The following is a 57,671-nucleotide window of genomic DNA, read 5'->3' on the forward strand; positions in this document are numbered from 1 at the left end:
CCATGGATAAGATTTTCATTCTCCACGCCGATCACGAGCAAAACGCTTCGACGTCGACAGTTCGTCTGGCCGGTTCATCCGGTGCCAATCCTTATGCCTGTATTGCGGCTGGTATAGCCTGTTTGTGGGGTCCGTCCCACGGCGGCGCGAATGAGGCCTGTTTAAATATGCTGCGCGAAATCGGCTCTGTTGACCGTATTCCTGAATTTATTGCCCGCGCTAAAGATAAAAACGACCCCTTCCGACTGATGGGTTTTGGCCACCGCGTTTACAAGAACTTCGATCCCCGGTCCCGCGTGATGCAGAAAGTCGCGCATGAAGTTCTAGATGAACTCGGCATTCGCAATCCTGTCCTAGATGTGGCTAAAGAACTTGAGAAGATCGCGCTTGAAGACGAATACTTTATTGAGAAGAAACTCTATCCGAATGTAGATTTCTATTCCGGTATCGTACTATCCGCTCTGGGATTTCCGACCTCAATGTTCACCGTTTTATTCGCGCTGGCCCGCACTGTCGGCTGGATTTCACAGTGGAATGAAATGTTAGAGGATCCTAGCCAGCGTATCGGGCGTCCGCGCCAGCTTTATACAGGTCCGACTCAGCGCGATTTTGTTCCAATGGAAGAGCGCTAAGACGGAAACCCTCAAGACTGTTTGCGGAATAGATTCAGCAGCGCGCGGGCGGCCTTGTCGCTCGCGCTACCTTGCCCGGCCCGCATCTTTTGCGTGACAGCCAAAAGCGCGTCACGGCGCGATTGCCGAAAATCTTTGTCTTGCAACAGATCAAGCAATGGCGCGCTCAAGGTTTGAGCCTCACAAGCCTCTTGCAAAAACTCCGGCATCAATTCGTCATTCGCGGCCAGATTAACAACCGACACATAATCCGCTTTAAACAGTCGCGATGCGACCAAATATGACAATGTTCCGAGCTTATACCCCACAACCGTCGGTACGCCTGCCATGGCGAGCTGCGTAGTCACAGTTCCTGAACAAGCCAATGCGACATCGCAGGCCGCGAAAGCATCCGCTTTATCACGCTCATCCAGCCATATGACATCTTCAAATACGCCAAGCTTTTGAGTGTGCTCCTGTGTTAATTGCGCTGTGTTCTCGGCCAATGGCGAGATGACATGCAGCTTTGGATATTTGGATTTCAAAAGGGCTAGCGTATCTCCAAAAGGTTTTGCCAGCCTAATAATTTCAGCAGGACGCGAGCCCAGAAGAACGCACAACACCGGATCATCCCCGTCAATTCCCAGCCGCTTCCGAAGCGCTGCGCCGTCACCTGCGCTATAATCGTCATCGAAGACAGGATTACCGACATATGTCACATCGAGTCCTTCGCGCGTGAAATACGGGGCTTCAAAATTATGTATGGTTAGCAAATGGTCGACGCTTCGCGCCAATACTTTGGTGCGGCCTTCACGCATAGCCCAAACCTGAGGTGCCACATATTTAACAATGATTCCGTCATACCCCTGCGATTTTAGACGCTCCGCAACGCGTATCATAAAACCCCAACTATCAATTAAAACAACCATGTCCGCGCCGGACTTGAATATTGTATCCGTCGCTTGTCGCACTAATCGCATGACGGTTCTGTATTTCACCAAACCTTCGAAAATACCGAGAATAGCTAATGGCGCTACATCGATAGGTGAATTTATACCCCGCTCATTCATCTGGGCCCCGCCAATTCCGCTAATTTGGATATACGGTGATTTACCTCGTAGCGAGTCAATGAGAGCCGCGCCAAGGCTATCGCCAGAGCGCTCTGCCGCAACGACATAAATATGCTTAGCCATTGGGCGGCAGACCAATAACAAAAAGGCCGTGACGATTAGCCGAAGCGATAACCCGATCCTTATTTATTACAAAAGCCCGTCCGGCTTCGACCGCTATTCCGGCCAGCCCAGCCACTGCAGCAGCTTCGACAGTAGATACGCCAACTGTCGGTAAATCCATGCGATCATCCTGTCCGGGCTTAATGATCTTGGCCAGAACACCCGAGCGCGAAGTAATAGTCCCTCGCAAGGCTTGGGGCAGCGCAGTTATACGAGAAAGCATTGCATCGGTGCCTTCAGCAGCTTCAACTGCCAGAACAAGTCCGCGAGCAACAATAGCGCCCTGCCCGATATCGAGTCGGCCTATCTCGCGGGCTATATCGCGGGCTATGTCAATATCTGCTAAATGCGGCGCCACCGGTACAACCTTGCCCCAAACTCCTTCGGGGGCAAGTAAGGCGGAACAGAACTGCTGAGGCCCCACAAGTGGCATCCCCTTTGATTCAAAAATTCCGCTCACATGCCGCAGTAAAGCATCATCACCTTTGGCCGCCGCCGCAATAACTCCCGGAAGGTATTTCATACCGCCTAGGTCAGGTCGAAATGTTTTAAAATCCGGCCGAGCCACATTGCCGGCAAAGCAAACCGCGTCTACTTTTTGATGTTCAAGAGTTTTCAGAAGTTTGCCAAAGTCGCCTAAACGAAATGCCTCAGAGTTGGTGGGGAAGTCATCTGGGCTTGCAAAATCATTTAACACTATGGTGAAGACATCTATGCCTTGTGCCATTGCGCCCCTATGCACATTTTTGGGAAGTTCCCCGCCCCCGGCTATGAGACCTATACGCTTTAAGACCGTCATATCATCGGCCTGTATGCGGCATGCAAATACTTCGCTTGTCCTGCGTTTCAATAAATCGCACGATTTCCATAACTTGTGTGTGGTCGGCATATAGCCGCGAACAATCTGCTAAACGCTCTTTAAATGTCCCCTCTTCGGCAAATAGGAGACGATAAGCGCTACGTAAATCAGAAATTGTCTCACGCGGGAAATGGCGGCGTTTAAGACCCACAATATTCAATCCGGCCAGATGAGCATGGTTGCCGATAACTGAACCATAAGGAATGACATCGGTAGTCACCAGCGCCATAGCACCGACAAAAGCATGATCGCCAATTCGGGTAAATTGATGGGCGGCGGATAGCCCCCCCATGATAACACTATTCCCAATTGTGACGCAGCCGCCAATTTGGACGTAGTTTGAAAATGTCACATGATTGCCGAGCCGCGCTTCATGCGCGACATGGGACCCCACCATAAAATAGCAATTATCTCCGGTTACCGTCTCGGGGCGTCCGACATCGGTTCCGGGGTGCACGGTTACGTTTTCACGTAATGTATTATGCTTGCCGAGTTTAATGCTGACACGGCCACCTTTATGTTTAAAATCTTGGGGGGGATGGCCTAAGGATACAAATGGATAGAGCGTACTGCCCTCTCCGACATTTGTGTGACCTGAAATGCTTACGTGACTGATGAGTGTAACATCGTCATTAAGCTGGGCATCAGGACCAATCACACACATCGGACCGATTTTCACATTCGTGCCGAGCTGCGCTTTGGGATCAACAACTGCGGTCGGATGTATAGTCACTGACATAATGCGTCCTAATCAAATTTCATAAGATTTGCGGTAAATGCGACCTGTGCCACACGAGTCTCGCCGACAAATAAATCGCTCTCAAATTTAAATAAAGGTCTACGGGCTTTTGCAATACGAAGCTCTACACGAACTGTATCACCTGGTTTCACCGCCTTTCTGAACTTGGCGGCATCTATTCCGGTGAGCGCAAGAAACTCTATTCCCGCCTCTATGTCGTAGGTTAGATCCATGAGAACAGCGGCACTTTGCGCTGCCGTTTCGGCGAGTAACACGCCCGGCATGAGGGGCATGTCCGGAAAATGACCCGCAAGCACAGGCATTTCCGCCGTGATGTCATGTTCGGTCACAATGCTCTGTTCGCCCAAAGAGAGGACACGAGATAACATCAGCATGGGGGAACGGTGGGGGATTAGAGTTTTAATCACATTCGCGCTAAAAGGGGGTGCGGGCTTGCCGGCGCGCAGGCTCATGACTTTTTGGGCCGGGCCATGCGCGATAATATCGCGATTTCACGCATATGTTGCCGTAAGGGTTTGGCCGGAAAGCCTGACCATACCTCATCTGCTGGTACACTTTTCATCACGCCGGCCATTGCCGCCAATATCACATTATCGCCAATTGTAATATGATCAGCCAGGCCAACGCCTCCACCCATAGCGACACGGTTACCTATCTCGCAGCTCCCGGAAATGCCTGTATGTGCAGCAAACATACAGTCTTCTCCAATTAAGGTATTGTGGCCAATTTGACATAAATTATCGATTTTCGACCGTGCGCCAATCTCCGTCGTGCCGAGCATGCCGCGGTCAATTGTAGTATTATATCCGATCGAGACATAGTCATGGATTTTAACATATCCAATATGATCAATCTCAACATTTCCCGTTGCGTCACGGTCGACACCAAACCCATCACCCCCAATGACCGCTCCGCCATTGATACGGCAATGCTTGCCGATTTCGGCGCATATAACCAGTACGCCAGCGCCGATATGGCTGCCGGCTCCAATTGAGACGCCTGGACCAATAACAGCATTGGGCTGTATCGTGGCATTTTCAGATATGACCGCATCAGGACCGATAACGGCGCCGGGCATGATTTTTGCGGTTTTCGCTATTTTTGCGGATGGAGAGATACGGACGTCTCCGGTCTCAAAGCTCCTGCGGCAATATAGTTTCGAAACACAATGCGCAAAGGCTGCGCGCGGAAAGGGCGTAACGACCGCAATGGCGCCTGCCTCCTGAACAACTTCCACATCCTCAGGCTTACATAAGATTATACCACCCGTTGCAGCTTGAAGATCGCTCTTATATTTTTTCCCGGCGTAATAACTGATCGCGTCAGCACGGCGAACAGACAGAGGCACCACATCAGTTATGGTTTGGTCTGTATTAAAAGAGAGCTGTAAGGCCGTATTTTGCCCAATTTGCGACAAACGCACTGACCCTTGATAGTCATAATAGCGCTTGTCGACCATAATATCTCCGCAGCAATGAGAGGCGTGATTCGCCCCGTTGCTTATGATTTACGCGGAAGACGCTCGCGTGTCACGGGCACGGTGCGCATTTCTTGGTCAAGACGACGAATGACATCGGCTGTAATATCCACAGTTGGCGCACCGTAAATAACCATTGAGCGGTCAACAACAATCTGCGCGCCGCGTTCAGAAACGACGGCCTCAAGAATTTTAGCGAGCTTTTCGTTGACCTTCGCAGCCGCTTTTTTCTGTGTTACCACGAATTCTTGCTGTTTATACTGTTTCTCAACCTGTGACTTACCTACTTTTTCCTGCAAATCCGAGGCGCGTTGCGCGAGATCGGGACGGGCGCGAAGCTGCTCAGCTGTCATGCCGCTCATTGAAGCCCGAAGGTTATCCAGTTCAGACTTTATCGGCGCTTCAGCCTGCTGCATTTCACTGTCCATCTGCGTGCCAATGGCTTTCATTTGGTTAGTGATGTGCTTGCCGACATTGGAATCACGCATAACGCGCGACTGGTCGACAACGAGAACGGACTGTGCATTCGCGACAGCGGCAAAAAAGGCGGTCGCTATTGTGATAAGAGCGATGCGGGAAAATTGACGTATAAACATATTAGAACCTTGTTCGGGTGTTAAACTGGAACGACTTCGTACGGTCGTACTCTTCACGAGCGAGCGGTTGAGCTAAATCAAACCGGATGGGGCCAAATGGACTGTCCCAGAAAACACTTATGCCAACGACAGCACGAAGAGATAGATCATCAACCACCAAAGTTGTGGTTCCTGTTGTTGGGTCCGGGTCTTGTCCCGATACCGGATCCGAAAATTTGAACTCATCATCCAGAAGGCCGACAGTGCCCGCCTCCGCAAAGAGTGAGCCCAGAATGCCATATTGCTCCGGCAATCCAAGCGGAAAACTCACCTCTGCTGCACCAATGGCATAGAAGTTACCGCCCAGCGCATTGCCTTTGGTTATGACTTCGCCGGTCGCGTCATCCACCTGAATAACACGCGGGCCTAGACCCGCCGTATCGAATCCGCGGAAGCTGTTTGCGCCTTTAAAGAAGCGGTCATTAAGCTGTACCGAATCATCGCCATAGCCTTGCGTATAACCGGCAGATATGCGGCCTGAGGCAATGACATTCTTGAAAATGCCGTAATAAGTATTGCCGTTCAGTTCAGTCCGTAAATATTTTGCGTCGCCGCCAACGCCGGCAAAATCCTGTGACAAGCGCAAATCAAACCCGCGTGTCGGCTCAATCGGGTCGTTACGACGGTCCCATGAGAATGTATATCCCAGCGCGGATGTCAGGCGTCCGCCCTCTTGCGCGCAGAGACTGGCCGTCTGTGGATCAAACGCCACTGCGGGGTCGTTACAATTGATATTGGGAATTTGAATTTCTTCTTGCCGCAAAGCATAACGGCCTTGAAGGGCTGTAAACTCGGTGACAGGGAAGCCGATCGTCAAGGCGCCGCCTGTACGTTGCGAGCGAAACCCTGCTTCTTCAAGAAAGTCGTTAGTCACGTCGAAGATTTCGATACCGGCGGCCAAATTACGCCCCAAAAAGCGCGGCTCTGTGAAACGCAGGTCAATTTCTTGACGGTTTGAACTCGCCCGGATTACAAAACGGAGTAATTGTCCGCGGCCTCGTAAATTGCGCTGGGTAATAGACAGGTCAACCAGAAAGGCGTCAGCAGATGAGAAGCCGGCAGAGAAGGATAGCTCGCCGGTGGGAACTTCTTTGACTTTGACCTCGACAATTGCGCGGTCGGGTTGGCTACCCTGGCGTTCGGTGATTTCAACGCCGTCTTTAGACTCAAAAAACCGTAGTGCTCGCACCCTGTTGCGGGAGCGGTCAAGCAGCACTTTGTTAAAGGCGTCGCCTTCAACCAATTCCAATTCGCGGCGGATAACATAGTCAAGAGTCTGGGTATTCCCGATAATATCAATTCGCTCAATATAAACCCGGGGGCCCTCTTCGATTACAAATGTAATATCAGCTGTATTTGTTTCGCGGTCATATTTCACACGGGGCTGGATATCAACAAAAGCGTAACCCGCCGCGCCTGCGGCAAATGTAAGGTTTTCAATCGTCGATTCTATCTTTGAACTCTCGTAAATCTCACCGGTTTTAATGGGAATTAGCGCTAACAAAATATCTTTATCCAGCGTTTCAAGCTCAGTGCTGACGTCAATTTCACCCCAGCGATATTCAGCGCCCTCGTCAACGCTCATCGTAATATAAAAGTCTTCCTGATCCGGCGTGAGTTCAGCCGTAGCGGATGTAACGCGGAAGTCGGCGAAACCGCGATCTGTGTAGAATTTACGCAATTGTTCGCGGTCATATTCCAGACGGTTTGGATCGTAATTGTCGTTAGAAGAGAAAAACCGGTACCAAGTAGACTCTTCGGTTACCATTTCAGATTTTAGGCGGCGATCAGAGAATTCCCGGTTACCGAGGATATTAATGCGCTTCACACCTGTTGTGGGGCCTTCGTCAATTTCAAAAATGAGATCAACGCGATTCTGCGGTTGCTGAACAACTTTGGGCGTGACGTCAGCGGCAAAGCGGCCCGACACACGGTATAGCTCAATAATACGCTGAACATCGGCCTGTGCTCTTGCCCGTGTAAAGACAGAGCGCGGCTTAGCTTCGACTTCATCAGTAATCTTATCACTCTTTATAGATTTATTGCCCTCGAGAATCACGCGGTTGATAATTGGGTTTTCAATCACACGGATGATGACATCGCCGCCGTTAGGCTCGATGAGGACATCCGCGAACAGACCTGTTGCAAACAGCGTTTTGACGGACATATCGATGCGGCGCGGATCAAAGCGGTCACCCGGTGCAAAGAGAAGATAGGAGGCTATCGTATTGGCTTCGATACGTTGATTTCCAACTACCGATACGGTTTTGATGAGCTCTACTTGCACAGGCGCTGCAGGCACTGTCGCCTCTTGAGCATGAAGCGCCGGCGCGATGATAAAACACGTCATCGTCGTGGCAAAGACAGCACAAAACTGACGGGCGGAATTAAAAGAGGCTGCGAACATATCCGATGTCATTCCACGTCAAAATTACAAACAAGCCTAAAATTAAGGCAAAACCCATACGAAAGCCGATTTCCTGTGTCTTTTGACTTAAAGGACGTCCAGCAACGGCTTCATAGCCATAGAAGAGTAAATGTCCACCGTCGAGCACTGGAATCGGCATTAAATTTGCGACACCTAACCCTATAGAGAAAGCTCCCGCAAGGTAAATAAGCGCCTGAATGACACCACTTATGCGCTCTGACACCGGTCGGTCGCTTTGCGCGCCATCCGTTGCCGTTTTGCCGGTCATAGCGGCAATACGGACGATTCCGCCCAGCTGTTTACCGCTTTCCTGTCCGGTAAAAATACGTTTGATGTAGGTTCCGGTATGGCCGATAACACTGCCGACTTCTTTAGTGCCCTCCACCATGGCGCCGGGCAGACTGTATGTGGTGATAATTTTATGCTCATCTATGCGAGATGGTGCAATGCCAAGACGCCCTTTTTCTGCGTCACCGCCGACAAAGTCTTTGCCATCAATGCGCAATAGCCGCACTTCAATTTGTTTAATCTCGCCATTTCTCTTCACGTCCATTACAATATCCGTGTCCGCATGCAGAGCAATTAAAGGTAGAAGCTTGTTCTGCGTCGCAGCAGGCTGGCCATTAAATGTAAGAATTAAGTCCCCGGGTAAAAAGCCGGCCGCCTCTGCAGCCTCTCCAGGGACAAGGTCAGCGACATAGCTGTGATAATCCGTTCTTCCGTTCATTAAAATAAACCCTGTGAAGATTACAGCTGCGAGGATGAAATTCGCTATTGGCCCGGCCAAAACGACGAGGACGCGTTGCCATAACGGTTTAAAGTGAAACACTTTACCCGATGTCTCCTCACCGTATTTTTGGTCTATATCAGATTTGATTTGCGCGAGCTGCTCGGCGTCGGGATTACTCGCCGCGCCTGAATCGCCGAGAAATTTGACATAACCTCCCAGCGGTATGGCCGCTATGACCCACTCTGTTCCGGATTTCGCGCGACGGCGCCAGAGCGGTTTGCCAAACCCTATGGAAAAACGCTCGACGGCAATGCCGAACATGCGCGCGACACTGTAATGTCCGAGCTCGTGGAAAAAGACGAGACTTGAAATCACAATGAAAAAGGCGGCAGCGCCAAGCAGGATAAGCAGTATCAAGGTCATATAGGCCGATCATCTCCGGAACGTCTATGGCTTCACTGCCACAGTCGCCATGGTGAAAAAACTTAAAATTACACTGCTATACGGCCCACAGCGCCGGAATCAGCAGCAGCACGACGGCAAATATGCTCATCGCCGCCATAAGCGCATCCAGTCGGTCTAATAGACCGCCATGTCCCGGCAGAAGTTGCCCTGTATCTTTGACATTGAGGCGACGTTTTAGTCCGCTTTCAAAAAAATCTCCCACAACGGAGATTATACTAATCGGAGGCGCGAGGAGCAGGCCCCATATAATAGGCTTCCCAAATATGGCCATGGATACCATTCCGACAATGCAGGCAAAAATCAGTCCGCTAAAAAAGCCTGACCACGTCTTATTTGGCGATAATTTCGGCGCTATTTTCGGGCCGCGCAGTTTTGACCCCCCCAAATATGCTCCGACATCAGCGGCCACTACGACCAAGACAACAAAGAGGAACCGCTGAAAAGCGGGGGAAGTAAATCCGGCTGCATCGCTGCGCACAAATTGTGTCGCAAGTACAGGTAAGGCAATGTATAAAAGACCGAAGACGGACCAGATGACGCCGGATCGACGAAAGCGTTCGACCCCCGCTATAAGAGCGCTGATAAAAACGAGTCCTATAGCCCACAAACCAAATCCAGCCACTAACAGGATAAGTGCGCCAATGAGCGACACGGTAGGAATAACAAAAGCTATCCCCGGGGCGCCCGGGTCAGACATACGCACAAATTCATAGGATAATCTTACCCCGAGAAGCGCGGTCATAGCGGCAAATATCCATCCACCAAAATAAGAAAACGGAATAATAATAGCGGTGAGAAAAAGAGCAGTAAAAATCCGGCTGGATAAATCCTTATATGGAGGCCGTTTGGCGATGATTAGGCCACATCCGCAGTATCAAGACCGCCATAACGGCGGTTACGCGCAAAATAGCTCTCAATAGCCGCCTCGAGATCAGATTTTTTAAAGTCGGGCCATAAAACATCGGTAAACATGAGTTCCGCATAGGCCGCTTGCCACAAAAGAAAATTGCTAATCCTGTACTCCCCGCTCGTGCGGATGACGAGGTCAGGCTCCGGTAAATCTGCGGTATCTAAAAGCTGTTCGAATTTAGCCTCATCAAGATCATCTGGCAAAATCCCGGTCTTAATTGCCATGCGGCAGGCCCGCAATATTTCGTCGCGACCCCCGTAATTAAACGCAATATTCAGCGAGAATGCGGTATTTTCACGGGTACGCGTTTCAACATGATTGATCACCCTTAAGATATCGTCGGGCAAGCCGTCTTGCCGGCCAATGATTCGCACGCGCACATTATTGCAGTGAAGCTCCTCAAGATCATCTTCGACATAGCGTTTGAGGAGGTCAAACAGAGCCCGGATTTCAGTACGAGGTCTATTCCAATTTTCAGTTGAGAAACTGTATAATGTCAAATACTTGACGCCAATATCTCTTGCGTCCTGTACAATACGGCGAACCGTCTTTACGCCTTCATGATGTCCAAATAAACGGGGCCTGCGGCGAGCTTGCGCCCAGCGGCCATTCCCATCCATGATAATGGCGATATGTGGCATAGGGCCTGGGGAATGCGGGTGAGCTTTCACGTCAGCTTAGACCTGCATGATCTCTGCAGTTTTCACGGCCAGATAGTCATCGATACGTTTTACACAATCATCTGTAGCCGATTGCACATCTTTTTCGAATGCTTTTTGCTCATCCTCGCCAATGTCACTATCTTTTTCCATACGCTTAAGCGTATCCATGCCGTCGCGACGTACATTACGCACGGAAATCTTAGCTGTTTCAGCATAGGTTCCGGCAACTTTCGACAGATCCCGGCGACGCTCTTCGGTCAAGGCCGGCATCGGAATCCGGATAAGCTGCCCGTCCGTCATCGGGTTAATACCCAAATTGCTTTCACGCAAGGCCCGCTCAACAGCGCCGAGCTGATTCTTGTCCCAGACTTGTACAGTCAACATACGCGGCTCCGGCACACTAATCGCGCCAACCTGTTTGATAGGTACGCGCGAGCCGTAAGCCTCAATCGTAATCGCATCCAGCAAAGCGGTATGAGCCCGCCCTGTACGCAGGCCCGAAAATTCCTGCTTGAGCGCCGTTATGGCGCCTTCCATGCGGCGTTTGATGTCGCCTAAATCAAAACTGTTTGACATTGTTTACTCCTTGACGGTTCGCGCCATAGCCGGGCTTTATGTCCGGATTATGGTGCAGATACCCTCACCTTTCATCACATTTTCAAAACTGTCAGGCTTGTGTATCGAAAAGACAATTATGGGGATATTATTCTCTTTCATCAAGGTCACAGCTGAACTATCCATAACTTTCAGTTCTTTGGCAATCACATCCATATGTGTCAGCGTATCATAACGTTTTGCGTCCGGATTTTCCTTTGGATCGCTATCATAAACGCCGTCAACCTGCGTGCCTTTCAGAAGTGCGTCGCAGTCCATCTCGGCCGCGCGCAAAGCTGCCGCTGTGTCAGTGGTAAAATAAGGATTGCCGGTTCCGGCTGCAAAAATTACGACGCGCCCTTTTTCAAGGTGCCGTACAGCGCGGCGGCGAATATAGGGTTCACACACTGTGGTCATGGGTATTGCGGACATGACGCGCGTTGTAACCCCGATACGCTCTAGAGCACTTTGCATCGCCAAAGCATTCATGACTGTGGCCAGCATGCCCATATAGTCAGCGGTTGAGCGCTCTATTCCTGATGCGGCCGCAGACAAACCGCGAAATATGTTGCCGCCGCCAATGACGAGACAGACCTGCAGGCCGCCATCATGAGCCTTTTTGACCTCATTCGCGACCTTATTGGTCATCGCAACATCGATACCGTATGCTTTGTCACCCATAAGGGCTTCGCCCGACACCTTGAGCAAAACGCGGCTATATTTAATTTTTTCGGCCATAAAAAATCCCCGGACGCGGTCACCCTTAACTGGAAAAACCGAGTCATTTCGGGGACTCATACAATAAACTTGCCGCTGCGCCAAAGAATTGCGGCGCAGCGGCTGATTTTATTTGGATTTAGTCATTACCGCGCGTAGCGGCAACTTCTGCGGCGAAGTCTTCCTGAACTTTTTCAATGCCTTCGCCGAGTTGCATACGGGAAAAACCTGTCAGTTTGATCGGCGTTCCCAATGTTTTGGCTTCAGTTTCAACCACCTGCTCAATTGTATTTTCACCGTCCATGACGAAGATTTGTTGCATAAGCACGGATTCTTTGAAGAATTTCTGCATACGGCCATCAACCATTTTCTCGATAATGGCTTCGGGCTTACCGGACTCACGCGCTTCCGCGATCAGAGCGTTGCGCTCTTTTTCAACATCGGCTGGATCAAGGCTATCAACGTCAAGCGCAAGCGGCGCAGTCGCCGCAACATGCATGGCAATTTTCTTGCCAAGAGCTTCGAGAGCGTCTTTATCGCCTGAGCTTTCCAGGGCAACCAAAACACCGATTTTACCAAGGTTATCAGCAACAGCATTATGCATATAGGTCGTGACGACACCTTGGCTAACCGACAAGAGAGTCGTGCGGCGCAAACCCATATTCTCGCCTATTTTGGCAACAAGTGTCACTAGGAAATCTGTAACGGACTGACCGGTCTTGGTCTCCATCTGAGCCAATTTAGCCGTGTCGCCTTCAGCGTCCAAGGACAAATCCGCAATGTGACGAACAGCGGTTTGAAACTCGTCATTACGTGACACGAAATCAGTTTCAGAGTTGACTTCGGTAAGTGTTCCGGTTGTCCCATTCGTGGTCGCAGCGACAAGGCCTTCTGCAGCAACGCGGCTGGATTTCTTGTCAGCTTTGGCAATACCCTTGGTACGCAGCCAATCGGCCGCAGCTTCAAGATCTCCGCCGGTTTCGTTCAATGCTTTTTTGCAATCCATCATACCTGCGGATGTTTTCTCACGCAGTTCTTTGACCATAGCGGCCGTAATCTGAGCCATTTTGCTCTCCTTCAATAAGGGTTTTGCCCCGTATATAGGGGCGAAATTAAAAGATGAAATGCCGGCGCGGTCTATGACGCGCCGGCACTAAACAACTTTATGCGCGTGCAGCGTCGCTTTTTGCGCGTGGCGGCTTACCAGCGACAAGCTCTTTGGCTTGCTCAATCCACTCACCGGAGACGATCTTCCCGCCCAAACCAAGATCTTCATCAAGTTTATTGGCTGTGGCTTCTTCCAAATCGGCAATGGATTTGAAGGTCGTATAACCGGCTTCTTCAAGCTTGCTCTTATAGGTCGGACCAACACCATCAATCAGTGAAATATCGTCGGCGGGTTTTTCAGCTTTCTTGGCTTTTGGAGCTTCAGCTTTTGGCGTTTCAGTTTTGGCCGATGCTTTTACAGGCTCTTCTTTAGCCGGCGCGGCCATAGCGGCCTCGTCAGCGGCAGACAGTTCTACAGGATTAGCCGATGCACCGAGATCAATACCGCGGCCGGCTGCGCTATCGGCCATGCCGTCAAGAATAGCGTCCGCCATCAGATCGCAATACAAACCGATTGCGCGTGCTGCATCATCATTGCCCGGAATTGGGAAGTCAGCATTATCCGGATCACAGTTGGAGTCCAAAATAGCGATAACAGGAATGCCTAATGTACGGGCTTCTTTGATCGCAATGCTTTCTTTATTGGTGTCGATCACAAACATCAGATCCGGAATTCCGCCCATGTCTTTGATCCCGCCAAGAGCGCGGTCAAGCTTATCGCGCTCGCGCGTCAGGTTCAGCAACTCTTTCTTGGTCAGGCCGGTATCAACTTCACCTTCAAACTTTGTTTCAAGCTCGCGCAGGCGCGAAATGGAACGCGATATTGTTGTCCAGTTCGTCATCATGCCGCCAAGCCAGCGGTGATTGACATAGTACTGCGCGCAGCGTTTAGCGCTATCGGCAACGATATCGGATGCGGCGCGCTTCGTGCCGACAAACATAATACGGCCACCGGACGCAGCAACATCACGGGCCTGAACCAGAGCCTGATGAAGCAAAGGTACGGTTTGTGATAAATCAAGGATATGGATGTTAGAACGGTCGCCAAAAATATAGGGCGCCATTTTTGGATTCCAGCGATGTGTCTGGTGACCAAAGTGAACGCCAGCTTCGAGCAATTGACGCATAGAAAATTCGGGTAGTGCCATGAGATATTCTCCTTCTCCGGTTTGGCTAACGCAGGCTTGCAAGTTTTCACTCACCGGACCGACAACTTCTATGTAAAATGAAGCCGCCGCACCCACGCGTAAGATTTGAGCGGCCCGCATAGCAAAATTACGGCGCTATGCAAGCCTGAAATCATAATTAATAGCAGTATTAAAGCGCCGCCATCGTCTCAATGCGCGACACGCCGGGTACGCTTTTAAGACTCGCCAAAAACCGTTTATCCATGGAGACGCGGTCCGCCAGTTTAATCTCATATTCTCGCAGATTACCCAGCGGTGCAATAATATGCATGTCCCCGTAATATCGCGCCGGCGCATCAGCCAAACTGTCTATACGGGATTTCAGGGCTGAAAGCGCCTCGGCTGTATCAATATAGATTGTGACGCCGCGTGGCGGCTGCTCGCTTGTTTTACTTTTGGCCGGACCGCTTGCGCCGGACAGAATATCAACGCTATTGGTGTAAAGCTTGATCTCTCCGTCGCGGTCTTCGATCTTGACCGCAATATCGAGCAATGTTCCCGATTGCATAATGTCGCGCTTTGCTGTCAGCAGATCCGCATTGACCAATGTTTCATAAGCTCCGGAGGGATCGGACATTTCTAGAAATGCAAAACGCTTTGATGAACGCTGGCTCATCCTCTCAACCCGCTTGTGAAGTACGCCGGCCATACGCACAGCGCGTTTGCCGGATTTAAAAGCCGTTTCGAGATCACAGGCCAGCGTATGGCTATGCTCAAGACGCTCAGCAAAACCTTCTAAAGGATGTCCGGAAAGATAAAAACCAACAGCTGATAATTCTTCATCAAGCGAACGCACATCATCCCAGGGCGGAGCGGATGTCAGCTCTTTTTCGACCATAATCTGCTCATCCGCACCGCCGAAGAGGCTGACCTGCGCAGAGCTGCGCTCTTCACTGGCGCGCGCGCCGATAGCTTGCAAATCAGCGGCAGAGGCCAAAAGCATGGCCCGGTTACCTTCAAGCGCGTCAAATGCGCCTGCGCGGGCCAAATTTTCCAGCGCGCGTTTATTGACAATGCGCGTGTCAACGCGGCGTACAAAATCATAAATATCAGTAAACGCCCCGCCCTCCTCGCGCACTTTAACGACATGCTGCATAGCGGCAACGCCCACATTTTTTAGAGCGCCGAGCGCGTAAAGAATTTTGCCTTCGCGTACTTCGAAATCCGCAAAGCTCTGATTCACATCCGGCGCGACGACATCAAGTTCTAATCGTTTGGCCTCAGCGTAGAATTGCGCCAGTTTATCCGTATTGGCGATATCAAGCGCCATGGTCGCGGCCAAAAATTCGACCGGATGATGCGCTTTCAGATAGGCTGTCCGGAAAGAAATCATGGCATAGGCGGCCGCGTGGGATTTATTAAACCCATAACCGGCAAACTCATTCACGAGATCAAAAATCTCATTGGCCAGACGGCGGTCAACATCATTCTTGGCCGCACCCTCAATAAAGCGAGAGCGCTGCCGATCCATCTCGGCCTGGTCTTTTTTACCCATAGCCCGGCGCAGCAAATCCGCCTCGCCAAGAGAAAAACCGGACAGCACCTGCGCGATTTGCATCACCTGTTCTTGGTAGATGATAATGCCGTAGGTTTCTTCAAGGATATCCTTGAGCATGGGGTGCGGATATTCGATATCCACGCGACCGAATTTACGGTCAATATAGGTATCGATATTCTTCATCGGCCCGGGACGATAAAGCGAGATAAGCGCCGTCAGCTCTTCAATTGTGCCGGGCCGCATTTTGCGCAAAACGTCGCGCATACCCGAACTTTCCAGTTGGAACACACCATCAGACGCCCCTTCGGCCAACGGTTCATAGGCGCGCTTGTCCGTAACGCTGACGCGGTCAAGATCAATGGGCCGCCCTTGCGCGGCCAGATATTTCAGAGCTTTATCAATAACTGTGAGCGTTTTAAGACCCAGAAAGTCAAATTTGACCAGACCGGCTTTTTCAACCCATTTCATATTGAATTGCGTCGCGGGAATATCAGAGCGCGGATCACGGTAGAGCGGCACAAGTTCTGTCAGCGGCCGATCGCCAATAACAACGCCCGCAGCATGGGTCGACGCATTTCGGTAAAGACCTTCAAGCTCCAACGCAAAATCCAGAAGCTGACGCACAGCCGGCTCCGTATCGCGCTGCTCACGAAGTCGCGGTTCCATAGCAATTGCTTGGCGTAATGTGACGGGATTAGCGGGATTAGCCGGAACCATTTTGGCCAGACGGTCCACCTGCCCCAGCGGCATTTGAAGCACGCGGCCGACATCACGCACGACCGCACGGGCCTGTAACGTACCGAAGGTGATAATATGGGCAACTTGGTCTTTGCCATATTTGCGCTGAACATATTGAATGACTTCGCTGCGCCGCTCCTGACAGAAATCAATATCGAAATCGGGCATGGAGACCCGCTCTGGATTGAGAAAGCGCTCAAACAGCAAACCGTAACGTAACGGGTCCAGATCGGTAATGAGCAGCGACCACGCCACAACAGAGCCCGCGCCGGAACCCCGACCCGGCCCTACCGGAATGCCCTGCTCTTTGGCCCAGCGGATAAAATCCGAAACGATCAGAAAATAACCCGGAAACCCCATTTGCGCGATCACATCAAGTTCGAAATCCAGACGTTCACGATAGGCGGGCTCATCCGCTGACATCTCATCGAGAGAGCGTAGCATGTCCAGACGCGCGGTCAGACCGTCATGGGCCTGCGCGCGCAATATATCGGTTTCACTCGTATTCTCATCACCAAAACCCGGCAGGATGGGGGCGCGCTTGGGCGATGCATAGGCGCAGCGCGTGGCAATATCGATTGTGGCGTTCAGTGCTTCGGGCAAATCTTCGAACAATTTGACCATCATTTCGGGCGATTTTAAAAAATGCTCGGATGTCACTTTGCGCCGGTCTTTTTCCAGAACGTAACTTCCTTCGGATATAGCCAGTAATGCGTCATGGGCCGCATGCATAGAGCGGTCTTCGAAAAACGGCTCATTAGTGGCAACAATAGCAATGCCGCGCCCGTAAGCCTGCTCCAGCAGCCAGCTTTCAGTTTGCGCTTCATTCGGCTCGTCATGACGCTGCAATTCGATATATAAGCGGTCACCGTATATTGACGCTAATTTGGACAGCCAAGCTTGCGCCTCTTCAAAACGCCCTTGACGCACAAACCGATCCAGCGCGCCGTCATAACCCCCGGTCAGCACAATCACGCCCTCGCTGCGCGCCTCTAATGTACTGGCCAGAATATGCGGCATATCCGTGGCTGACACATCAAGATAGGCTGCAGAAGACAATGCCATAAGATGGCCGTAACCGGTTTCGTTTTGCGCTAGCAAAACCAGTGTTCCATCCGGGTCGCGGCGGGTTTGACCGGGCTGCCCCGGCAGTTCTAAATCAATAGATAATGTACAGCCAATAATGGGTTGTACGCCGCGCTCTTTGAGGGTCTCGCTAAATTCCAGCGCCCCGCACATATTGTTACTGTCCGTTAAACCGATAGCCGGCATGCGGTGGTCATAACACCATTTGGCAAGCGCCTTGAGCGTGACTGCGCCCTCAAGCAAAGAATAAGGCGAGCGCGCGCGCAAATGTATAAAGTCAGGCTCACGCTGTGCCATTATCCGCTCCGATGGGGTAAACTAACCCCCGATGATCATCATCCAAACAGTCATAACCGTAATAAAGCCCGCGACAACCATTCCTGTCGACAAATCCACAACCAACTGTTTCATAACTCACTCCCATTTTTATGTTCTTGTTACGTTCGGATTATATATTCCCCTTTTGTTCTTTTCGTCAAGTCTAAAACGAATCAGTGCGGAACATAGCCTGTGGATAAGTCAGTGAAGTTATCTGAGGATAAACTGTGCATGGCCTGTGGACAGACCACAATAAGTCCTAGCTGTAAGGAACAATCGCCCCGTCGCGCACTGTAACGACGCGGTCCATATAGTCTGTCAGGGTCATATTATGGGTCGCGACAAGCGCGGACACGCCTTCGGTGCGGGTTAGATCAAACAGGCTTTGAAAGACATTGCCCGATGTCGTTGGATCCAGGTTGCCTGTGGGTTCATCCGCCAAAATTATGCTCGGCTTATTTGACATAGCGCGGGCAATGGCCACGCGCTGCTGCTCCCCGCCCGACATTTGGCCGGGTTGATGCTCCATACGTTCGGCTAGCCCCATAACGGTCAGCAAGCGCGCGGCTTCTTTGCGCGCAAGCGTTTGCGGCACGCCCGCCGCCATTTGCGGCAAAGCCACATTATCTATTGCGTTAAATTCACGCAGTAAATGGTGGAATTGATAGACAAACCCCACTTCTTCGCGGCGGATGCGCGTGCGCGCGTCATCTTTAAGGCGCAGACATTCCTGACCTTTAATCCAGACTTCACCCGCCGTCGGTGTCTCCAGTAAACCCGCCGCATGGAGCAGGCTTGATTTACCACTCCCTGACGGGCCGATTAAGCCGACAACTTCTCCGGGATAGATATCCAGATTAGCTGAGAGCAGAACGTTCAAAACGCTCTCCCCGCTTTGATATTGGCGGGTCAGATTGCGCACAGATAATACGGGTGTTGCGGAGCGGTTATTCAAAGCGGAACGCCTCCACGGGATCTAATTTGCTTGCGCCCAAAGCAGGAAAGAATGTAGCGACCGCTGTGGTTAAAAACCCCCAGAACGCCACCATGCCGACTTCAGCCCATTCAATGCGCGCGGGCACGCCGCCCGTGAGTTGGTAGACATCCGGCGGAAAGAGTTCAACGCCCAGCACAGCTTCGATCACGGCCTGTACACCGCCAATATTAAGACAGAACAGCACGCCTAAAATAATGCCTGCCGCTGTTCCGGCAAGGCCGATTAGAACGCCCGCCATAAAGAAAATGCGAAGAACAGAGCCGCGCGTCGCGCCGATTGTGCGCAAAATTGCAATGTCGCGACCCTTATTTTTGACCAGCATAATCATGGCTGCAACAATCGGGAAAATGGCAATTACGACCACGATCATCAGGATAAATCGCATCGCTACTTGCTCTACCCGAAGCGCGCCCGCTATGGATTTCGCGCGTTGCCGCCAGTCCGTCACGTAAAGCGCGTAATCCGGGTTGTTGCGTAACATCGTCACGAAACGCCCGACATCATCCGGGTCTTTTAGGCGCACTTCAATCTCGTCTGACGCCTCCCCTTGATCAAAAAATAACAACGCCTGCTCAAGTGGCATATAGACATAAAGGCTGTCAGCATCATCAAATCCAAGCGAATATATAGCTCCGATTGTATAGGATTTTCGCTGTATATTTGAACCAAAGGCCGTGTTGATTGGCTTCGGCGAGATCAGCATGACATCATCACCGACGGAAACGCCTAATGTCGACGCCATGATTTCGCCGATACCTATAATATCGCCGCCATATTCACCCGCCCCAAATTGCGAAAAGTCACCATATTGAACGCCGTCGAGCACAAATTCTAATCGCGCCAAATCCTGAGGCGTAACGCCTTTGACAATTGCCGGTGAACCGCGATCATCTTTGGCGACAAAGGCTTGACGGTTTAAAACGGGAAAGGCCACATCCACGCCGTCCTGAGCGCGGATAAAATCAGCGATTTTACTCACGTCTAAAGCCGTCGGATAATCCGCTGCTGTTGCAACATAAAGATGGCCTTGCGCGCCTAATATACGGCTGACAAGCTCATAACGAAAGCCGTTCATGATCGACATGACAATAATAAGTGCGGCAATAGCGAGCGCGAGACAGGTAAAGCTGATCCAGGCGATCAGGCCGACGCCGCCTTGCTTACGACGCGCGCCCAGATAGCGCATAGCAATGCTACGTTCGAATTTATTAAACGGCTTTGCGCGCTTAGCCATTAGGCAGCAAACTCGGCGGTTAGGAATTTTATCGCGGCCTCTGGTGATAGCTTTTGGCGTTCACCCGTGGCGCGGGTTTTAATCTCGACGACGCCTTCAGCGACGCCGCGCGGACCCACCGTAATGGCGTAAGGCAATCCGATCAGATCCATGCGCGAGAATTTCACACCGCCGCGGTCATTGCTATCATCATAAAGCGGATCAATCCCGGCCTTAGCTAACGCCGCGTAGAGCGTTTCGCAGACCTTATCCGTGTCTTCATTGTCGGTTTTTAAATTGATAATCCCAACACCAAAAGGCGCAACGGATTTAGGCCAGATGATGCCGTCTTCGTCATGGCTGGCTTCGATAATACCGCCGACCAGACGCGATACGCCAATACCGTAAGAGCCCATTTGCACGGCGTGTTCTTTACCGTCCGGCCCCATTACATTAGCATTCATCGGAGCAGAGTATTTATCACCAAAATAGAAGATATGGCCGACTTCGATACCGCGCGCGCTCATTTGCTTGTCTTCGGGAAGCGCGGCAAATGCGGTAGCGTCATGCATCTCGTCAGCTGCGGCATATAATGACGTCCGGCTATCGACATGCGCTGACAGGTCACCGGCGAAATCAACGTTGCCCGGCGCGTTCATATCCAGCAGATCTTTGTGGCAAAAAACTTCGCTCTCGCCCGTATCCGCAAGAATAACAAACTCATGGGATAGATCGCCGCCAATCGGCCCTGTATCGGCTTTGACCGGAATGGCTTTGAGACCCAAACGGTCAAATGTATTGAGATAGGCCACGAACATTTTGTAATAGCTTTTGACAGCGTCCTCTTTGGTCACATCAAAGCTATAAGTGTCTTTCATCAAAAATTCGCGGCCGCGCATCACGCCAAAACGCGGGCGGCGCTCATCGCGGAACTTCCATTGAATATGATAGAGCATTTTCGGCAGCATTTTATAACTGCGCACATAGCTACGGAAGATATCGGTAATCATATCCTCATTGGTCGGGCCATAGAGCATATCGCGGTCACTACGGTCTTTAATACGCAGCATTTCAGGGCCGTAAGCGTCATAGCGCCCTGTTTCGCGCCATAGTTCAGCGGACTGTATCGTGGGCATCAACATCTCAACCGCGCCGGCTTTATCCTGTTCTTCGCGGACAATTTGTTCAATTTTACGGAGCACTCGAAAGCCCAAAGGCAGCCAAGCATAAATGCCCGCGCTTTGCTGGCGTACCATTCCGGCGCGCAGCATATAGCGGTGAGAGGCAATCGTGGCCTCTGCCGGCGTTTCTTTGAGAACGGGCAGGAAGTATTGAGACAAACGCATGACGCGAATCCGGTTTTATAATTACGTTGGATGCGGTCTAGCTTGGCAGCCCGCGCGCCGCAATTGCTATTGCTGTTTTACGTGATTTTGGGAATGAACGGAAGATCGGCAATATTGAACAGATCAAAAACGATTATACAGTACACGATCCCGAATGTGAGGACCGCCAAAGCTGTCGTTATAAGAAGCTTTTTCTTAATCAGACTCTTTGTCGGCGCTCCGGGTTCACTGCCCGGAACAACGTCATTATCTTCAAGTTGACCACGCACGCCAAAGGGCAGAACCATGAACAATATGATCCACCAAATGACCATAAACAGCACGAATGCGTTAAATGGATTCATATCGAAATGTCTCGCTAATCATCTGTATTTATTTGTTTTTCCATCAATTCAATAAGAACGCCTTGATTGTGTCTCGGATGCAAAAATATTACGGGCGTGCCATGCGCGCCAATGCGCGGATCATTTAAAACCGTCATCCCCCGTGCTTCCATTACAGACTTTGCCTCATGAATATCATCCACCTCGTAACAGACATGATGCTGTCCGCCCTTGGGGTTATTCTTTAGGAACTTCTCAATCGGCGAATTCTCACCATAAGGCTGAATCAGTTCGATCTGCCCGCTGGGCAGGTTCACGAAAGCAAATGTCACCCCCTGCGGCGGCAGGTCTTGCGGTTTTGTAATATCAGTGACCCCAAAAACGTCACGGTAATGCTGCGCCGCCGCCTCTATATCAGGGACTGCAACGCCGACATGGTTTAACGGGCCGAGTTTAAAGTCGCATATTTGGGTCATACCGCCAGCACCGTCACTTCGACGACAGGGCGTTTGAACCCGGGCTGGTGCCTATAATATTTGCGTATTGCCGAGGCAATGTCCGCTTCGACCTTATCTTCATCCTTACGGACACTCGGATGGAGCGAGTCAAATTTGCGCTCTACAATATCAGCAATATCGTCCAGCATATTTTCGACGCCCTGCCCGTCACGGCCTTCGGGGAAGCCGCTAATGCGCGGATCGGGACCGCCGACGATTTTTCCGCTTTTATTGACGGCCAGCGAGACACTCACATGCCCGGCAAAGCTCATTTTACGGCGCTGTCGCAATCCTTCATCATTAGCGCTCACGATCATTTCGCCGTCCTGATGCAGACGGCCTGACGGCACTATATCAATCACTTTAGGGCCATGCGGAGCCAGACGGATCATTTGTCCGTTATCGGGCGCGTGTGTGCGAGGAACACCAAGCTCAGCGGCGAGGCGTGCATGTTCGATCAAATGCCGGCGCTCGCCGTGTACAGGAATAGCAATTTTGGGCTTGATCCAGCCATACATGCGGGTCAGCTCGTCGCGGCAGGGATGGCCGGAGACATGAATATCACGCGACTTTTCGGTGACAATCTCTATGCCCCGCTCAGCCAATTGGTTTTGAAGCGCAAAGATCGTCTTTTCGTTTCCGGGTATGATTTTAGAACTGAAAATAACCGCATCGCCTTGATTAAGACTGACATTACGGTGCTCGCCCGCCGCAATTCGAGACAAGGCTGCGCGCGACTCACCCTGACTGCCTGTACATAAATACAAAATATTACCGTCCGGCATTTGCGACGCTTCATTCTCGTCCAGCAATACGGGCTGGTTTCCGATAATGCCAACGGCCCGAGCCGCGCCCACCATGCGGTGCATAGATCGACCGACCAAACAGACACTGCGGTCATTTTCATTTGCCGCGTGCAATACGGAGCTCAGCCGCGCGACGTTGGAGGCAAAGCTGGCTACAGCAATCTTTTTGCCCTCAAATTCGCCTATGAGCTTAGTCAGCTCTTCGCGTACGCCCAACTCGCTTCCGGCCTCGCCCGGCGTAAACACATTTGTGCTGTCACAGGTCATAGCGATAACGCCGTCATCGCCGATCTGCTCGAGCGCTTTGATATTAATGCTCTCACCAACGAGTGGGTTTGGATCAATTTTCCAGTCCCCGGTATGAAAAACCGTCCCAAGCTTAGTGGTGATTGTCAGTGCGCTTGGCTCCGGAATAGAATGGGTAAGCGGAATGAAGCGCAGATCAAAGGGGCCGATAGAAAATGTGGCCTCAAGACCAACCTCGTGCAGTTTAACGTCACCTGTCAGTCCGGCTTCATCCAATCTGTCCTTGACCAAATACATAGTGAACGGCGTGGCCCAAACCGGACAACGCAGCTCCGGCCATAACCGGGCCAGCGCGCCCATATGATCTTCGTGGGCATGAGTGAGCACAATACCGAGCAGGTCTTTTTCGATGCCTTTAAAGAACTCAATATCCGGCATGATAATATCAATACCGGGCGTTGTCAGATCGCCAAATGTGACGCCGAGATCGACGATGATATATTTGCGGTGACTGGGTGGGCCAAAGCCAAATACGTTCAGGTTCATCCCGATTTCGCCGCTTCCGCCAAGCGGCAGGAAGACAAATTCATCTCTATTTTTTGACATATTATCTCTTGGCTCCGCCATTGCGGCGATAAATTTCAAACAGACCGTCTATGGTCAGGCGGCTGTCATAATGCTCAATCGTATCAGATGCACCTTCGAATAGTGAGGCAATTCCGCCTGTCCCGATAACGGTAAATTTCAAATCTGAACGCTCCTGCTTAATCCTATTCACCAATCCGTCGATCAGGCCAATATAGCCCCAAAAAATACCCGATTGCATAGATTCCACAGTATTTGTTCCAACAACTTTTGACGGTCTTCGGATTTCAATGCGCGGCAAACGGGCCGCTGCTTCGTGTAAGGCGCGTACAGACAGATTAATCCCGGGCGTAATAATCCCGCCGATGAAATTTCCATCCTCATCGACAACATCAAATGTTGTCGCCGTTCCGCTATCGACGATAATCAATGGCGCCTTATACCGCGTAAGCGCGCCGACCACATTGACCAAACGGTCAGCGCCCGCCTGCTCTGGATTATCAATGAGCGCTTTTGTACCCAGATCCAGATCGCCCTCACCCACAATCATGGGCTCAACATTTAAATGCCGCCGCGCCAGATTGCGCATATTGAAAAGGGATTGCGGAACAACCGAGGCGATAATGCAGCCTGTCACATCCGTAAACTTCAACCCCTGCATCTCCATGAGCTGGTGAAACCACACCGCATATTCATCAGCCGTGCGTGCGGCATTGGTCGCAATGCGCCATTCAACCACCCAATCCGTACCGTTATGAATTGCAAAGAGGGTATTTGTATTTCCCGTATCAATTGCCAGCAGCATTGGCGTCCTTTCGGTTTTGCCCAGCCACACTGAACACTTCTCCGGAAGAGATACGCGCTATCCCGCCATCGGGCAAGCGCAGGACAAGCGCGCCGTCATTGGCCAGCCCCTCCATCATGCCGGAGATAGCCTGACCGCGTGAGGATGTTTCAATCTTTTGGCCCAAATGTGCAGCGCGGGCGAGCCATGCTTTGCGAATGGGCATAAAGCCCTCGCGCCGCAATATATCACGTTGCTGCTCAAAGAGCTGCGAGAGTAAAGGCACCATAGCCCGCGCATCCGGAATTTCTTCGGGATCATCTATGTCCATATGCGCCGCCAGATGCGTTGCCGGGTAAGGCAGGTCATCTGGATGAAAATGGATATTAATACCGATCCCGACGCTGACCCAGCCACGAACGGATTCCAGCAGAATTCCGGCCAGTTTGGCACCTTTGATTTGAACATCATTGGGCCATTTCAGTCTCGTATCTGTGTCAGGACAATATATTTTGATCAGGTCTGCGACGGCATTTGCTGCGCAAAAGCTCAGCAGTCCGGCCTGCGCCATAGGACCGTCATGAGGGTAAAGTCCCGTGCAATACAGGTTTCCACGCCGCGATATCCACTCACGCCCTAAGCGCCCCCGGCCGCCGCTTTGGCTATCGGCTTGAATCCATAAAGGCCCGTGATCTCCGGCGGTGGCGCGGCGGCGCGCTTCGCTGGATGTACTGTCCAGCGTATCAAAATGCTCATACCGCAATTCTTAACCGAACAGGCTGGACGCTGCGTCGCGGATCAGATTCAGTCCCGGATAGGTAATAAATGGCAGGATCCCCATCGCCAGCAATAAAACTGCGGATACGAGCGAGAAACTACGCTCAATACGCGGGGCCGCGACAAAACCTTCATTGGCTTCTGCAAACCACATCAATCGGATAATACGCAAATAGTAAAATGCGCCGACAACACTGGCGACGAGCGCTAGAACAACAATGAAGTAGTGGCCGGCGCCAATAGCTGGGCCAAATGCGAACCATTTCCCCCAAAAGCCTGCAAATGGCGGAATGCCGATTAGCGAGACCATCATGACGGTCAGGGTTATGGCCAGCCCTTTATTGGTTTCGGCAAGGCCGGATAGATCGCTGATTTGCTCAACAATGCCGTTGCGGATACGCATTTGTAGGATACAGGCAAAGACGCCGATTACAGTGACGACGTAAATGGTCATAAAGGTCAGCATGCCTGCAACACCGGCCAAAGTCCCGGCGGTAAGCGGCACAAGCGCGTAGCCCATATTGGTTATCGAGCTATAGGCCATAAGGCGCTTGATATTAGTTTGCATCAACCCGCCCAGCGCGCCGACAACCATAGACAGTCCGGCAAACACCATCAGCGCCAAAGTCCAGCCTTCGGCCAGATCCCCGAAAGGTTCGTAGAGAACGCGCGCAATCAGAGCGATTGCCGCCAGTTTCGGCGCGCCCGCAAAAAATCCGGTTACGGGTGTTGGCGCGCCCTCATAGACGTCCGGCGTCCACATGTGAAAAGGCGCCGCCGAAATTTTAAAGGCCAGCCCGCAGAGTAGAAAGATCATGCCGCCGACCAAGCCCGGGCCGTAATCCCCTTGAAGCGCCAAGGCGATACCGTCAAAACGCAAACTGCCGGAATAGCCATATATCAGCGATGCGCCGTAAAGAAGTATTCCGGATGATAAGGCGCCGAGAACGAAATATTTTAATCCGGCTTCGGAGGCGCGAAGACTATCACGGTTAAAAGCGGCCAGCACGTAAAGCGCCAAAGCCTGCATTTCAACGCCAATATAAAGCGTCAGCAGGTCATTAGATGAGACCATTATACCCATGCCAAGAACGGCATAAACCAGCAGAACGGAGAACTCATACTGATCCAGACGTTCACTGCGCAGGTAATTGCGCGACAGAACAATAGCGGCAGCGCCGGCAAGGCCGATAATGAGTTTCACATAACGGGCAAAGTCATCATTGATGAACGCACCGCCAAAGGTTTCGGTGACATTGCGATCCGTCACAAAACCGACGAAAGCAAAAGCCAGCAGACCGACAACCGCCATTAGGCGGATCAGGTCAGGACGTTTTTTCGACTTGCTGAGGCCTGTCAAAAGCATAAATTGCGATGCTGTGATCGCAAGAATAATCTCGCCGAGTACGGGCTGTAGGGTCATCCACATCTCACTAACCTCCGGCGACAGCGCTATTGGCTGCATTAAAATTTGAAATCAGATTATCAACGCTGACTGCGGTAATATCCGTAATTAGGGACGGATAAACGCCTAATACCAAGGTCATAATGACCAGCGGTACCAACACCCAAAGTTCGCGGGCATTCATATCGGCGATGTCATTCAGTTTTTCATTTTGCACATCCCCGAACACTGTTTCGCGGAACAGATGCAGCGCATAAACCGCAGATAGGATCATGCCGAAGGCCGCGCCGAACGCAATCCATGGATTAACCTGATAAGCGCCGATCATGGTCAGAATTTCACCGACAAAACCTGACGTACCCGGCAAGCCGACATTGGCCATTGTAAAGAGGAGGAATATTGCCGCAAATATCGGCATTTTTTTCGCAAGCCCGCCGTAAAATGCGATTTCGCGGGTATGCATGCGATCATAAATGACGCCGACACAGAAGAAGAGCGCGCCGGAGATCACGCCATGAGACAGCATCTGGAAAATGGCCCCCTGCACGCCCTGAACATTCATGGCGAAGATGCCCATGGTCACAAAGCCCATATGGGCGACAGAGGAATAAGCGATCAGCTTTTTCATATCGAGTTGTCGATAAGCGACCAGCGACGTATAAATAATTGCTATCACGCTCATCCAGAACACCAGCGGAGCCAGCGTCACGCTCGCTTCTGGGAACATCGTAATAGAGAAGCGCAGCAGCCCGTAGCCCCCGAGTTTCAGCAAAATACCCGCCAGAATGACAGAGCCGGCTGTTGGCGCTTCAACGTGGGCGTCAGGTAGCCAGGTATGAACCGGCCACATCGGCATTTTGACGGCAAAGCTGGCAAAGAAAGCCAGCCATAGCCAGATTTGCGGCCCGCCGGGAATTTTTAGATCATTGATCAGAACTTCAATATTCGTCGTCGGCGCGCCGAGCTGCGTACCGGAGTAATAATAGATCCACAGCATGGCCGCGAGCATCAGAACTGAGCCCAGCAGCGTGTAGAGGAAGAATTTATAGCTGGCATAAATGCGGTTCTTCCCGCCCCATACGCCGATAATGATAAACATCGGCACAAGAACGGCTTCGAAGAAGAGATAGAACAGCACCAAATCCAGCGCGCAGAACACGCCAATCATCAGCGTCTCTAAGATCAAAAACGCTACCATGTAATCCAGCATGCGCTTCTTGATATTTCTCCAACTGCCCAGAATACAGAGCGGCGTCAGAAAAGCCGTAAGAAGGATGAACAGGACGGAGATGCCGTCCACGCCCATGCGGTATTTAATTCCGTCGCTAATCCAGTTGGCTTCTTCAACGAATTGGAAATCCGCCGTTGTGCGATCAAAGGAGAAGGTCAGCAAGAGCGCCAGAACAAGCACAAATAAGCTGGTCCAAAGGGCCACCATAGGCGCATTACGTTCAATCTGCGCCCGGCTATCCGGCTTGGAGAGGCGGGCCGTGATCATCAAAACCAAAGCCGCAACCAGCGGGATAAAGGTGATAAATGTAAGGATTGGAATACCGTCTAACATATTAAGACCCCGTCGCCGAAAAGACGAGCGCAATAATGGCGGCCAGGCCCACAAGCATGACTAATGCATAATGGTAAAGATAGCCGCTCTGGAATTTTGAGACGCGTTTTGCCGCGCCCGAGGCCAGCGCCGCAAACCCGTTGGGGCCAAGGCCATCAATAATTCTTTGATCGCCGATTTTCCAAAAAACATCACCAAGCTTGCGGACAGGCCGCACAAAAATGAGATCGTAGAGCTCATCGAAATACCATTTATTGAGCAGGAATTTGTAAAGGACCCCACCCTCACCGCGCATAGAGGCTGCCGTGCGTTTGGCTGCGCCGTCTTTGAACATGTACATAAACCATGCGATGATAAAACCGGTCAGCATGGCAATGAATGGAGACCAAATCACCCAGGCCGGGAATTCGTGATGACCACCATCGTCTTCGTTATGGTCGCCGCCCGCCTCAGCATAGGAGGCCTCTGCGCTTTGAGACACATCCGCGCCATGGCTTGCGGACTCAGCCATGCCCGGGGGCAATCCGGTACCGCTATAGGCATTATCGACCGGTAGGCTATGCGCCCAAAATGCGGCCGCATAATCGCCGACGAAATATTTATAAAAATACAGACCCGCAAATATTGCGCCAAGGCCCAGCATTATAAGCGGTATCAGCATCACAGGCGGGGATTCATGCGCGTTATTAAGAACGTCTGACTTGCCGCGATATTTGCCGTGGAATGTCAGGAAAATTAAACGCCAAGAATAGAAAGATGTCATCAGGGCGGCGAGTAGACCGGCCGTAAAGGCGATCATTGCCGGCGAATAAATACCGCCATTCGCAGCTGCATACGCGCCCTCGATTATAACGTCTTTGGAGAAGAAACCGGCAAAACCGATTTTTGTGCCTGGAATACCCACACCGGTCAGCGCGAGCGTTCCGATAATCATGAAGATATAGGTCAGCGGGATCAGCTTATACGTGCCGCCCATTTTGCGCATATCCTGCTCGTGATGAAGGGCGTGAATGACCGAGCCTGCACCAAGGAACAGCAAGGCCTTGAAAAAGGCATGGGTGAAGAGATGAAACATTGCCGCATTGTAAAGACCAAGTCCTGCCGCGAAAAACATATAGCCGAGCTGCGAACAGGTGGAATAAGCAATAACGCGCTTAATATCATTTTGCACAAGGCCCACGGTTGCGGCAAAGAAGGCCGTTAGCGCGCCAATGAGTGTGATGAACCCTGACGTAATCGGCGCGGCCTCGAAAATTGGATAAGCGCGGCAAACCAGAAATACGCCAGCGGTCACCATGGTCGCGGCATGGATCAAGGCCGAGACGGGCGTCGGGCCTTCCATCGCGTCAGGTAGCCAGACATGTAGAAAAAACTGGGCTGATTTACCCATAGCGCCAATGAAAAGCAGCGCTGCGATAAGTTCTATCGCGCCAAAATTCATGCCGAGAAACGGTAAGACAAGATCCTGTTTGTCAGCGACCTGTGAAAACACTGTATCAAATTTGACGCTACCAAAGACGAGAAAAATTGTCATAACGCCGAGCGCAAGACCGACATCGCCTACGCGGTTCGTCACAAAGGCTTTAATCGCCGCGGCATTAGCGGACGGTTTTTTATACCAGAATCCGATCAGCAAATAAGAGGCCAGACCCACGCCTTCCCAGCCAAAGAAAAGCTGGATGAAGTTATCAGCCGTCACCAGCATCAACATGGCAAATGTGAAGAGCGACAGATAAGCGAAGAAACGCGCTTTGCTGTCATCCTCATTCATATAGCCCCAACTATAGACATGAACGAGCGAGGAAACCGATGTGATAACGACCATCATGACGGCTGTAAGTGTGTCGATTTTGAGCGCCCAGCCGGCATTCAGATCGCCGACATCAAACCAGCGCATTAGCTCTATATCGGTGGCTGTGTGACCGAAGCCGATAGCGATAAGCGCAACCCAGGACAGCACAGCCGACAGGATCAAGAACGCTGTCGTGACGCTCATGGCAGCAGATTCGCCGATTTTACGGCCAAATAGACCCGCAATCAGCGCGCCAAGAAGCGGACCGAAGACTATGGTTAAATACATCATGCTGCGATCAGCCCTTCATCAGGTTAATGTCTTCAACCGCAATATCGCCGCGGTTTCGGAAATACACGACCAGAATTGCAAGACCGACAGCCGCTTCAGCGGCGGCCACGGTCAAAACAAACATTGCAAAAATCTGTCCGGCCATATCGCCCATATGCGTAGCGAAAGCGACGAAATTGATATTCACCGCGAGCAATAAAAGCTCGATACACATCATAATAATAATGACGTTTTTGCGGTTTACGAAAATTCCGAATGTGCCGATCACAAATATGATCGCTGCAACGGTGAGGTATTCTGTCAATCCAATGGTCATTCGCCTGTCCCCGCTCCGCTCTCAATCTCGACCAATTCGACACCGTCTTTGCGTGTCCGCGAAACCTGTTTGGTAATATCCTGCCGGCGCACGCCCGTGCGGTGACGTAGGGTCAGCACGATTGCGCCGATCATAGCGATCAATAAGATCAGGCCTGACGCTTCAAAGAAGAAGGCGTAGTCGGTGAACAGCACATTGCCGAACGCTTCGATATTAGACAGGCCGTCCGCGCGCGGCTCAGGCGTCACCTCGCTATCAGCGAAATATGATCCACCAATAACGATTAGCTCCATTAAAAGGATGACAGCGACAACGCCGCCCATCGGAAAATAGCTGAAAAAGCCGCGCTTCATTTCAGAAAAATCAACATCGAGCATCATCACGACAAAAAGGAACAATACAGCGACCGCGCCAACGTAAACCATGACAAGCAATAGCGCCAAAAATTCTGCGCCCATTAGGACAAACAGTCCCGCCGCCGAGAAAAAGGTAAGGATCAAAAACATAACCGAATGCACCGGATTGCGCGAGGCCACGACCATAAAGGCTGCGGCAATGGCAACGGAGGAGATCAGATAAAATGATAAGACTGGAAGCACGGTTATGGCCCTTTGATTCTGCGCCCGCTTTAGCGGTACGGCGCGTCCATGGCTAGGTTTTTTGCAATCTGCTGTTCCCAGCGATCCCCGTTATCAAGAAGCTTTTCCTTATCATAGTAAAGCTCCTCGCGGGTCTCTGTCGCAAATTCGAAATTCGGGCCCTCAACAATGGCGTCAACCGGGCAGGCCTCTTGGCATAAACCGCAATAAATGCATTTGACCATGTCGATATCATAGCGGGTTGTCCGGCGTGACCCATCCGGGCGCGGCTCGGCTTCAATCGTAATCGCCTGCGCCGGGCAAATCGCTTCGCATAATTTACAGGCAATGCAGCGCTCTTCGCCGCTGGGATAACGGCGCAGCGCATGTTCACCGCGAAAGCGCGGCGACAAAGGGCCTTTTTCAAACGGATAATTAACCGTGACTTTCGGACGGAAAAAATATTTCAGCGCAAGCCAAAAGGCTCCGATAAAATCAAGAAACATGGCCCCGCGAATAAATTGTTTAACGCGCGTCATATCACGCCCCTCCTGCGGCATTACCGCCAACAAATACGACCCAGGCCGACACATACATCACAGCCAGCAGCGATGTCGGCAGGAAAACCTTCCAGCCGAGGCGCATTAATTGGTCATAACGATAACGCGGCACAATCGCCTTCACCATGGCAAACATGAAGAATACAAAGGCGCATTTACTTACAAACCAGAAGATGGGCGGAACGAACTGCACGCCAATATCAAGGGGCGCATACCATCCGCCTAAGAATAAAATCGTGATCAAAGCGCACATCAATGTAATGTTTAGATATTCTGCGAACATAAATAACAGATATGGCGTTGAGCTATATTCAACCTGATATCCGGCGACCAGCTCTGACTCGGCTTCGGGCAAATCAAAAGGCGGGCGGTTTGTCTCGGCTAGTGCGGAAACAAAAAACAGGATAAACATATAAAACATCACAGGCGCAATAAGCAGGGCTTGTGGACTGTTCAGGTAAAATGCATGCCAGTTCCAGAATCCATGACCTTGGGCCATAACGATTTCGGTCAGATTCAAAGAGCCCGCAACCAAAAGAACTGTAATAATGATAAAGCCAATGGACACTTCGTAGGATACCATTTGCGCCGCACTGCGCAGCGCGCCGAGAAACGGATATTTGGAATTTGAGGCCCAGCCCCCGATGATGATCCCATAAATGCCCATTGAGCTAATCGCGAGAATATAAAGTACGCCAATATTGATGTCGGAAATCACCCAGCCCGGCGCGACAGGCACAACGCCCCATGCCAGAAACGCCATGGTCAGGGATATAATTGGCGCGAGAATGAACAAGGTTTTGTCCGATCCCGCCGGAATAATGATCTCTTTGAACACAAATTTCAAAAGATCGGCGAAGCTTTGCAGCAAGCCGAACGGGCCAACAACATTCGGACCGCGCCGCATTTGCGCCGCCGCCCAGATTTTGCGGTCGGCCAAAATTAGAAATGCCAGTGTTATAGACAAAATCAGGACAAAGGCGACGATGACGGCAACCTTCAGCCAGAAAAACTGGACATCATCCATATTCTCCCAGTTTGGGAGACCAAATGCGCCGGGCATGATGAAATTGGCAAACATTATTCAGCAGCCTCCACGAGTGGCGTTATATCGCTTAGCGCTGCGCATTCAGCCATTACTTTACTGGCCCGCGCGATTGGGTTGGTAAGATAAAACTCACGAACGCTGACGGCGAAATTATAATCAGCCAAATCGCCCGCCTTACCCATTTTTGCCGGATCAAAGTCCTCAGCACCTTGCGCGCCGGGAGCGTGTCCCAGCCCCGCAAAGACGGGATGATCGGCAAATAATTTCTCGCGAAGCTGATCCAGGCTGTCATAAGGCAGAACCCGGTCACAATGCGCCGATAGCGCCCGAATAATCGCCCAATCCTCTTTAGCATCACCTTTTAGGGGCACAGCTATGTTGGCGGCTTGAACGCGGCCCTCTGTATTTGTGTAAAGTCCGTATTTTTCGGTATAGGCCGCGCCGGGCAGGATAAGATCGGCGCTATGCGCGCCGTTATCACCGTGGCTGCCTTGATAAATCACGAAGGCATTGCCAAAATCGCTGTCAATTTCATCGGCGCCAAGAAGATAGACTGTGTCCAGTTCTCCCGCTTCAGCTTTTGATATAATTCCCGCCGTGCCGACGCCGCCTTCACCGGGCAAAAAGCCCATATCCAGACCTGCAACGCGGCTCGCGGCTGTGTGCAATACGTTAAATCCGTTCCAGCCCGGTGTCACAACGCCAGACTTTTTCGCAAATTCACCGACCCTGCGCAGCAAAGCGGGCGCGTTATCACCCGTGAGAACGGATTGGCCAATGATTATGACCGGTCGCTTGGCGGCTTTAAAGGTCTTTGCGAAGCCTTTGGTAGACTTCATGAATTTTGTAAGATCAGAACTTCCCGCGCCTAAGTGATCATAATTGTAGGTCAGATCAACAGCCTCCCCCAATAAGCCGACAGCCATATCGCCATGAAGCCAACCTTTACGAATGCGGGCATTCACGAGCGGGGCTTCCAGGCGGGGATTGGCACCGATAATAAGGACGGCGTCAGCGTCTTCTAATCCGGCGATGGTGGTGTTGAGCAAATAGTCCTGACGCGGTCCGCCGCCAACGACGCTGCCATCCTGACGGCAATCAAGATTACGTACGCCGAGGCTCGTCATCAGATCTTTGAGCGCTTTCATGGACTCCGCGTCCATTAAATCGCCGGCAATCGCCGCTATACGTGATGGACCGCCTTTCAGCTTATCAGCTGCCAAGGCCAGGGCTTCGTCCCAGCCTGCCGCGCGCAACTTACCGTTCTCGCGGATATAGGGCTTATCCAGACGCTGCCGTGTCAGACCGTCCCAGACAAAGCGGGTTTTATCGGAAATCCATTCCTCGTTCACCTCTTCATTGATGATCGGCAGAATGCGCAGAACCTGTCCGGATTTACTATCAATGCGGATATTAGAGCCGACAGCGTCCATCACATCGATGCTCTCGACGCTCTCCAGTTCCCACGGACGGGCATTAAAGGCATATGGCTTGGACGTCAGCGCTCCCACCGGGCATAAATCGATCACATTACCGGATAATTCCGACGTCAAAGACTTCTCTAGATATGTTGTAATTTCCGCGTCTTCACCGCGGTTAGCCATCCCGATTTCCTCGACGCCCGCCACTTCGGTTATAAAGCGAACGCAGCGCGTACACTGGATGCAACGCGTCATGATCGTGTTGACTAGCGGGCCCATAAATTTATCATCTACTGCGCGTTTATTTTCCTCAAAGCGGGAAAAATCGCGGCCATACGCCATGGCCTGGTCTTGCAAATCACACTCGCCAGCTTGGTCGCAAATCGGGCAATCCAGCGGATGATTAATAAGCAAGAATTCCATCACGCCTTCGCGGGCTTTTTTCACAGTCTCGGAATTGGTGAGGATATTGGCTGGGGTGCCGTCACGGTTCGGGCGCAAATCTTTGACTTGCAGCGCGCAACTGGCTTGAGGCTTTGGCGCGCCGACCCATTCAACCAGACACATGCGGCAATTACCCGCCACAGACAGGCGCTCATGGTAACAAAACCGTGGAATCTCCACGCCTGCCGCTTCTTCACACGCCTGCATGAGCGTATATTCAGCCGGCACTTCATATTCCGTGCCGTCAATATTGATTTTGCGTAGGTCGCTCATAGTCATACTACCGAGTAAACGAATTTTATATACATAAAATAGAAGAATATTGTGATCACAAACAGCGCAACACCATTTATACTGGACTTTAAAGCTAACCTGTCAAAACCCAGTGTTACATCAATGTCACTAGGCGAAACTACGACATCTGTATTGTCCATATTATTTCTTATCTTTGAAGCTTTTATTCTAAGTTTTTGAGCATTCCACAATTCAACCAAAGCTGCAATAAAACCAGCCATAAGAATAAAATTGGAAATAAAGAAAATAATTTTAGTCTGCCTTGCGTGATTATGGAAAATCATATTTTCATAATTTAGTGCAGAGATACGATAGTTGGAGGTGGATGTAATATTTTCAATTTCAGATTCGATAATTTGAACTGATAATTGACATACCTTAAACCTAGCCAGTTCAGCCTCACAAGACCCATCCACACATTCCTTACAATGATATTCTTCAAATAGATTTCTACTGAAGTCAATTTTTCCCTTTATGCCATTAATTGTATCGAGGGACTGTGGAGTTTTAACCACTCTATGGGTAACTTGTCGCGTTACAGCTGGAATATTTCTTTCTATTACGCGCCTATCAGGCGCTACATAAGACTCAGGTACACTGACTTCTGCTACTCCTTCAGTCACTGTAACATCAATTTCTGACCTCTGCTGAGCGAATGCAAGAGCAGAATAATTCATTAAAAAAGCGGCTAAAAAACTAAGCCACAGTCGATATAAATAGTTAGATTTATACAACACGCCCTACTCCGCCGCCACTGGGACAAAGACGGGCTTGCCCGCACGGTAATTATCGATGCGGTCTTCAATCTCGTGCCGGAAATGACGGATAAGGCCCTGAATGGGCCACGCCGCGGCATCACCAAGCGCGCAAATGGTATGGCCTTCGACCTGTTTCGAAACGTCGAGCAGCATATCAATCTCTGCTGTTTCGGCGTCGCCTCGCACCATGCGCTCCATAACGCGCCACATCCAGCCCGTACCTTCGCGGCACGGCGTGCACTGACCGCAGCTCTCATGCTTGTAGAAATAAGACAGGCGCGCAATCGCTTTGATCACGTCCGTGGAGTTATCCATCACGATCACAGCAGCCGTGCCGAGGCCGGATTGATGTTCACGCAGGGCGTCAAAATCCATCAAAACCGTATCACAAATTTCTTTGGGCAGGAGCGGAACGGAGGAGCCGCCCGGAATAACGCATTTCAAATTATCCCAGCCGCCGCGCACGCCGCCCGCATATTCCTCAAGCAGCGTCTTCATCGGGATAGAAAGCGCTTCTTCAATATTGCAGGGCTTATTAACATGGCCGGAGATCGAGAAAACCTTCGTGCCTTTATTATTGTCGCGGCCAAATTGCGTCCACCAGTCCACGCCGCGACGCAAAATCGTCGGCACAACAGCAATCGATTCGACATTATTAACAGTCGTTGGGCAGCCATAAAGACCTGCGCCCGCAGGAAAAGGAGGCTTTAAGCGAGGCTGGCCTTTTTTGCCTTCGAGAGATTCTAGCAAAGCCGTCTCTTCACCGCAAATATAAGCGCCCGCGCCGTGATGCATATAGATGTCAAAATCCCAGCCCGTTCCGCTGGCATTTTTGCCGACAAGTCCTGCGGCATATGCTTCGTCAATTGCGGCCTGCAAGCGGTTGCGTTCCTGAATATATTCGCCGCGCACATAGATGTAGCACGCATGGGCCTGCATTGCGAAACTCGCAATTAAGCAGCCTTCGATCAGCAAATGCGGATCATGGCGCAAAATATCACGGTCTTTACATGAACCGGGTTCAGACTCATCGGCATTGACGACTAAATAATGCGGGCGCGCGCCCACTTCTTTAGGCATAAATGACCATTTCAGACCTGTCGGAAACCCTGCCCCGCCGCGGCCGCGAAGGCCCGAAGCCTTGACCTGACCGATAATCCAGTCGCGGCCCTGCTCTATCATGGCGGATGTGCCATACCACGCGCCGCGCTCGCGCGAGGCGTCCAGACGGTGATCCTTAAGCCCGTAAAGGTTCTGGAAAATCCGGTCTTTATCTTGAAGAAGCTCGGTCATTATGTCTTGCCCTTCGTCCGCCCTGCCGCGTGTTTGGACAGCGCCTTGGCTTGTTTGACCCATTCGTCACGTTTAATCTGGCCGGTAAATTTATCCGCCTTGTCTTCGACAGTCTTGATGTCCGCAGCTTTCCATGCCGCGATTTGGCGGTAATAATAGACACCGCTCGCATTCAAGTTTGCTTCAAATTTCGGCCCTATACCCTTGATTTTCTTTAAATCATCAGGATCACCTTCTGATGGCCCGTCTGTGTAGAGCACTTTGGGCTTCGAAGGTACCGCGTCGGATTTCACAGGCGTGCGTTTCCAGGCTTTTGTTTTGGTTTTGGTCTTAACCGCCTTGCGCGGCGACGGCACATCTGCTGCATCCGACACGACTTCCGACGGTTTGTCGCCTAGTTTCTTGGACGCAGGCTCGCTGGCCCGTTCGGGTTTGGCGGCAAAAGCCGGTTTATCGATCAGCCCGGCCGACATATCTTTACCGGCATTATCAGGACGTTTTTTAGGGTCGGGATTAGCATTAAGCTTGGGATCCACCCATCCGCCCCGTGTCGCGCGGCGCTCTTTGGGATCCCACTCATAATAATTTATTTTAGCCTTGGTCTCAGCATTGGGCAATTTAGTGAGTTTGCCGCGGGCTTTTGACAAATTCTGGGTGGTTAATACCTTGGTACCACCTTTAGGCTCGGACGTATGCCGTCCATTTTGCGGTCCTTGTCCAGGCGCGCCTCCGGCCACCAATTTATCCAGCACAGCCTCAAGGGTATCAGCCGTTAAATCCTCGTAATAATGATCGCTTTGAGCGTTAGAAATCTGAACCATCGGCGCGTTAGCGCAAGAGCCCAGACACTCCACTTCTATCCATGACAGCTTACCGTCTTCAGATATGCTGCCCTTGGGACCGATTTTGCGCTTAAGCATGGCGATGAGATCATCTGATCCCCGCAGCCAGCACGGAGTCGTCCCGCAAAGCTGCACATGGTGCACGCCGACAGGCGCCAAATTAAACATCGTGTAGAATGTCGCGACTTCGTAGACGCGGATATAAGCCATATCGAGCAAATCACCGACTGCGCGCAGAGCGGCCTCAGGCAGCCAGCCATCCCCATCTTTTTGTGCAATCCATAGCGCAGGTATCATAGCGCTGCGTTGCCGCGCTTTTGGATATTTCTTAACCCAACCCGCAATTTCTTTTTTAGCGGCAGCGGAAAGCGTAAAGCTCTCAGGCTGGCGTATGGCGAGGCGGCGGGTACTCATCGGTCGATCTCTCCAAATACGATATCAAGCGAGCCCAGGATCGCGGATACGTCGGCCAGCATATGGCCTTTATTCATATAATCCATAGCAGCCAAATGCGGAAAGCCCGGCGCACGGATTTTGCAGCGATAAGGCTTATTACTTCCGTCAGAAATCAGATAGACGCCAAATTCACCTTTAGGCGCTTCAACGGCGCAATAGACTTCCCCCGCCGGAACGTGGAACCCTTCCGTATAGAGTTTGAAGTGATGGATCAGCGCCTCCATGCTTTGCTTCATTTCCACGCGGCGCGGCGGCGCGATCTTTTTATCCAGTGTCAGAACGGGGCCGTCCGGCATCATTTCCAAACATTGGCGCATGATTTTGACGCTCTCATACATTTCGTCAACGCGGCAGAGATAGCGGTCATAACAATCGCCGTTTTTACCCAGTGGTATTTTGAAATCCAGTTCATCATAGACTTCGTAAGGTTGATTGCGGCGCAGATCCCAGGCAATGCCGGAACCACGCACCATCACGCCGGAAAACCCAAGCTGTATGGCTTCCTGTTTAGAGATGACACCAATATCGACATTACGCTGTTTGAAAATCCGGTTTTCAGTCAGCAAGGTCTCAATATCTTTTAGCTTTTGCGGAAATTGATCGCACCAACTCATCAAATCGCTAATCAGATCCGGCGGTAAATCCTGATGGACACCGCCCGGTCGGAAATAAGCCGCATGCATGCGTGAGCCGCTGGCGCGCTCGTAAAACACCATGAGCTTCTCGCGCTCTTCAAAGCCCCAGACCGGCGGAGTCAGCGCGCCGACATCCAAGGCCTGGGTCGTGATATTGAGCATATGCGACAGGATGCGGCCAATTTCGCTATACAGAACGCGGATAAATTGAGCGCGGCGCGGCACGGTAATGTTCAACAATTTTTCAATGGTCATGCAAAAGGCATGCTCTTGATTCATCGGCGCGACATAATCCAACCGGTCAAAATACGGCAGCGCTTGCAGATAAGTTTTATGCTCGATCAGCTTTTCTGTGCCCCGGTGCAGCAGTCCGATATGCGGGTCAACGCGCTGCACAACTTCGCCCTCAAGCTCCAGCACAAGGCGCAAAACGCCATGCGCCGCCGGATGCTGCGGGCCGAAATTGATCGTAAATTTACGGTCGTCTTCAGGATGAGTTTCGTTCATGGATTCGATCACGATTTTTCCTCAACCTTCTCATCACCCGGGAGAATGTATTTGGCTCCTTCCCAAGGACTCATGAAATCAAAGCTGCGGTACTCCTGAGGTAAATTCACCGGCTCATAAACCACGGCTTTGCGGGCATCGTCATAGCGCACTTCGACAAAGCCGGAGAGCGGGAAGTCTTTGCGCAGAGGATGGCCTTCAAAACCGTAATCGGTCAGCAGGCGGCGCAGATCAGGATGATTTTCAAAGGCGATACCGTACATATCAAACGCTTCACGTTCATACCAATCCGCGGACGGGTAAACCGAAATAACGCTCTGCACAGGCGTTTCGGTCTCGGTCGACAGCTTAACCCGCACGCGGTGATTATGCGGCATAGACAGCAGATGATAGACAACGTCGAAACGACGCTCACGAGACGGGTAATCCACACCGCAAATATCGATCAGCGTTGTGAATTTCAGACTCGGTTCGTCGCGCAAGAGTGTAAGTACATTGACGATATCGCGGCGGCGGATCTCGATCGTCATCTCGTCATTATCAAGATTAGAGGAAATCACCGCTTCGCCAAGCTCGGCCGTGATATGGTTGAGAATATCTTTCATCATCCTGCTCCGCGCTTAGCGCTGAATATTGCCTTCGCGGCGGATTTTTTTCTGTAATTGCAAAATGCCGTAGACCAGCGCCTCGGCGGTCGGGGGGCATCCGGGAACGTAAATGTCGACAGGTACAATGCGGTCACACCCGCGTACAACCGCGTAGGAATAATGATAATAACCGCCGCCATTGGCGCAGCTTCCCATCGAGATAACATAACGCGGCGCAGGCATTTGATCGTAGACCTTGCGCAGCGCAGGCGCCATTTTATTGGTCAGAGTTCCGGCCACAATCATCACGTCGGATTGGCGCGGGGAGGCGCGCGGGGCAAAACCGAAACGCTCGACATCATAACGCGGCATAGACGCCTGCATCATCTCTACCGCGCAGCACGCAAGTCCGAAGGTCATCCACATCAGGCTGCCCGTGCGCGCCCATGTCACCAAATCGTCTGACGCCGCAGTGATAAAGCCGCGATCCGCCAATTGATCGGACATCCCGTCAAAAAACGGATCATGCTTTTTGGGATCATAGGCCGGCGTGCCCAAATCGCGGGCGGCGGTGCCGGCTGGCATGATAATTTCGCTCATAAAAACCTCTTCGCGCACATAGACGGGTTATTCCCAGTCCAGCGCACCTTTTTTCCAAGCATAGATCAGACCGACAAAAAGCTCAGCTAGAAAAATCATAACCACTGTCCAGCCATAAACCCCGATATATTCAAGCGAAACCGCCCATGGGAACAGGAAGGCGACTTCCAGATCGAAGATAATAAATAGAATGGCCACCAGATAGAACCGGACGTCGAATTTCATTTTACTGTCGTCAAAAGCATTAAACCCGCACTCATATGTCGACAGCTTCTCACGGTCAGGCTCAGACGGCGCCAAAACCTTGGCGGCCAGTAAAAGCGCCACAGAAAACCCGCCTGCCACAAAGAGCAGAACGAGAATCGGAAGATATTCACGCAGGAAATCGGACATAATGTCTTTCTACTCCATGGCGGCGTGCTTGCCCACCTTATTAACGGCGTTTTTGAGTCGCACCCCGATAGCAGATAGGTCAACACAATAACGGCCTCTCATAGCGCAGTGGAATAGATTCGCAACGCTTGGCGCTGAAATTCCTTTTGTCTTAAAGCAGGGTCTCAAAGTCGGTATTCAGTGCGCCAATTTGCGCGCCGTGATATGTTCAGCCTGTCTTGCGAAGCTCCCGCAAGCAGCTTAGCGTCGCGCCATGATTGCCGAGCTGGGACATATTGCGCTGATTGCCGCGTTTTGCGTAGCCATATTGCAATTTGCTTTGCCGTTATGGGGGGCAGCACGCGGTCATGGCGCTCTGATGGCATTGGCCAGCCGTGCCGCCTTACTGCAATTTATCTTAATCGCCGCGAGTTTTATAGCCCTGACCACATCGTTTCTGCTCAGTGATTTCTCTGTACTGCTCGTGGCTAATCATTCGGCCTTGTCCAAACCGCTTTTATATAAAATATCCGGAGTCTGGGGCAATCACGAAGGCTCCATTTTGCTCTGGGTATTGATATTGGCGCTATACGGCGCGCTCGCCGCAACGTTCGGCAAGGCCCTGCCAGCGCCGCTTAAAGCGCGAGCCCTTGCCATACAGGGCGGACTGGGCGCGACCTTTATCGGCTTCACCCTGTTTACCTCTAATCCGTTTGAACGATTGTTTCCCGCTGCAATGGACGGCACAGGGCTTAACCCCGTGCTTCAGGATCCGGGCCTCGCCATACACCCGCCGCTTTTATATATGGGCTATGTCGGATTCTCGCTAGCGTTCTCATTCGCGATAGCTGCACTGATTGAAGGCAAAGTCGACGCCATCTGGGCACGCTGGCTTCGTCCATGGGTACTGCTCGCATGGAGCTTTCTAACAGCCGGCATTACAATCGGCAGCTTCTGGGCCTATTATGAACTGGGCTGGGGCGGCTGGTGGATGTGGGATCCGGTGGAGAATGTCAGCTTCATTCCGTGGCTTCTCGGCACAGCGCTTCTGCACAGCATTATGGTACTGGGTACGCGCCACGCTATGAGCAGTTGGACGGTGCTCCTCGCCATTTCCACATTCTCGCTCTGCCTGATCGGGACATTTATCGTGCGCTCCGGCATTCTGGTTAGCGTGCACAGCTTTGCTGTGGATCCGACGCGCGGCGTTGTTATCTTGATCATTCTGGCCGTTGTAACCGGCGCGGCATTGACGCTTTATGCCATTCGGTCAAGTACATTGACGGGAAGCGTCACCATCGCGACCGTTTCACGCGGCGGGGCGCTTATTCTCAACAATATACTGCTTATCGTCGCGGCCTTTATCGTTTTGCTCGGGACGTTCTATCCCCTGTTTATCGACATGTTTACCGGCGAGAAGATCACGGTCGCAGAGCCGTTTTTCAATCGCCTCTACACGCCCGTCATGCTGCTGCTGATCGTGTTTATGTCCTTCGGTCCCTTACTGAAATGGCGCGCGGACAGCCTGTCACGCATTAAAGGTAAATTGATTGCCGGGGCGATTGTCGCCGTCTTGTCCGGGCTGGCTCTTTATGCATTCGGGCGCAGTGCAGGCGCAGTGCTCGGCTATAGTCTTGCCGCTTTGCTCGCTTACGGCACATTTACGGCTTTTCTCTCAAAAACTCCGGCAGGGCCGAACCGACTACGCCGCCTGACCCGCCTGCCTGCCGCAACATATGGCTTCCTCCTAGCCCATCTGGGCATGGCTGTCGTCACAGCCGGCATAACGGCCATGTCGACAGGCTCGGCGGAAAATATTGCGCGCCTCAAACCGGGACAAGCCATAAGCACGGCAGGTTATGAATTTACGCTCACTGATCTAGGCGTCGGTGAGGGTGAGAATTATCAATTTATGCGCGCTGTGATCAGCGTCACCCATAAGGGCCGTACCCTGCCCGATCTTCTGCCCGAGCGCCGTTATTATGATCAGCCCCCCATGTTTACGACGGAAGCCGGGTTTCGCTTACGGCTAAAGGATACAGTGTTTGTGGCGATTGGTGAGGGCGACCCTCAAAAAGGCTATATTGTCCGGGCCTATTACCAACCTTTTGTAAGCTTGATTTGGATTGGCGCGCTGATAATGGCGCTGGCAGGGTTCATAAGCATTGGAGATAAGCGAATGCAGATCAATAAGGATCTGACGTCATGAATTGGAAAGCCCTTATACCGCTTGCTGTGTTTGCCGGGTTTTGCATCGCGCTGGCGATTGGTCTTACGCGCGACCCTGCCGCTCTCCCCTCACAGCTTATCGACGAGCCCTTTCCCGAATTTGAACTGACCAGCCTGTTTGACGAGCAGCAAACTGTGGATCGCAGCGTGCTTCTCGGCCAGGTCAGCGTCGTAAATGTTTTTGGCTCGTGGTGCACCAGCTGTATTTATGAGCATCCCGGCCTGATGGAAATGCGCAAGCTTGACGGTTTTCAACTGGTCGGCATTAACTGGCGCGACACACGCGAAGCGGGGCAAAACTGGCTTGCGGATAATGGAAATCCTTATCACGTCGTCGCCTTTGATCCGGCGAGTATATTGGCTGTGGAGATTGGCGTTGTGGGCGCGCCGGAAACCTATATTGTCGATAAGTCCGGACGCATTCGATATAAATATTCCGGCGCTTTATCGCCAGATGTCGTGGTCAAAGAGATATTGCCCCTAATCCAGAAATTGCAGGCCGAATCATGATCCGCGCGCTGCTAGCCCTCCTTTGCATTGCGCTGTTCGCTTTGCCCCCCTTCGCGCAAGACGCTTATGATTATCCGCCGGAAATTGAGGCGCAAGCACGAGACATTGGCCGCAAACTGCGCTGCGTCGTTTGCCAGAACCAATCTATCGAAGATAGCGATGCGCCGCTTGCCGCTGACATGCGCGTTATGGTGCGCGAACGGCTCGCGTCGGGACAGACCGAAGCCCAAATCATGGACTACATGCAGCACAGCTATGGCGATTTCGTCCTGCGCAATCCCCCCATACAAAATAATACGCGCCTGCTCTGGTATGGCCCGCCCGCCCTTCTTATTATGCTACTGCTGTGGTTTCTTCTGCGCCGAAAGTCCGCCGCGTCATGATCTGGCTGGCCGTCATATGCATCGCGCTGGTCAGCGGACTTGCGCTGGTCAGCGCGCTGCCTGCCTCTGACAAGCGCGTTAAGCTGGCTCTAATGGTTTCAATAGTGATCGCAGTTACAGCGATTTACGCTGTGATAGGAACGCCAAATTTCTTACTATAAATGCGCAAGCACGAGATTGCGTAATGCGGCGACTTCGGTGTCACTTATGTAGCCATGCACGGAAAAGCGAAAGCCCTCCTCACGCTCGTCACATAATATGTCATTGGCTTTGACAGCGGCGCGTAATGCGCTGCGGTCAGTCGGCGCGACGACAAAGGCCGCTCCGTGAGGCTGTCCGTTACGCGGAGAGACAAGGACGTCATCCGGCATATCCGCTGTCAGCGTAGCAATATGGTTCTTTACACGCTCAATCACATTGTCCTGCCCAATCTCGCCCAAAAGCGTCAAGGCTGCGACAGCCGATACAAGCGGCGCAGGTGACGGAGTTCCGCCAAAAAACCGCATGGCATCATCAGCGTAAGTGAACCGCTCTATATCCATTTCAAACGGATTTTCATGCGAAAACCATCCGACATCAATCGGTGCGCAGCGGCTAATCATATCCGGCGAGACGTATAAAAAACATGCGCCCGGCCCTGCGCAGAGAAATTTTACGCCCGTTCCCGTCAAAAAATCAGCGCCCCAAAGCGCGGGCGTCACAGGCGCGATACCGCAAGACTGCGCGGCATCGACTACACTAGACGCGCCCGCCGCTTTGGCTAATGTGCAGATCTGCTCGACAGGCAAAATATGTGATGTGTTGGACAGAGCATGGGTAATATGAACCAGCGCCACAGTCTTATCGATAGCGTCCGCCCAGCCCTGCACTTCTGTCGGAGATTTCTCCACATATCTGATTTTAAAGCCGTGTTGCTCGGCCTGTTTAAAGACGAATCCGATAGTGGGAAAATCAGATTTTGACAGGACGATGACATTGCGCCCCGCTTCACGCGGTAGGCTGTAGAGTATTTTAGTCAACGCCGAAGAGATATTTGTCTGCGGGCAAACTGTGGATGCTTTAACGCTAAGAAGGCGTGCTACGCCTGCGCGAAAACCGTCCACAGCAGACATCCATTGCGCCCAGTTCTCACCCGATATCCACGGCCCGAAATAGCGCTCGCTCACGGCGTCTTGAACAGCCTTCGGCAAGCATCCGACGCTATGGGAGAGAAAGTAATTATCCGGGACGTGAAAGTGCTTACGCATCAGAGCTCGGCGTGAGCTTGTCGCGTTTTTCACCATAAGTGCTGCCCCACCGATCTGTCATATCGGCGCGAACCTGCCAGAGATCCGGGAAGAATTTCTGGCGCATGCCGTCATTGAGAATCTCAACAGGGCGACCTTTCAACGATTTCGCCGCAACGCCGATCGTGCGGTAAATCAACTGCATATGATCGCCGCGAAACTTTTGAAATTGTTCATCAAATTCGGCCAGCGCTTCTGCCACCATATAGGCGTCATCATGACGATAATCGCTGTCATAAACCTGCTCCAGCGTACGGTTATCACCGTCCAGATAGACATCTTTATAGGTCGTCCATAAATCTGCGGGCATTTTGAGCAGAACACGAAAGCCCGGACTTTCCTGCCCGCTGCCATTACCCAGCAAAAGCCGGATTTGTTGATAATCTTTAGGCGACATCGTCTCCAGTAAAGTCAGCTGCTGGCTCATCAATTCCTGACAAATATGCACACGGCGAAACAGAGTCAGTGCTTTAAGACTATTGCGCGCGCGCATTTCGTCATTGGCATCCAGAAGCGAGGCCGCGATGAGCTTCATCCACAGCTCTTCGATTTGATGGACGATCATAAATTGAAGCTCATCCGGATGACATAAGTCCTCCGTCGCTTTTTGACAGGCGAGTAAATGTTCAGTTTTCAGGTAGATCTCGTAGTCGAGCTTGCCCGCGCCGCGCATGTCTTTTTCGTATTTTTTCCGGTCCATTCTTTTTCTCCATCAAGGTCGTAGCGTATAAATAATTCAAACGATGACAGTGGATTATGAATGGCCGGTTCGCCATTTACGCAAGACAAGTTCTGCGAGGGGAATGTGTACAAGACGATGCATAACTGAAAGCTAGGCTGTTTCACCGCGTGTGTAAACAAGAGGGACTTTTGCGCCACTTCAAAATGAAGTGACGCGAGTGACCGGAACCAAACTCAGTTCATTTATCTATGTATTTCAGTTGTTAGGTGTCATCTACAAATTTTCTACCTACATAATCACCCGCATTCTTACCCATAATTTAAATTATAAGATTTCCGATTCCGGGTTCGACGTGCCATGATGACACAGCTTATCATCCTCGCCTGTAAGCTAACACAGGCCAGTACGGATCAGAGAACCGCAGCTTCGAGCAAACGCAGCGTGCCAGTGTCTGCGTCGATCTCAGCCTCAATACCGAGCGGGATGGTAAATTGATCAGCCATATGCCCGAAGAATGCGCCGTGAAAGGCTGGCAAACCCAAAGGTTTGAAATGCTGTTCCAGGACTTCGGACAGCTCAAACCCACTGCCGCTAGACGTGTTACAACTCGTACATTGACCGAATACAACACCTTTAAGACCGCTTAAAAGGCCCGCTTGCCCCAACTGCGTCAGCATCCGGTCAATACGATATTCAGCCTCGTCTACGTCTTCCAGAAACAAAATGCCGCCATCTGTATTTGGCATATAGGGCGTACCGACCAATGCCGTCATGACGGTCAAATTCCCGCCGATCAGATGACCCTTTGCCTTACCGCCCGTAATCGTTTGCGTGCGCCATTTGCGTTGAACCAGCCGGTTGTCATCCAAAACGGGGTTTTTGAAAGTCGGTTTTGCGCCGTCAAATAATAAGGGCTCAAAGTATTCCAGCGTTCTTTTTCCCCAAGCACTCGCCGCATTCGGCCCGTGAAAGCTCACAAGTCCCGTCTTAGCCTGAAGCGCCAAATGCAGGGCAGTAATGTCGCTATAACCAATCAGGGGCTTAGGGTTAGCGCGGATCATATCATAATCAAGATAGGGCAGGATTCGCGCGCAGCCCCAGCCGCCGCGCACAGCCATAATCGCCTTAACAGATTTATCGGCAAACATCGCGTTGACATCGGCCGCGCGCTCTATGTCCTGAGCCGCTAAATAGCCGAAATCCTTACCCACATATTGGCCACGTTTTGGTACCAGGCCCAGTGCCGTGACGACTTCTTCAGAAATTTGATATTCAAACCGCTCCAAGCTTTTGCTGGCTGGAGAGACAAGGCCGACCACGTCACCTTTTTTCAGTCGCGGCGGTTTTATCTTGGCTGTGTTGCTTGTCTGCGAAAGTGCCGGTACCGCAGCGCCCATAAGGGTGGCAATGGCCAGAGATCCGGATAATGCCATTAAATGCCGTCGACCAATGTCCATTTTCCGCACTCCTTGTCTTTAAAATCAATGCCAGATTTCCAGAAGGTGTAAAGAAAAAACTGTCCGGCCTCAAACGGTCATTGTCAGGATAGCATGCCATAATGACCGTCCGTTGTCACATGAACGGGACAGAATTCGGCCTGGGCCAGAAAAGATTTTGTTCCCCTTGTTAATTGTTGCTATGCTGCGGACAAAAGACATCTCGAAAGCCGCGCGTGTCAAATTATTTCGCGACCATGCACTCATAGAATGGCGGCTGCTGATCGCAATCTAAAACAAAGACTACAGTCGAGAAAGATATAGAGAAGGAGAACGGCCGCGCCTGAAGATGCGTCGGGTGGTTTTTGCCAGATATTAACAGCTAGATAAAGGCGTGACACTAAACAATAAGCATGACCAGATTATCCGGCGCTTTCTATCCACATTTTGGGGTGCGTCCGAAATAGCAGAAAGGCCCGGTTAAAGACCGAGCCCTCTCAATGTCTTATCTATTTCCACTTCAAGATGAAGTGGCGCGAGTGACGGGACTCAAAATTATTATAAATCTATAATAACTTCAATTACTTACATGTATTTATAAATTTTATGTGTGCAAGTTTGTGTGCATTTTTGTGTGCATATTAAAAGCTATAAAGAGATAAAATTCAAAAACAGGACTCGAACCATTGCCTGACGAATCAGTCTAGGTTTGGATCGTCATCTATTTCAGCGAACTTTAAACGCCTCTTAAGCCTATTAGCACGATGTTTCTTTGTTTCCAGGTCATTCTCAAGGCGTTCAAATATAGGCCAGTATTTATCTCCATATGCATTAATATGTCTAGCAGCTATCGCTAAACCGATCTTCAAGTCTTTTTCATGAGTTTCCATGGAATTATGTTTGGCGCGATGAATCTCGCCAAACATACTGTCTAGTTATCTTTTTGAAGCTTAGGTCGTGACCAAACGAGGTCAGCGCCGTCTTCGCGATCAAACAGTGCAGCGTTGATTGGCTTATCCATTTCAGGGCCATCCAAAAGGACACGGATGTAATCAAAGGGTTCTTCGCCCGCTTCTTTTTTTGTCTCGTCCCAAGCGACGCCTAGGTCACTGCGGCCAGACTTGATAAAATAGTTCGGGCTGTCATCGCTCTTAGGGTTTTCGTTAGGGACGAATTTGACCTTTCGGTGTGTGGTCATAAGGGTCGCAATGGTTCCCTCATAGCCTTTCGTGGTGTGTTTAAAAGTGCCTATAGTTGCCATGGGAAATTCCTCCGTTATTGGCGTTGGTGATTAGGCCAGCTCGCGCTTAGCCTTCTTGAAACCGGCATCGCTGGCGAGAAAACCCGCTAGCATTGACGGAATGAGGGTGTTGACGTCCTGCTTATCTCCGTAAGTCTTTTCATAGACTTGGGCGTAAGCCTTCAACTCAATGTCAAGTTCAGGCGCGATTGTAATCGTGCGCTTCGTTGGCTTGGTGTCAGGTAGTTTCAACAATTTTAGTTTTGGGGTGTTGGCGTCGGCCATAATCAATCTCCGTAAGGTTTGAGGATGAGATCACGGCTGACAATGACGTTAAAACGCCAGCCCTGCCGGACTCTGAGGGTGGGTTGTACATTCAGGTTACGGTCAATGATCCGCTGGCCTGCTGTATTGGCCGTATCTTGCCCTGCATTTTGCAAGGCGCGTGTCAGACGGTCGCCGTCGTCACTGGCGAGTTCGGATCCAATACTAAGCAAAGACGATAGCGCCGCGCCTTTGATGAACTGCCACGTATGCTTATCGACTTTGTCTTTAAGGCCGGCAAAGCCCTGGGCATCAGATCCCGGTAAATTATCAAGCTGTATGCTATCGCCGTTCGGGAGTATCAGCCGCGTCCAGACGACAAGCGCCCTGCTCTGCCCAAAGGCTATGACGCTGTCATATCGGCCCATCAGGCGTGACCCCTGCGGTATCAGTAAATGCTGACCCGTAACCGTATCAAAGACGTTTTCAGTGACCTGGCCGATTACTTGCCCCGGCAAGTCCGAGTTTAAGCCCGTCACCAGTGATGCGGGAATAAGATTACCAGCCATGACCTGATAGGGCGAGCGCGGGGATACGAGGCCGTGACTGTTATAAATGTCGTCAGCGTCCCGGTCTAAGAAGGCCTGTTTGGCGTCTTGTTTGTTCGGGTCCGTGTCCAGTGGGTTAGCATCAAAGGCCGAGGGCGGCGGCGTAAAATCAGGATATTGCGGAGATTGCGCAAAATACTGCGGATCAAGATTGGCAGTTTTACTATGTCCGGTTTGCTCGCCCCGCCCACTCAATTGAAAAAACAGTCCAGAACTTCCAGGATTTTGCGGCGGCGTTAGATCAGGAGCTTGCTGATATCGCCGCTGCGCGGTACGCGGAGCTGAATATGACACGGGGCGCTGAAGTTTCGATGCCTCTGCCATAGGTTCGACCGGAGCCACGAGATAGGCCGCTCCAAGGTCTCCAGGCAATGGCGGTCCCAATTTGGGTTTCATCTCGCCGTAAGATTTTGGCAGTAGTTCCAAACCGTCAGCCATCGGTTTATGGGTTACATTATAAAGCTCATTGCCGTTTTCGCCGCTATAGTCGGGCGATTGCAGCGCGAAGGCTAAGGCTGCGAACATTATAGAGCCAAGGGCCGCAGCGCCGGCCATGAGAGCTTTACGGCTAAATCTTCGCACAGCGCGCGGCCTAGCCCTGATCGCGAGCTCTGGTGAGCTTTCTGTCATGATGAGCGCTCAATCCGGACGACGGTCTGGTTTTTTTCGCCGAGGCGAAGCTCGGCAGCGTCAAACAAGCGGTCAACGACGTAGTATTCGCCTCTAACCCGGTAATTGACCAGCTTACTGCCTTTGCCTTTTTTGTCAGTTACAAATAATGGCGGCGCCTCGGATACAGCCATATTTTTTGGGAATTGGATAAAAACCTTCTTACCGTCATCAAAGACGCGCGTGGGTCTCCAATTCGGGCTATCGCCCTTGATGAGATAATCGAACCGCAGCTCATCTGGGTTCAGCTTCAAGTCTGACGTTTTGAAACCGGCTTTTGTAAAGCGAGCCTTTTTGGGTGCGGGGCCCCGAAGCTGTTTGATAACGTCATGCGGATAACGCCACGATACTGCCGCCATATAAGTGTCGGCGAACGATTTTAGGTCCAGATAGTAAGTCCGTTTTGTGGTCGTAATGACGGCGTTTGTCGAAAGCTTGGCCGCCATCGGCCTGACCAAAATATGCACTTGTTCATTGGCGCCCGACCCCGATACGGTATCGCCGACGGTCCACCGCTGCGTATCCCCTGCCGAAACCGACGTGAGCGCTTCACCGCGTTCTAGCGCAATATCTGTGACTTGCGACGGCGCTGCGTAGACTTGATAGACCGAGCCCGGCGTATAGGGATAGAGCTGGATGGCGTTGAGGTAATTCTCCGAGGACGGCTGAACAATTGCCGCCTGATTAGCATAACTTACCGCCTGAAAGCCCGTAACGCTTGGCCTATCAAAAAATTCGATACTGGCGGGTTTGGCTTTCATCTGCCCCGGCATCACAATGCTAGGCGTATGGACGGCAGACTGAATGCTATATTCACCTTCGCCCGACGCTTCTGGGATATGGATAGCCTTTGACATTTCGCTTGGCGTTGTGGTCTTTGATGATTTCAAATCATTGAACGCGCTCTGAAGGCTCGCGCAGCCTGAAAGGGACGTCACAATGGCTAGAGCAGATACAGTTTTTACTGAGCGCGTAAGCGCGGGTGGATATGTCATCGGGAGACTCCTGTTGAATTGAGGTCTTTTGACCAATTGAGGCCGTGGACGTAGAGGCCGAGGGGATTGCGGTGCAGCGTCTCGGCATCGCGAGGGGGCGCGGTAATAACCGATAGGCTTGCGGTAAAGTCGGCTACGCCAATCTGCGCGCCGCTTCGAAATGACGTTTCGCGCCATCGAAGTTCAAAACTATCATCGGATGAACGCACAATGCTGGTGACATCGACGGTGACGCTGCGCTGTCCGACTTCTGAGAACGGATCGTTTTCCTGCGCGTAAGCATTGAGCGTTATCGAAGCTTGGTCAGTGGTAAAATTATAGGCGTCGAGCCAATTTTGGCGCAAAACAACAGGGTCGATGGATATGCTTCTCACGTTTTTGATAAACCGCGCGAGTTGACTCGCTATTTGGGCATCTGTCGGTTTGTAATCGCCCTGCAAGGGACTGACGCTTTTAACGCCTGCATTGGCGTCAAGCTCTATGACATAAGGCATGATTGTGGCCTGAGCGCCCTGCCAGACAAAACCAAGCGCGAGTATGGCACTCAGGGCCGTCTGCCCAAAGAAAGCGAGCCGCCAATTTTTACCCCTTACAAGGGCGGATCCATGGCGCTCATCGACCACCTGCTTGGCTCGCTGATAAGGCGTGTCGGGAACCGGCGTCATGCTGTATTTTGATTGGCTGCGTTTCCACATATCCTAATCCTCCTGCTGAAGTGAAACGGCCATTGCCCCGCCGTGGCTATCGCTATTGCGAATGGCATTTGAGGCCGAGCGTCCGGCGCTACGGGTTTGTTGTTTACGGTGAACCTTTTTAGCCCAATTGGGCTCACTTCCGCTGGCTTCATCCTTAGGCTTTGGCTTCAAGCCTTTTTTGGACATGGCATTAACCGCGCCGCGGTATCCGCTGGCATGTGCGCCTGTGACAGGCGCGGCTAATTTTTTAGCGCCCGCGGCTCCGGCCTTGGCCACAGCGCCTCCGGCGGCTTGCGCCATACCAGCAGCGCCCGCCATTGCCCCTTTTACGCCGCCTGAGCCGGACGCTATTTTACCCAGCGTAAAACTTGACCGCGCGCCGCCCGCCATTGAAGCGCCAGCCTTGACGGCGGTCCCGGATGCTTTCACCGCTGCGCCGCCTGCCGCTCCTGCGGCCGCTCCGCCCGCAATCGCCCCGCCGCCAATGGCGGCCATGGTCCCGACGGCGGCTCCCGCGCCCAGTTGCGGCGCGCCGGACACTAGGCCCGTGGCGATACCCGGCCCAAATATGCCGAGGGCAAGCAATGCCATACTGGCAAGAATGACTGAAGCGGCGTCTTCAAGTCTGATGGGCGCAGGCGGCGGACCAGGAACGCCGGGCGCGGGCGGGCTGCCGAACGCAGCCGTAATATCGCCAAAGATAGTAGAGCCAATGCCGACGATGATAGCTAGCACCATGAGCTTGATGCCCGAAGCCACCACATTACCGAGAACCTTTTCGGCGAGGAATGATGTCTTATTCCAAAGAGCGAACGGGATGAGGATAAATCCCGCCAATGTGGTCAGCTTGAACTCAATGATCGTGACAAAAAGCTGGATGGCGAGAAAGAAGAAGGCAAATAGCGTAATAATCCAGGCGAGAGCCAGAACCGCAATCAGCACAATGTTTGTAAAGAACTTCACGGGTCCGCTGAGCTTGGTTATTTCGTCAAGCAAAGGATGCGCGGCTTCGTATCCCGTATTGGCAATGAAGCCGGGGCGGAGCAGATCATCGACGGTCAGGCTCGTCGCAGTTGCCTCCAGCCCTAGCCCGCCGAAACTGCTAAATATGATGCCCGAGAGCGCCGAAAAATTGGTGATAATGAGAGCAAAAACACCGACATACATGACCTTTTTCAGGAACTTGCCGATGATGGAACTGTCTGATCCCATGGCCCAGTAAAGACCGGCCAAGGTGATATCGATACCGATCAAGACGGCTGTCAGGTACTGGACCTCGCCGCCGAGCAACCCAAACCCGCTATCAATATAAGTAGAGAAGGTTTTGACGAATTCGTCGATTATGCCGAGATCATCCATTACTTGTCTGCCCCCGCATAAGCAGAGCGCGAACCCGAAAACCGCTTAAAGCGCTCTTGGCTTTCTTTCTCGATGGCGATACGCCGGGCGGCATCGATACTGTCCGCCCGGTATTGCGAGACCATCATTTGCTGCATCTGCATGTTCTGTTTGACCAATAGCGCGATGAGTTGATTGGTTGATTGAACGGCCTGCAACTCGCCCGCCGCGCCGTGGCTTTTGTTCATCGCCTTGGTCAGCAGGCCCCTATCCTCCTCAAGGCTTTCGACCATTTTGGACTGCATAATCATCGAAGCCGCATAAGCTGCCTGCGACATATGCCATTGCTGCTCGGCCCGCCTCGCAAGATCGTCATCGCTAAAAGCTTCGTAGTCGTCTGGGTATTGTTCTTTGACAAGTTGGCGTGTCCGGCTGACCTCATAAGCGACATTTTCAGCCTGGGAGTTGAGATAGGCAATTTCGCCTAAGATCCGGTTGAGTTCATTGACAGCGTTCAGATCAAGCTTTTTGAGATTTTTAGCCTGATTGATGAGCATATTCGCTTCATTTCGAAGCTGTTGGGCCTGCCTTATGAGCTGGCTATGATTATGGACGGCCGTTTGAAAGTTCTGAACATAATTGGTGGGATCATAGACAATACCGCCAAAAAACTGCGCGTGCGCGGCCGGCGTATAGGCCAACCCCAACACAGCGATTGCTGTCAGCGTGATTATGCGTGTTTTTACTCGGCCGCGTCGAGCCATGGCACATCCTCCTCATCATTGGTGGTAAATTCGGCGCCCAAGAGGTCGGCGGCCCATTCAAGGCGTTTGAAACGTAGCCAATTGCCCGCGAAGGCTTCCAAGCCCGCCTTATCTTGAACGACGTCAATATCTTTATGGTCTTGCTCAGAACCCGCGCCGCAAAAGGCAAGCGCCACGGGCCCGAGCTGCAAATCAAACAGACGGTTTCCAGCATGGCTCTGAAAGTAATAATCCCGTTTGGGCATCGCTGTGGCAACGATCTGGATTTGCCGCTTATTTAGCCCAAAGCGGGCGTAGATGTCTTGTTGTTGTGGTTCCATTGCCCGGTTATTGGGCAAAAATATGCGAGATAGGCAGCTTTCAATCACAGCAGGCGCGATAGGGCTATCCGCAATATCTGCCAAGGATTGCGTCGCGAAGATCACGGACACATTTTTCTTGCGCAGCACTTTAAGCCATTCACGGATGCGGCCAGCGAACATGGGGTCATCTAAAAACACCCAAGCTTCATCCAAAATCAGGAATGTCGGTTTGCCGTCGAACCGGGCTTCCAGCTTATGAAAAAGATAGGTCAGCACGGGCGCAACTAGCGCCTTGGTGTGCATCAGCGTTTCCATCTCGAAGGCTTGGACGCTGTTGCGCTTAAGCGTATCTTCGCTCCCGTCCAAGATATGGCCGTAAGCGCCTTCCAGCGTGAACGGCTTAAGAGCTTGTCTAAGGTCTGTATTTTGCAAAAGAGCCGAAAGTCCCGTGAGCGTTCTTTGGTCCGGCTGTGCGCTCGCAAGGCTACCAAGTGCTGACCACACGCCGTCTTTAATATCCGGCGTTATCACTACGCCTTCGCTTGTTAGAAGCCCTGAGACCCATTCAAGCGCCCAGGCAATTTCGGCCTCGTCATCGATATTTTGAAGCGGCTGGAACGTGAGGCCCGTATCAGCGCCGCCAAGATCGTGGAAATCACCTCCTAATGCCAGAATAGCTGCGCGGGACGAGCGGCCTTTATCGAAGGTGAAAATCTGCGCGCCCTCATACCGTTTGAACTGAAGGGAGAGCAGGTTGAGCAGAACCGATTTACCCGAGCCTGTCGGCCCCACGACTAGGGTATGCCCCACATCGCCTTGGTGCGTTACCAGCCTGAACGGCGTATGCCCTTCGGTTGTCGCATATAATAAGGGCGCGCCGTCCAGATGCGCATTTGTTTCCGGCCCCGCCCATACGGCTGAGAGCGGCATCATATGAGCAAGGTTTAAAGTCGAGACGAGCGGAAGGCGGACATTGGCGTAAGGGTTACCGGGATGCGTCCCAAGCCAGGCGTCAACGGCGTTGACCTTCTCGTGAATAGTGGCAAAGCCTCTACCGTTGATGATACGAATAACCGCCCGTATGCGGGCATCAGCGACGGCCGCGTCCTCATGCATCACGCAAATACACGTCGTTAGATAGCCGTAACCTACATAATCACTGCCAAGGTCTTGCAGGGCGGCGTCCGCGTCCGAGGCTTTATTGTCCGCGTCGCTATCCACCAGAACCGATTGCTCATTAATCAAGGCTTCTTTGAGTAGCGCGGCGACAGATTTGCGCTTGGCGAACCATTGCCGGCGGGTTTTTGTAATGACCTTTGTGGCTTCCGCCTTACCTAACGGCATAAACCGGGTCATCCAGCGATAGGAAAACCCGAGGGTGTTAAGCTCGTCCAAAATCCCGGGTGTCGTGTCATTGGGAAACCCGAGAATGCTGACAGCATTGATGGCGTGATCACCAAGCCTGGGGACAAGGCCGCCCACAAGATCCGCGCCGCCGATGAGGGCGTCAATATAGGCGGGGGTATCAGGGGTTTTAATGGGGTGACGATGAGGCGATACAGCCGAATGCAAATATGTCAGCGTGCCGTTATTACCCAGCCACTTGGCCATCGGGAATTGAGCCTGCAGCAGGTCCAAGCATCTACCGGTTTCGGACATAAAGCTTTGGAGGTGATCTTGAACGGAAGGTTCAGTCTCTTCGTCAGGCGTTTCGATGAACAGTTTTGCGGCTTTGTTCGTTGTATCGGCGGGGGGGATAAACTGAAATGTCACATAATAAGCGGACTCGTAAAGCTCGCGGGTCTCTTCAAAGGCCCCTCGCCGTTCCTGTTCCACGATCCATGCCGCGGCGTTAGTAAACTCGGATTCTGGGTAGGATTTAGCAGGAATACGGGCGGCTTCAAAATAGAGAGCCCAACTTGACCCAAACCGCCGCAGCGCGTTATTCAGACGCGCGCATGTGGCAATCAGTTCTTCTTCTGTCGAGCTCTCAAGGTCAGGCCCCCGAAACTCCGCCGTGCGCTGGAAACTCCCGTCTTTGTTAAGAACCACGCCGCGGGCGACCAAAGCGGCCCAAGGGAGATAGTCAGACAGCCTGTCCGGACACTTTCGATATTCTGTGAGGTTCATCATGCCAAATATCCCTTATGTTTGATGTGACGAATAAGGACTTCCACGAACTGAGGGTCACGGTTGGCGAGGAAGACGCAGAGCGTATGGGCGCACACATAGTAGATGATCCCGAGCGCCCAGAGCTGAAGACCCAGGCCGAACGCCGCCGCCATGGTGCCGTTGACAATGGCCGCTGTCCTCGGCGCGCCGCCGAGTAGAATGGGCTCTGTGAGCGAGCGGCGAACCGGTATGGCGAACCCTTCTGCGAGATGGTCCGTCATTAGATGATCGCCCCGCCTGAGAATTTGAAGAAAGACAGGAAGAAGCTTGTCGCTGTAAACGCGATAGACAGGCCGAACACTATCTGAATGAGTTTACGAACGCCGCCGCCTGCATCCCCGAAAGCCAATCCAAGGCCCGTCATAATAATGACAATGGTGCCGAATATCTTAGCCACAGGGCCTTCGATTGATTTTAAGATTTTGGTAAGCGGCGCTTCCCAGGGCATTGCCGAGCCTGCCGCGTGGGCGGTTTGCGGCATGAGCACTATCACTGCAGCCGTTATGAATAGTCCGATGACGATCCTTTGACTGATATTTGTGTTGGTGAATGGTCCCGGCATTTTAAGTCTCCTTTACGAGGGTTAGGGTTGGGGGTGATTTGGGTTTAAGGGGCACGAGCTCGTAGCCATCCCCTGATAATTTTGTCAGCATGGCAACGGTCTCGACGCGGCGTTTGGCTCCTCGTCCTGCGATGAATACGACGATATCAATAGCTTCCGCGATCAACGCCTTTGGCGCGTTGGTT

General features: G+C 51.8%; 58 protein-coding genes (2 of these 58 running past the window's edge). 5 read left to right on the forward strand and 53 right to left on the reverse strand.

Going from position 1 to position 57,671, the window contains the following annotated elements; translation table 11 throughout:
• Positions 1–632, forward strand: partial view of a citrate synthase gene (locus tag H142_RS0102850; RefSeq protein ID WP_017930588.1) — the 3' portion only. It extends 670 nt beyond the left edge of the window; the window shows 632 of its 1,302 coding nt (coding positions 671–1,302); its start codon lies off the left edge, out of view; the stop codon is at positions 630–632.
• Between the two features lie 11 nt (positions 633–643).
• Here H142_RS0102850 and lpxB read toward each other — a convergent pair whose 3' ends face one another.
• From lpxB to ndhC, 38 genes are all read right to left on the reverse strand, one after another.
• The gene (gene lpxB, locus H142_RS0102855) at positions 644–1,804 is read right to left on the reverse strand and encodes a lipid-A-disaccharide synthase (protein WP_017930589.1); all 1,161 of its coding nucleotides are present in this window, start codon (positions 1,802–1,804) and stop codon (positions 644–646) included.
• The gene (locus tag H142_RS0102860; RefSeq protein ID WP_017930590.1) at positions 1,797–2,642 is read right to left on the reverse strand and encodes an LpxI family protein; all 846 of its coding nucleotides are present in this window, start codon (positions 2,640–2,642) and stop codon (positions 1,797–1,799) included. The genes lpxB and H142_RS0102860 overlap by 8 nt, the downstream gene beginning before the upstream one ends.
• A gap of 1 nt (position 2,643) precedes the next feature.
• Positions 2,644–3,435 carry an acyl-ACP--UDP-N-acetylglucosamine O-acyltransferase gene (gene lpxA / locus H142_RS0102865; RefSeq protein ID WP_026147737.1) on the reverse strand — a complete coding sequence of 264 codons (792 nt, stop codon included), beginning with the start codon at positions 3,433–3,435 and terminating at the stop codon, positions 2,644–2,646.
• Between the two features lie 14 nt (positions 3,436–3,449).
• A complete protein-coding gene (locus tag H142_RS14095; RefSeq protein WP_017930592.1) occupies positions 3,450–3,914 on the reverse strand; it encodes a 3-hydroxyacyl-ACP dehydratase FabZ family protein in 465 nt (154 codons plus the stop codon).
• The gene (gene lpxD, locus H142_RS0102875) at positions 3,911–4,921 is read right to left on the reverse strand and encodes a UDP-3-O-(3-hydroxymyristoyl)glucosamine N-acyltransferase (RefSeq protein ID WP_017930593.1); all 1,011 of its coding nucleotides are present in this window, start codon (positions 4,919–4,921) and stop codon (positions 3,911–3,913) included. The genes H142_RS14095 and lpxD overlap by 4 nt, the downstream gene beginning before the upstream one ends.
• A 41-nt stretch (positions 4,922–4,962) precedes the next feature.
• Positions 4,963–5,535 carry an OmpH family outer membrane protein gene (locus H142_RS0102880; protein ID WP_017930594.1) on the reverse strand — a complete coding sequence of 191 codons (573 nt, stop codon included), beginning with the start codon at positions 5,533–5,535 and terminating at the stop codon, positions 4,963–4,965.
• 1 nt (position 5,536) lies between these two features.
• A complete protein-coding gene (gene bamA / locus H142_RS0102885) occupies positions 5,537–7,981 on the reverse strand; it encodes an outer membrane protein assembly factor BamA (protein WP_017930595.1) in 2,445 nt (814 codons plus the stop codon).
• Positions 7,962–9,155, reverse strand: a complete 1,194-nt coding sequence (locus H142_RS0102890) for a M50 family metallopeptidase (protein ID WP_017930596.1) — start codon at positions 9,153–9,155, stop codon at positions 7,962–7,964. Before H142_RS0102890 ends, bamA begins: the two co-directional genes overlap by 20 nt.
• 76 nt (positions 9,156–9,231) lie before the next feature.
• On the reverse strand, positions 9,232–10,053 hold the full coding sequence (locus H142_RS0102895; protein WP_083898916.1) for a phosphatidate cytidylyltransferase: 822 nt from the start codon (positions 10,051–10,053) through the stop codon (positions 9,232–9,234).
• Complete coding sequence (locus tag H142_RS0102900) at positions 10,053–10,748, reverse strand: isoprenyl transferase (RefSeq protein ID WP_017930598.1); 696 nt, start codon at positions 10,746–10,748, stop codon at positions 10,053–10,055. The genes H142_RS0102895 and H142_RS0102900 overlap by 1 nt, the downstream gene beginning before the upstream one ends.
• A 36-nt stretch (positions 10,749–10,784) precedes the next feature.
• Positions 10,785–11,345, reverse strand: a complete 561-nt coding sequence (frr, locus tag H142_RS0102905) for a ribosome recycling factor (RefSeq protein WP_017930599.1) — start codon at positions 11,343–11,345, stop codon at positions 10,785–10,787.
• Positions 11,346–11,381: 36 nt separating this feature from the next.
• Positions 11,382–12,101, reverse strand: a complete 720-nt coding sequence (gene pyrH, locus H142_RS0102910; RefSeq protein ID WP_026147740.1) for a UMP kinase — start codon at positions 12,099–12,101, stop codon at positions 11,382–11,384.
• 118 nt (positions 12,102–12,219) lie between these two features.
• Positions 12,220–13,146, reverse strand: a complete 927-nt coding sequence (gene tsf / locus H142_RS0102915; protein ID WP_017930601.1) for a translation elongation factor Ts — start codon at positions 13,144–13,146, stop codon at positions 12,220–12,222.
• 97 nt (positions 13,147–13,243) lie between these two features.
• Positions 13,244–14,335, reverse strand: coding sequence for a 30S ribosomal protein S2 (gene rpsB, locus H142_RS14100; protein ID WP_051048560.1), 1,092 nt, complete (start codon positions 14,333–14,335; stop codon positions 13,244–13,246).
• 169 nt (positions 14,336–14,504) lie between these two features.
• Positions 14,505–17,993 carry a DNA polymerase III subunit alpha gene (gene dnaE, locus H142_RS0102925; protein WP_017930603.1) on the reverse strand — a complete coding sequence of 1,163 codons (3,489 nt, stop codon included), beginning with the start codon at positions 17,991–17,993 and terminating at the stop codon, positions 14,505–14,507.
• 280 nt (positions 17,994–18,273) lie between these two features.
• Positions 18,274–18,969 carry an ABC transporter ATP-binding protein gene (locus H142_RS0102930; RefSeq protein WP_017930604.1) on the reverse strand — a complete coding sequence of 232 codons (696 nt, stop codon included), beginning with the start codon at positions 18,967–18,969 and terminating at the stop codon, positions 18,274–18,276.
• Positions 18,962–20,245 carry a lipoprotein-releasing ABC transporter permease subunit gene (locus H142_RS0102935; protein ID WP_017930605.1) on the reverse strand — a complete coding sequence of 428 codons (1,284 nt, stop codon included), beginning with the start codon at positions 20,243–20,245 and terminating at the stop codon, positions 18,962–18,964. Before H142_RS0102935 ends, H142_RS0102930 begins: the two co-directional genes overlap by 8 nt.
• The gene (proS, locus tag H142_RS0102940) at positions 20,245–21,570 is read right to left on the reverse strand and encodes a proline--tRNA ligase (protein WP_017930606.1); all 1,326 of its coding nucleotides are present in this window, start codon (positions 21,568–21,570) and stop codon (positions 20,245–20,247) included. The genes H142_RS0102935 and proS overlap by 1 nt, the downstream gene beginning before the upstream one ends.
• Before the next feature lie 77 nt (positions 21,571–21,647).
• Entirely contained in the window at positions 21,648–21,914 is a 267-nt protein-coding gene (locus tag H142_RS0102945; protein ID WP_017930607.1) for a DUF1467 family protein, read from the reverse strand.
• Positions 21,915–21,928: 14 nt separating this feature from the next.
• On the reverse strand, positions 21,929–22,369 hold the full coding sequence (gene mce / locus H142_RS0102950) for a methylmalonyl-CoA epimerase (protein ID WP_017930608.1): 441 nt from the start codon (positions 22,367–22,369) through the stop codon (positions 21,929–21,931).
• Positions 22,366–24,048 (reverse strand): ribonuclease J, encoded by a 1,683-nt coding sequence (locus H142_RS0102955; protein WP_026147742.1) that lies wholly within the window; start codon positions 24,046–24,048, stop codon positions 22,366–22,368. Before H142_RS0102955 ends, mce begins: the two co-directional genes overlap by 4 nt.
• 1 nt (position 24,049) lies before the next feature.
• Positions 24,050–24,832 (reverse strand): type III pantothenate kinase, encoded by a 783-nt coding sequence (locus H142_RS0102960; protein ID WP_017930610.1) that lies wholly within the window; start codon positions 24,830–24,832, stop codon positions 24,050–24,052.
• Positions 24,816–25,574, reverse strand: a complete 759-nt coding sequence (locus H142_RS14105) for a biotin--[acetyl-CoA-carboxylase] ligase (RefSeq protein WP_017930611.1) — start codon at positions 25,572–25,574, stop codon at positions 24,816–24,818. Before H142_RS14105 ends, H142_RS0102960 begins: the two co-directional genes overlap by 17 nt.
• Positions 25,575–25,577: 3 nt before the next feature.
• Positions 25,578–27,011, reverse strand: a complete 1,434-nt coding sequence (gene nuoN, locus H142_RS0102970) for an NADH-quinone oxidoreductase subunit NuoN (protein ID WP_169331793.1) — start codon at positions 27,009–27,011, stop codon at positions 25,578–25,580.
• Between the two features lie 10 nt (positions 27,012–27,021).
• Positions 27,022–28,557: an NADH-quinone oxidoreductase subunit M gene (locus H142_RS0102975; protein ID WP_017930613.1), complete on the reverse strand. Its 1,536-nt coding sequence runs from the start codon at positions 28,555–28,557 to the stop codon at positions 27,022–27,024.
• A gap of 1 nt (position 28,558) precedes the next feature.
• The gene (gene nuoL / locus H142_RS0102980; RefSeq protein WP_017930614.1) at positions 28,559–30,637 is read right to left on the reverse strand and encodes an NADH-quinone oxidoreductase subunit L; all 2,079 of its coding nucleotides are present in this window, start codon (positions 30,635–30,637) and stop codon (positions 28,559–28,561) included.
• Positions 30,638–30,647: 10 nt separating this feature from the next.
• Complete coding sequence (gene nuoK / locus H142_RS0102985; protein ID WP_017930615.1) at positions 30,648–30,956, reverse strand: NADH-quinone oxidoreductase subunit NuoK; 309 nt, start codon at positions 30,954–30,956, stop codon at positions 30,648–30,650.
• Entirely contained in the window at positions 30,953–31,498 is a 546-nt protein-coding gene (locus H142_RS0102990) for an NADH-quinone oxidoreductase subunit J (RefSeq protein ID WP_051048561.1), read from the reverse strand. The genes nuoK and H142_RS0102990 overlap by 4 nt, the downstream gene beginning before the upstream one ends.
• Before the next feature lie 86 nt (positions 31,499–31,584).
• The gene (gene nuoI / locus H142_RS0102995) at positions 31,585–32,073 is read right to left on the reverse strand and encodes an NADH-quinone oxidoreductase subunit NuoI (RefSeq protein WP_033314924.1); all 489 of its coding nucleotides are present in this window, start codon (positions 32,071–32,073) and stop codon (positions 31,585–31,587) included.
• A 1-nt stretch (position 32,074) separates the two neighbouring features.
• Positions 32,075–33,121, reverse strand: coding sequence for an NADH-quinone oxidoreductase subunit NuoH (gene nuoH / locus H142_RS0103000; RefSeq protein WP_026147743.1), 1,047 nt, complete (start codon positions 33,119–33,121; stop codon positions 32,075–32,077).
• A gap of 53 nt (positions 33,122–33,174) precedes the next feature.
• Positions 33,175–35,280 (reverse strand): NADH-quinone oxidoreductase subunit NuoG, encoded by a 2,106-nt coding sequence (gene nuoG, locus H142_RS0103005; protein WP_026147744.1) that lies wholly within the window; start codon positions 35,278–35,280, stop codon positions 33,175–33,177.
• Between the two features lie 2 nt (positions 35,281–35,282).
• On the reverse strand, positions 35,283–36,038 hold the full coding sequence (locus H142_RS0103010) for a hypothetical protein (RefSeq protein ID WP_156811862.1): 756 nt from the start codon (positions 36,036–36,038) through the stop codon (positions 35,283–35,285).
• A gap of 3 nt (positions 36,039–36,041) precedes the next feature.
• Positions 36,042–37,352 (reverse strand): NADH-quinone oxidoreductase subunit NuoF, encoded by a 1,311-nt coding sequence (nuoF, locus tag H142_RS0103015; protein WP_017930621.1) that lies wholly within the window; start codon positions 37,350–37,352, stop codon positions 36,042–36,044.
• Positions 37,352–38,608: an NADH-quinone oxidoreductase subunit NuoE gene (gene nuoE / locus H142_RS0103020; protein WP_017930622.1), complete on the reverse strand. Its 1,257-nt coding sequence runs from the start codon at positions 38,606–38,608 to the stop codon at positions 37,352–37,354. Before nuoE ends, nuoF begins: the two co-directional genes overlap by 1 nt.
• The gene (locus H142_RS0103025; RefSeq protein WP_026147745.1) at positions 38,605–39,792 is read right to left on the reverse strand and encodes an NADH-quinone oxidoreductase subunit D; all 1,188 of its coding nucleotides are present in this window, start codon (positions 39,790–39,792) and stop codon (positions 38,605–38,607) included. The genes nuoE and H142_RS0103025 overlap by 4 nt, the downstream gene beginning before the upstream one ends.
• An 8-nt stretch (positions 39,793–39,800) precedes the next feature.
• Positions 39,801–40,400, reverse strand: a complete 600-nt coding sequence (locus tag H142_RS0103030) for an NADH-quinone oxidoreductase subunit C (protein WP_017930624.1) — start codon at positions 40,398–40,400, stop codon at positions 39,801–39,803.
• Between the two features lie 12 nt (positions 40,401–40,412).
• Complete coding sequence (locus H142_RS0103035) at positions 40,413–40,979, reverse strand: NuoB/complex I 20 kDa subunit family protein (protein WP_026147746.1); 567 nt, start codon at positions 40,977–40,979, stop codon at positions 40,413–40,415.
• 27 nt (positions 40,980–41,006) lie between these two features.
• Positions 41,007–41,372: an NADH-quinone oxidoreductase subunit A gene (gene ndhC, locus H142_RS0103040; protein WP_017930626.1), complete on the reverse strand. Its 366-nt coding sequence runs from the start codon at positions 41,370–41,372 to the stop codon at positions 41,007–41,009.
• Between the two features lie 253 nt (positions 41,373–41,625).
• Between ndhC and H142_RS0103045 the strand changes: the two genes are divergently transcribed.
• From H142_RS0103045 to H142_RS16760, 4 genes are read left to right on the forward strand one after another with little or no spacing between them, the layout of a single operon-like run.
• Entirely contained in the window at positions 41,626–43,560 is a 1,935-nt protein-coding gene (locus H142_RS0103045) for a heme lyase CcmF/NrfE family subunit (protein WP_017930627.1), read from the forward strand.
• Positions 43,557–44,090 carry a DsbE family thiol:disulfide interchange protein gene (locus tag H142_RS0103050; RefSeq protein WP_017930628.1) on the forward strand — a complete coding sequence of 178 codons (534 nt, stop codon included), beginning with the start codon at positions 43,557–43,559 and terminating at the stop codon, positions 44,088–44,090. Before H142_RS0103045 ends, H142_RS0103050 begins: the two co-directional genes overlap by 4 nt.
• Positions 44,087–44,473 carry a cytochrome c-type biogenesis protein gene (locus H142_RS14110; RefSeq protein WP_017930629.1) on the forward strand — a complete coding sequence of 129 codons (387 nt, stop codon included), beginning with the start codon at positions 44,087–44,089 and terminating at the stop codon, positions 44,471–44,473. The genes H142_RS0103050 and H142_RS14110 overlap by 4 nt, the downstream gene beginning before the upstream one ends.
• The gene (locus H142_RS16760; RefSeq protein ID WP_156811863.1) at positions 44,437–44,634 is read left to right on the forward strand and encodes a hypothetical protein; all 198 of its coding nucleotides are present in this window, start codon (positions 44,437–44,439) and stop codon (positions 44,632–44,634) included. Before H142_RS14110 ends, H142_RS16760 begins: the two co-directional genes overlap by 37 nt.
• Here the strand turns inward: H142_RS16760 and H142_RS0103065 are convergent.
• The 15 genes from H142_RS0103065 to trbB form a co-directional block, all read right to left on the reverse strand.
• On the reverse strand, positions 44,629–45,720 hold the full coding sequence (locus H142_RS0103065) for an aminotransferase class V-fold PLP-dependent enzyme (protein ID WP_017930631.1): 1,092 nt from the start codon (positions 45,718–45,720) through the stop codon (positions 44,629–44,631). The two genes, H142_RS16760 and H142_RS0103065, sit on opposite strands and share 6 nt — an antisense overlap.
• Positions 45,713–46,459 carry a tryptophan 2,3-dioxygenase family protein gene (locus H142_RS0103070; protein WP_017930632.1) on the reverse strand — a complete coding sequence of 249 codons (747 nt, stop codon included), beginning with the start codon at positions 46,457–46,459 and terminating at the stop codon, positions 45,713–45,715. The genes H142_RS0103065 and H142_RS0103070 overlap by 8 nt, the downstream gene beginning before the upstream one ends.
• Before the next feature lie 392 nt (positions 46,460–46,851).
• Entirely contained in the window at positions 46,852–47,898 is a 1,047-nt protein-coding gene (locus H142_RS0103075; RefSeq protein WP_051048535.1) for a S66 peptidase family protein, read from the reverse strand.
• 677 nt (positions 47,899–48,575) lie between these two features.
• Entirely contained in the window at positions 48,576–48,803 is a 228-nt protein-coding gene (locus H142_RS0103085; RefSeq protein WP_033314791.1) for a hypothetical protein, read from the reverse strand.
• Between the two features lie 5 nt (positions 48,804–48,808).
• Positions 48,809–49,138, reverse strand: coding sequence for a DUF736 domain-containing protein (locus tag H142_RS0103090; RefSeq protein WP_017930636.1), 330 nt, complete (start codon positions 49,136–49,138; stop codon positions 48,809–48,811).
• Between the two features lie 30 nt (positions 49,139–49,168).
• A complete protein-coding gene (locus H142_RS0103095) occupies positions 49,169–49,402 on the reverse strand; it encodes a DUF2274 domain-containing protein (protein ID WP_017930637.1) in 234 nt (77 codons plus the stop codon).
• A 2-nt stretch (positions 49,403–49,404) separates the two neighbouring features.
• A complete protein-coding gene (locus H142_RS0103100; protein ID WP_233341555.1) occupies positions 49,405–50,514 on the reverse strand; it encodes a TrbI/VirB10 family protein in 1,110 nt (369 codons plus the stop codon).
• A gap of 101 nt (positions 50,515–50,615) precedes the next feature.
• On the reverse strand, positions 50,616–51,653 hold the full coding sequence (gene trbG, locus H142_RS0103105) for a P-type conjugative transfer protein TrbG (RefSeq protein WP_017930639.1): 1,038 nt from the start codon (positions 51,651–51,653) through the stop codon (positions 50,616–50,618).
• Positions 51,650–52,348 carry a conjugal transfer protein TrbF gene (gene trbF / locus H142_RS0103110; RefSeq protein ID WP_017930640.1) on the reverse strand — a complete coding sequence of 233 codons (699 nt, stop codon included), beginning with the start codon at positions 52,346–52,348 and terminating at the stop codon, positions 51,650–51,652. Before trbF ends, trbG begins: the two co-directional genes overlap by 4 nt.
• 3 nt (positions 52,349–52,351) lie before the next feature.
• Positions 52,352–53,707 carry a P-type conjugative transfer protein TrbL gene (gene trbL, locus H142_RS0103115; protein WP_017930641.1) on the reverse strand — a complete coding sequence of 452 codons (1,356 nt, stop codon included), beginning with the start codon at positions 53,705–53,707 and terminating at the stop codon, positions 52,352–52,354.
• Positions 53,707–54,450, reverse strand: coding sequence for a P-type conjugative transfer protein TrbJ (trbJ, locus tag H142_RS0103120; RefSeq protein ID WP_017930642.1), 744 nt, complete (start codon positions 54,448–54,450; stop codon positions 53,707–53,709). Before trbJ ends, trbL begins: the two co-directional genes overlap by 1 nt.
• A complete protein-coding gene (gene trbE / locus H142_RS0103125) occupies positions 54,429–56,885 on the reverse strand; it encodes a conjugal transfer protein TrbE (RefSeq protein WP_017930643.1) in 2,457 nt (818 codons plus the stop codon). Before trbE ends, trbJ begins: the two co-directional genes overlap by 22 nt.
• Entirely contained in the window at positions 56,882–57,145 is a 264-nt protein-coding gene (locus H142_RS0103130; RefSeq protein WP_017930644.1) for a VirB3 family type IV secretion system protein, read from the reverse strand. Before H142_RS0103130 ends, trbE begins: the two co-directional genes overlap by 4 nt.
• Positions 57,145–57,486: a TrbC/VirB2 family protein gene (locus tag H142_RS0103135; RefSeq protein WP_083898918.1), complete on the reverse strand. Its 342-nt coding sequence runs from the start codon at positions 57,484–57,486 to the stop codon at positions 57,145–57,147. Before H142_RS0103135 ends, H142_RS0103130 begins: the two co-directional genes overlap by 1 nt.
• A 1-nt stretch (position 57,487) precedes the next feature.
• Positions 57,488–57,671 carry the end of a P-type conjugative transfer ATPase TrbB gene (trbB, locus tag H142_RS0103140; protein ID WP_017930646.1) on the reverse strand. 818 nt of this gene lie beyond the right edge of the window, so 184 of the gene's 1,002 nt are visible here — the last part of the coding sequence; its start codon lies off the right edge, out of view; its stop codon occupies positions 57,488–57,490.

It is taken from the genome of Robiginitomaculum antarcticum DSM 21748 (genome assembly GCF_000365025.1).
Lineage (GTDB): Bacteria > Pseudomonadota > Alphaproteobacteria > Caulobacterales > Maricaulaceae > Robiginitomaculum > Robiginitomaculum antarcticum.

Coding starts and splice junctions, on each gene's coding strand:
- H142_RS0103035 (WP_026147746.1), bottom strand. CDS start 40,979: ATGAGCGAAATTATCATGCCAGCCGGCACCGCCGCCCGCGATTTGGGC.
- frr (WP_017930599.1), bottom strand. CDS start 11,345: ATGTCAAACAGTTTTGATTTAGGCGACATCAAACGCCGCATGGAAGGC.
- H142_RS0102975 (WP_017930613.1), bottom strand. CDS start 28,557: ATGTTAGACGGTATTCCAATCCTTACATTTATCACCTTTATCCCGCTG.
- H142_RS0102890 (WP_017930596.1), bottom strand. CDS start 9,155: ATGACCTTGATACTGCTTATCCTGCTTGGCGCTGCCGCCTTTTTCATT.
- nuoH (WP_026147743.1), bottom strand. CDS start 33,121: ATGGATGATGTCCAGTTTTTCTGGCTGAAGGTTGCCGTCATCGTCGCC.
- tsf (WP_017930601.1), bottom strand. CDS start 13,146: ATGGCTCAGATTACGGCCGCTATGGTCAAAGAACTGCGTGAGAAAACA.
- H142_RS0103075 (WP_051048535.1), bottom strand. CDS start 47,898: ATGGACATTGGTCGACGGCATTTAATGGCATTATCCGGATCTCTGGCC.
- trbG (WP_017930639.1), bottom strand. CDS start 51,653: ATGACATATCCACCCGCGCTTACGCGCTCAGTAAAAACTGTATCTGCT.
- nuoG (WP_026147744.1), bottom strand. CDS start 35,280: ATGAGCGACCTACGCAAAATCAATATTGACGGCACGGAATATGAAGTG.
- trbF (WP_017930640.1), bottom strand. CDS start 52,348: ATGTGGAAACGCAGCCAATCAAAATACAGCATGACGCCGGTTCCCGAC.
- trbE (WP_017930643.1), bottom strand. CDS start 56,885: ATGATGAACCTCACAGAATATCGAAAGTGTCCGGACAGGCTGTCTGAC.
- H142_RS0103070 (WP_017930632.1), bottom strand. CDS start 46,459: ATGGACCGGAAAAAATACGAAAAAGACATGCGCGGCGCGGGCAAGCTC.
- nuoI (WP_033314924.1), bottom strand. CDS start 32,073: ATGACGCGCGTTAAACAATTTATTCGCGGGGCCATGTTTCTTGATTTT.
- H142_RS0102945 (WP_017930607.1), bottom strand. CDS start 21,914: ATGAATCCATTTAACGCATTCGTGCTGTTTATGGTCATTTGGTGGATC.
- H142_RS0103100 (WP_233341555.1), bottom strand. CDS start 50,514: ATGTTCGCAGCCTTAGCCTTCGCGCTGCAATCGCCCGACTATAGCGGC.
- H142_RS0103090 (WP_017930636.1), bottom strand. CDS start 49,138: ATGGCAACTATAGGCACTTTTAAACACACCACGAAAGGCTATGAGGGA.
- rpsB (WP_051048560.1), bottom strand. CDS start 14,335: ATGGCACTACCCGAATTTTCTATGCGTCAATTGCTCGAAGCTGGCGTT.
- nuoK (WP_017930615.1), bottom strand. CDS start 30,956: ATGACCATTGGATTGACAGAATACCTCACCGTTGCAGCGATCATATTT.
- lpxB (WP_017930589.1), bottom strand. CDS start 1,804: ATGGCTAAGCATATTTATGTCGTTGCGGCAGAGCGCTCTGGCGATAGC.
- H142_RS14110 (WP_017930629.1), top strand. CDS start 44,087: ATGATCCGCGCGCTGCTAGCCCTCCTTTGCATTGCGCTGTTCGCTTTG.
- dnaE (WP_017930603.1), bottom strand. CDS start 17,993: ATGGCACAGCGTGAGCCTGACTTTATACATTTGCGCGCGCGCTCGCCT.
- lpxD (WP_017930593.1), bottom strand. CDS start 4,921: ATGGTCGACAAGCGCTATTATGACTATCAAGGGTCAGTGCGTTTGTCG.
- ndhC (WP_017930626.1), bottom strand. CDS start 41,372: ATGTCCGATTTCCTGCGTGAATATCTTCCGATTCTCGTTCTGCTCTTT.
- trbL (WP_017930641.1), bottom strand. CDS start 53,707: ATGGATGATCTCGGCATAATCGACGAATTCGTCAAAACCTTCTCTACT.
- H142_RS0103135 (WP_083898918.1), bottom strand. CDS start 57,486: ATGCCGGGACCATTCACCAACACAAATATCAGTCAAAGGATCGTCATC.
- nuoF (WP_017930621.1), bottom strand. CDS start 37,352: ATGACCGAGCTTCTTCAAGATAAAGACCGGATTTTCCAGAACCTTTAC.
- H142_RS0102935 (WP_017930605.1), bottom strand. CDS start 20,245: ATGGCTAAGCGCGCAAAGCCGTTTAATAAATTCGAACGTAGCATTGCT.
- H142_RS14095 (WP_017930592.1), bottom strand. CDS start 3,914: ATGAGCCTGCGCGCCGGCAAGCCCGCACCCCCTTTTAGCGCGAATGTG.
- trbJ (WP_017930642.1), bottom strand. CDS start 54,450: ATGGCTCGACGCGGCCGAGTAAAAACACGCATAATCACGCTGACAGCA.
- H142_RS0103095 (WP_017930637.1), bottom strand. CDS start 49,402: ATGGCCGACGCCAACACCCCAAAACTAAAATTGTTGAAACTACCTGAC.
- H142_RS0102955 (WP_026147742.1), bottom strand. CDS start 24,048: ATGTCAAAAAATAGAGATGAATTTGTCTTCCTGCCGCTTGGCGGAAGC.
- H142_RS0103045 (WP_017930627.1), top strand. CDS start 41,626: ATGATTGCCGAGCTGGGACATATTGCGCTGATTGCCGCGTTTTGCGTA.
- H142_RS0103050 (WP_017930628.1), top strand. CDS start 43,557: ATGAATTGGAAAGCCCTTATACCGCTTGCTGTGTTTGCCGGGTTTTGC.
- H142_RS0102990 (WP_051048561.1), bottom strand. CDS start 31,498: ATGGTCGTGGCCTCGCGCAATCCGGTGCATTCGGTTATGTTTTTGATC.
- H142_RS0103025 (WP_026147745.1), bottom strand. CDS start 39,792: ATGAACGAAACTCATCCTGAAGACGACCGTAAATTTACGATCAATTTC.
- H142_RS0102960 (WP_017930610.1), bottom strand. CDS start 24,832: ATGCTGCTGGCAATTGATACGGGAAATACAAATACCCTCTTTGCAATT.
- proS (WP_017930606.1), bottom strand. CDS start 21,570: ATGCGTTTGTCTCAATACTTCCTGCCCGTTCTCAAAGAAACGCCGGCA.
- nuoE (WP_017930622.1), bottom strand. CDS start 38,608: ATGAGTACCCGCCGCCTCGCCATACGCCAGCCTGAGAGCTTTACGCTT.
- nuoL (WP_017930614.1), bottom strand. CDS start 30,637: ATGTATTTAACCATAGTCTTCGGTCCGCTTCTTGGCGCGCTGATTGCG.
- H142_RS0102860 (WP_017930590.1), bottom strand. CDS start 2,642: ATGACGGTCTTAAAGCGTATAGGTCTCATAGCCGGGGGCGGGGAACTT.
- H142_RS0103065 (WP_017930631.1), bottom strand. CDS start 45,720: ATGCGTAAGCACTTTCACGTCCCGGATAATTACTTTCTCTCCCATAGC.
- H142_RS0103130 (WP_017930644.1), bottom strand. CDS start 57,145: ATGACGGACCATCTCGCAGAAGGGTTCGCCATACCGGTTCGCCGCTCG.
- H142_RS0102900 (WP_017930598.1), bottom strand. CDS start 10,748: ATGCCACATATCGCCATTATCATGGATGGGAATGGCCGCTGGGCGCAA.
- H142_RS0103030 (WP_017930624.1), bottom strand. CDS start 40,400: ATGATGAAAGATATTCTCAACCATATCACGGCCGAGCTTGGCGAAGCG.
- H142_RS0103085 (WP_033314791.1), bottom strand. CDS start 48,803: ATGTTTGGCGAGATTCATCGCGCCAAACATAATTCCATGGAAACTCAT.
- pyrH (WP_026147740.1), bottom strand. CDS start 12,101: ATGGCCGAAAAAATTAAATATAGCCGCGTTTTGCTCAAGGTGTCGGGC.
- bamA (WP_017930595.1), bottom strand. CDS start 7,981: ATGTTCGCAGCCTCTTTTAATTCCGCCCGTCAGTTTTGTGCTGTCTTT.
- mce (WP_017930608.1), bottom strand. CDS start 22,369: ATGACCCAAATATGCGACTTTAAACTCGGCCCGTTAAACCATGTCGGC.
- nuoN (WP_169331793.1), bottom strand. CDS start 27,011: ATGACCCTACAGCCCGTACTCGGCGAGATTATTCTTGCGATCACAGCA.
- H142_RS0102880 (WP_017930594.1), bottom strand. CDS start 5,535: ATGTTTATACGTCAATTTTCCCGCATCGCTCTTATCACAATAGCGACC.